Origin of the sequence: Leptospira johnsonii (genome assembly GCF_003112675.1) — a bacterium.
Classification (GTDB): domain Bacteria; phylum Spirochaetota; class Leptospiria; order Leptospirales; family Leptospiraceae; genus Leptospira_B; species Leptospira_B johnsonii.
On the sequence record NZ_BFAY01000010.1, the window covers coordinates 1 to 57,671 of the forward strand.

At 42.5% G+C, this 57,671-nt stretch carries 57 protein-coding genes and 1 pseudogene (1 of these 58 running past the window's edge); 17 read left to right on the plus strand and 41 right to left on the minus strand.

What is annotated here, in order from left to right:
• From LPTSP_RS08480 to rimP, 3 genes and pseudogenes are all read right to left on the minus strand, one after another.
• Positions 1 to 474, minus strand: a pseudogene (locus tag LPTSP_RS08480) (translation initiation factor IF-2); the annotation flags it as partial.
• A gap of 71 nt (positions 475 to 545) precedes the next feature.
• Positions 546 to 1,913, minus strand: a complete 1,368-nt coding sequence (gene nusA, locus LPTSP_RS08485; RefSeq protein WP_108928391.1) for a transcription termination factor NusA — start codon at positions 1,911 to 1,913, stop codon at positions 546 to 548.
• Between the two features lie 2 nt (positions 1,914 to 1,915).
• Positions 1,916 to 2,341, minus strand: coding sequence for a ribosome maturation factor RimP (gene rimP, locus LPTSP_RS08490; RefSeq protein ID WP_245915522.1), 426 nt, complete (start codon positions 2,339 to 2,341; stop codon positions 1,916 to 1,918).
• 360 nt (positions 2,342 to 2,701) lie between these two features.
• On the opposite strand from rimP, the gene LPTSP_RS08495 reads away from it, so the two are divergent.
• From LPTSP_RS08495 to LPTSP_RS08505, 3 genes are all read left to right on the plus strand, one after another.
• Positions 2,702 to 3,856 (plus strand): LIC_12708 family protein, encoded by a 1,155-nt coding sequence (locus LPTSP_RS08495; protein ID WP_108928392.1) that lies wholly within the window; start codon positions 2,702 to 2,704, stop codon positions 3,854 to 3,856.
• A gap of 1 nt (position 3,857) precedes the next feature.
• Positions 3,858 to 5,315, plus strand: a complete 1,458-nt coding sequence (locus LPTSP_RS08500; protein ID WP_108928393.1) for a bifunctional ADP-dependent NAD(P)H-hydrate dehydratase/NAD(P)H-hydrate epimerase — start codon at positions 3,858 to 3,860, stop codon at positions 5,313 to 5,315.
• Between the two features lie 213 nt (positions 5,316 to 5,528).
• Positions 5,529 to 6,350: a hypothetical protein gene (locus LPTSP_RS08505; protein ID WP_245915518.1), complete on the plus strand. Its 822-nt coding sequence runs from the start codon at positions 5,529 to 5,531 to the stop codon at positions 6,348 to 6,350.
• Positions 6,351 to 6,443: 93 nt separating this feature from the next.
• Here LPTSP_RS08505 and LPTSP_RS08510 read toward each other — a convergent pair whose 3' ends face one another.
• Positions 6,444 to 7,073, minus strand: a complete 630-nt coding sequence (locus LPTSP_RS08510; protein ID WP_108928394.1) for a CDGSH iron-sulfur domain-containing protein — start codon at positions 7,071 to 7,073, stop codon at positions 6,444 to 6,446.
• A 98-nt stretch (positions 7,074 to 7,171) separates the two neighbouring features.
• Between LPTSP_RS08510 and LPTSP_RS08515 the strand changes: the two genes are divergently transcribed.
• Entirely contained in the window at positions 7,172 to 7,765 is a 594-nt protein-coding gene (locus tag LPTSP_RS08515; RefSeq protein ID WP_108928395.1) for a hypothetical protein, read from the plus strand.
• A 6-nt stretch (positions 7,766 to 7,771) separates the two neighbouring features.
• Positions 7,772 to 8,008, plus strand: coding sequence for a hypothetical protein (locus tag LPTSP_RS08520; protein WP_108928396.1), 237 nt, complete (start codon positions 7,772 to 7,774; stop codon positions 8,006 to 8,008).
• A 183-nt stretch (positions 8,009 to 8,191) separates the two neighbouring features.
• Here LPTSP_RS08520 and LPTSP_RS08525 read toward each other — a convergent pair whose 3' ends face one another.
• Complete coding sequence (locus tag LPTSP_RS08525) at positions 8,192 to 9,328, minus strand: DUF1343 domain-containing protein (protein WP_108928397.1); 1,137 nt, start codon at positions 9,326 to 9,328, stop codon at positions 8,192 to 8,194.
• A gap of 174 nt (positions 9,329 to 9,502) precedes the next feature.
• On the opposite strand from LPTSP_RS08525, the gene LPTSP_RS08530 reads away from it, so the two are divergent.
• On the plus strand, positions 9,503 to 12,037 hold the full coding sequence (locus tag LPTSP_RS08530) for a Crp/Fnr family transcriptional regulator (protein ID WP_108928398.1): 2,535 nt from the start codon (positions 9,503 to 9,505) through the stop codon (positions 12,035 to 12,037).
• A 103-nt stretch (positions 12,038 to 12,140) separates the two neighbouring features.
• Here LPTSP_RS08530 and LPTSP_RS08535 read toward each other — a convergent pair whose 3' ends face one another.
• Both LPTSP_RS08535 and LPTSP_RS08540 read right to left on the minus strand, forming a co-directional pair.
• Positions 12,141 to 13,019: an SDR family oxidoreductase gene (locus LPTSP_RS08535; RefSeq protein ID WP_108928399.1), complete on the minus strand. Its 879-nt coding sequence runs from the start codon at positions 13,017 to 13,019 to the stop codon at positions 12,141 to 12,143.
• 197 nt (positions 13,020 to 13,216) lie between these two features.
• A complete protein-coding gene (locus LPTSP_RS08540; protein ID WP_108928400.1) occupies positions 13,217 to 13,903 on the minus strand; it encodes a hypothetical protein in 687 nt (228 codons plus the stop codon).
• Between the two features lie 119 nt (positions 13,904 to 14,022).
• On the opposite strand from LPTSP_RS08540, the gene LPTSP_RS08545 reads away from it, so the two are divergent.
• Both LPTSP_RS08545 and LPTSP_RS08550 read left to right on the plus strand, forming a co-directional pair.
• A complete protein-coding gene (locus LPTSP_RS08545; RefSeq protein WP_108928401.1) occupies positions 14,023 to 14,547 on the plus strand; it encodes a hypothetical protein in 525 nt (174 codons plus the stop codon).
• Positions 14,544 to 15,041 (plus strand): hypothetical protein, encoded by a 498-nt coding sequence (locus tag LPTSP_RS08550; protein ID WP_108928402.1) that lies wholly within the window; start codon positions 14,544 to 14,546, stop codon positions 15,039 to 15,041. The genes LPTSP_RS08545 and LPTSP_RS08550 overlap by 4 nt, the downstream gene beginning before the upstream one ends.
• Position 15,042: 1 nt before the next feature.
• On the opposite strand, the gene LPTSP_RS08555 is transcribed toward LPTSP_RS08550, so the two are convergent.
• The 8 genes from LPTSP_RS08555 to LPTSP_RS08590 form a co-directional block, all read right to left on the minus strand.
• On the minus strand, positions 15,043 to 16,104 hold the full coding sequence (locus tag LPTSP_RS08555) for an alcohol dehydrogenase (protein ID WP_108928403.1): 1,062 nt from the start codon (positions 16,102 to 16,104) through the stop codon (positions 15,043 to 15,045).
• A gap of 4 nt (positions 16,105 to 16,108) precedes the next feature.
• A complete protein-coding gene (locus LPTSP_RS08560; protein WP_108928404.1) occupies positions 16,109 to 17,050 on the minus strand; it encodes an alpha/beta hydrolase in 942 nt (313 codons plus the stop codon).
• A gap of 84 nt (positions 17,051 to 17,134) precedes the next feature.
• Positions 17,135 to 17,470, minus strand: coding sequence for an Mpo1-like protein (locus LPTSP_RS08565; protein ID WP_108928405.1), 336 nt, complete (start codon positions 17,468 to 17,470; stop codon positions 17,135 to 17,137).
• Positions 17,471 to 17,519: 49 nt separating this feature from the next.
• Positions 17,520 to 18,242, minus strand: a complete 723-nt coding sequence (locus tag LPTSP_RS08570; RefSeq protein ID WP_108928406.1) for a TetR/AcrR family transcriptional regulator — start codon at positions 18,240 to 18,242, stop codon at positions 17,520 to 17,522.
• Positions 18,243 to 18,257: 15 nt separating this feature from the next.
• Complete coding sequence (locus LPTSP_RS08575; protein ID WP_108928407.1) at positions 18,258 to 19,040, minus strand: SDR family NAD(P)-dependent oxidoreductase; 783 nt, start codon at positions 19,038 to 19,040, stop codon at positions 18,258 to 18,260.
• 25 nt (positions 19,041 to 19,065) lie between these two features.
• Positions 19,066 to 19,788 carry a class II aldolase/adducin family protein gene (locus LPTSP_RS08580; RefSeq protein ID WP_108928408.1) on the minus strand — a complete coding sequence of 241 codons (723 nt, stop codon included), beginning with the start codon at positions 19,786 to 19,788 and terminating at the stop codon, positions 19,066 to 19,068.
• A 22-nt stretch (positions 19,789 to 19,810) separates the two neighbouring features.
• On the minus strand, positions 19,811 to 21,289 hold the full coding sequence (locus LPTSP_RS08585) for an aspartate aminotransferase family protein (protein WP_108928409.1): 1,479 nt from the start codon (positions 21,287 to 21,289) through the stop codon (positions 19,811 to 19,813).
• Positions 21,290 to 21,351: 62 nt separating this feature from the next.
• Positions 21,352 to 21,996: a class II aldolase/adducin family protein gene (locus tag LPTSP_RS08590; protein WP_108928410.1), complete on the minus strand. Its 645-nt coding sequence runs from the start codon at positions 21,994 to 21,996 to the stop codon at positions 21,352 to 21,354.
• Between the two features lie 146 nt (positions 21,997 to 22,142).
• Here LPTSP_RS08590 and LPTSP_RS08595 point away from each other — a divergent pair, with 146 nt between their 5' ends.
• A complete protein-coding gene (locus tag LPTSP_RS08595; RefSeq protein WP_108928446.1) occupies positions 22,143 to 22,796 on the plus strand; it encodes a TetR/AcrR family transcriptional regulator in 654 nt (217 codons plus the stop codon).
• A 77-nt stretch (positions 22,797 to 22,873) separates the two neighbouring features.
• Here LPTSP_RS08595 and LPTSP_RS08600 read toward each other — a convergent pair whose 3' ends face one another.
• Together LPTSP_RS08600 and LPTSP_RS08605 are read right to left on the minus strand one after the other, a co-directional pair.
• The gene (locus LPTSP_RS08600; protein WP_108928411.1) at positions 22,874 to 24,094 is read right to left on the minus strand and encodes an MFS transporter; all 1,221 of its coding nucleotides are present in this window, start codon (positions 24,092 to 24,094) and stop codon (positions 22,874 to 22,876) included.
• 11 nt (positions 24,095 to 24,105) lie between these two features.
• Positions 24,106 to 25,734: a xylulokinase gene (locus LPTSP_RS08605; RefSeq protein ID WP_108928412.1), complete on the minus strand. Its 1,629-nt coding sequence runs from the start codon at positions 25,732 to 25,734 to the stop codon at positions 24,106 to 24,108.
• 283 nt (positions 25,735 to 26,017) lie between these two features.
• Between LPTSP_RS08605 and LPTSP_RS08610 the strand changes: the two genes are divergently transcribed.
• From LPTSP_RS08610 to LPTSP_RS08625, 4 genes are all read left to right on the plus strand, one after another.
• Positions 26,018 to 27,004, plus strand: coding sequence for an NAD-dependent epimerase/dehydratase family protein (locus tag LPTSP_RS08610; protein ID WP_108928413.1), 987 nt, complete (start codon positions 26,018 to 26,020; stop codon positions 27,002 to 27,004).
• Between the two features lie 81 nt (positions 27,005 to 27,085).
• Positions 27,086 to 28,945, plus strand: coding sequence for a PP2C family protein-serine/threonine phosphatase (locus LPTSP_RS08615; RefSeq protein WP_108928414.1), 1,860 nt, complete (start codon positions 27,086 to 27,088; stop codon positions 28,943 to 28,945).
• A gap of 7 nt (positions 28,946 to 28,952) precedes the next feature.
• Positions 28,953 to 29,942, plus strand: a complete 990-nt coding sequence (locus tag LPTSP_RS08620; protein ID WP_108928415.1) for an NAD-dependent epimerase/dehydratase family protein — start codon at positions 28,953 to 28,955, stop codon at positions 29,940 to 29,942.
• A gap of 5 nt (positions 29,943 to 29,947) precedes the next feature.
• A complete protein-coding gene (locus LPTSP_RS08625) occupies positions 29,948 to 30,625 on the plus strand; it encodes a hypothetical protein (protein WP_108928416.1) in 678 nt (225 codons plus the stop codon).
• Between the two features lie 131 nt (positions 30,626 to 30,756).
• Here the strand turns inward: LPTSP_RS08625 and LPTSP_RS08630 are convergent, their stop codons facing one another.
• The 23 genes from LPTSP_RS08630 to LPTSP_RS08740 all read right to left on the minus strand — a co-directional run bounded on the left by LPTSP_RS08630 (position 30,757) and on the right by LPTSP_RS08740 (position 52,834).
• Complete coding sequence (locus LPTSP_RS08630; RefSeq protein WP_100768823.1) at positions 30,757 to 31,227, minus strand: tetratricopeptide repeat protein; 471 nt, start codon at positions 31,225 to 31,227, stop codon at positions 30,757 to 30,759.
• Between the two features lie 46 nt (positions 31,228 to 31,273).
• Positions 31,274 to 33,187 (minus strand): 1-deoxy-D-xylulose-5-phosphate synthase, encoded by a 1,914-nt coding sequence (gene dxs / locus LPTSP_RS08635; protein ID WP_108928417.1) that lies wholly within the window; start codon positions 33,185 to 33,187, stop codon positions 31,274 to 31,276.
• Positions 33,188 to 33,208: 21 nt separating this feature from the next.
• Positions 33,209 to 35,536: a CHASE2 domain-containing protein gene (locus tag LPTSP_RS08640; RefSeq protein ID WP_108928418.1), complete on the minus strand. Its 2,328-nt coding sequence runs from the start codon at positions 35,534 to 35,536 to the stop codon at positions 33,209 to 33,211.
• Positions 35,537 to 35,632: 96 nt separating this feature from the next.
• On the minus strand, positions 35,633 to 36,439 hold the full coding sequence (gene trpA, locus LPTSP_RS08645) for a tryptophan synthase subunit alpha (protein WP_108928419.1): 807 nt from the start codon (positions 36,437 to 36,439) through the stop codon (positions 35,633 to 35,635).
• Positions 36,436 to 37,650: a tryptophan synthase subunit beta gene (gene trpB, locus LPTSP_RS08650; RefSeq protein WP_108928420.1), complete on the minus strand. Its 1,215-nt coding sequence runs from the start codon at positions 37,648 to 37,650 to the stop codon at positions 36,436 to 36,438. Before trpB ends, trpA begins: the two co-directional genes overlap by 4 nt.
• Positions 37,651 to 37,667: 17 nt before the next feature.
• Positions 37,668 to 39,404 (minus strand): proline--tRNA ligase, encoded by a 1,737-nt coding sequence (locus LPTSP_RS08655; protein WP_108928421.1) that lies wholly within the window; start codon positions 39,402 to 39,404, stop codon positions 37,668 to 37,670.
• A gap of 9 nt (positions 39,405 to 39,413) precedes the next feature.
• A complete protein-coding gene (locus LPTSP_RS08660; RefSeq protein ID WP_108928422.1) occupies positions 39,414 to 41,105 on the minus strand; it encodes a site-2 protease family protein in 1,692 nt (563 codons plus the stop codon).
• Positions 41,099 to 42,268 (minus strand): 1-deoxy-D-xylulose-5-phosphate reductoisomerase, encoded by a 1,170-nt coding sequence (gene dxr / locus LPTSP_RS08665; RefSeq protein WP_108928423.1) that lies wholly within the window; start codon positions 42,266 to 42,268, stop codon positions 41,099 to 41,101. Before dxr ends, LPTSP_RS08660 begins: the two co-directional genes overlap by 7 nt.
• A 7-nt stretch (positions 42,269 to 42,275) precedes the next feature.
• Positions 42,276 to 43,190, minus strand: a complete 915-nt coding sequence (locus LPTSP_RS08670; RefSeq protein WP_108928424.1) for a phosphatidate cytidylyltransferase — start codon at positions 43,188 to 43,190, stop codon at positions 42,276 to 42,278.
• The gene (locus tag LPTSP_RS08675) at positions 43,183 to 43,908 is read right to left on the minus strand and encodes an isoprenyl transferase (RefSeq protein ID WP_108928425.1); all 726 of its coding nucleotides are present in this window, start codon (positions 43,906 to 43,908) and stop codon (positions 43,183 to 43,185) included. Before LPTSP_RS08675 ends, LPTSP_RS08670 begins: the two co-directional genes overlap by 8 nt.
• A gap of 2 nt (positions 43,909 to 43,910) precedes the next feature.
• A complete protein-coding gene (gene frr, locus LPTSP_RS08680) occupies positions 43,911 to 44,465 on the minus strand; it encodes a ribosome recycling factor (RefSeq protein ID WP_108928426.1) in 555 nt (184 codons plus the stop codon).
• Positions 44,455 to 45,207, minus strand: coding sequence for a UMP kinase (gene pyrH, locus LPTSP_RS08685; protein ID WP_100768834.1), 753 nt, complete (start codon positions 45,205 to 45,207; stop codon positions 44,455 to 44,457). The genes frr and pyrH overlap by 11 nt, the downstream gene beginning before the upstream one ends.
• Positions 45,208 to 45,210: 3 nt before the next feature.
• Positions 45,211 to 45,810, minus strand: coding sequence for a translation elongation factor Ts (gene tsf, locus LPTSP_RS08690; RefSeq protein ID WP_108928427.1), 600 nt, complete (start codon positions 45,808 to 45,810; stop codon positions 45,211 to 45,213).
• An 11-nt stretch (positions 45,811 to 45,821) separates the two neighbouring features.
• Positions 45,822 to 46,721 carry a 30S ribosomal protein S2 gene (rpsB, locus tag LPTSP_RS08695; RefSeq protein WP_108928428.1) on the minus strand — a complete coding sequence of 300 codons (900 nt, stop codon included), beginning with the start codon at positions 46,719 to 46,721 and terminating at the stop codon, positions 45,822 to 45,824.
• A 7-nt stretch (positions 46,722 to 46,728) separates the two neighbouring features.
• Positions 46,729 to 46,989 carry a hypothetical protein gene (locus tag LPTSP_RS08700; protein ID WP_174704450.1) on the minus strand — a complete coding sequence of 87 codons (261 nt, stop codon included), beginning with the start codon at positions 46,987 to 46,989 and terminating at the stop codon, positions 46,729 to 46,731.
• Between the two features lie 22 nt (positions 46,990 to 47,011).
• The gene (locus tag LPTSP_RS08705) at positions 47,012 to 47,395 is read right to left on the minus strand and encodes a bactofilin family protein (RefSeq protein WP_100709399.1); all 384 of its coding nucleotides are present in this window, start codon (positions 47,393 to 47,395) and stop codon (positions 47,012 to 47,014) included.
• Between the two features lie 9 nt (positions 47,396 to 47,404).
• Positions 47,405 to 47,626: a tetratricopeptide repeat protein gene (locus LPTSP_RS08710; RefSeq protein ID WP_100768838.1), complete on the minus strand. Its 222-nt coding sequence runs from the start codon at positions 47,624 to 47,626 to the stop codon at positions 47,405 to 47,407.
• A gap of 6 nt (positions 47,627 to 47,632) precedes the next feature.
• Positions 47,633 to 48,013, minus strand: a complete 381-nt coding sequence (gene acpS, locus LPTSP_RS08715) for a holo-ACP synthase (RefSeq protein ID WP_108928429.1) — start codon at positions 48,011 to 48,013, stop codon at positions 47,633 to 47,635.
• Entirely contained in the window at positions 48,010 to 49,074 is a 1,065-nt protein-coding gene (locus tag LPTSP_RS08720; protein ID WP_108928430.1) for a YbbR-like domain-containing protein, read from the minus strand. Before LPTSP_RS08720 ends, acpS begins: the two co-directional genes overlap by 4 nt.
• Positions 49,067 to 49,900 carry a diadenylate cyclase CdaA gene (cdaA, locus tag LPTSP_RS08725; RefSeq protein ID WP_108928431.1) on the minus strand — a complete coding sequence of 278 codons (834 nt, stop codon included), beginning with the start codon at positions 49,898 to 49,900 and terminating at the stop codon, positions 49,067 to 49,069. The genes LPTSP_RS08720 and cdaA overlap by 8 nt, the downstream gene beginning before the upstream one ends.
• 10 nt (positions 49,901 to 49,910) lie before the next feature.
• Complete coding sequence (gene dapB / locus LPTSP_RS08730) at positions 49,911 to 50,717, minus strand: 4-hydroxy-tetrahydrodipicolinate reductase (RefSeq protein WP_108928432.1); 807 nt, start codon at positions 50,715 to 50,717, stop codon at positions 49,911 to 49,913.
• A gap of 10 nt (positions 50,718 to 50,727) precedes the next feature.
• Positions 50,728 to 51,612, minus strand: a complete 885-nt coding sequence (dapA, locus tag LPTSP_RS08735; protein WP_108928433.1) for a 4-hydroxy-tetrahydrodipicolinate synthase — start codon at positions 51,610 to 51,612, stop codon at positions 50,728 to 50,730.
• Between the two features lie 40 nt (positions 51,613 to 51,652).
• Positions 51,653 to 52,834: an MFS transporter gene (locus LPTSP_RS08740; protein ID WP_108928434.1), complete on the minus strand. Its 1,182-nt coding sequence runs from the start codon at positions 52,832 to 52,834 to the stop codon at positions 51,653 to 51,655.
• Positions 52,835 to 52,937: 103 nt separating this feature from the next.
• Between LPTSP_RS08740 and LPTSP_RS08745 the strand changes: the two genes are divergently transcribed.
• From LPTSP_RS08745 to LPTSP_RS08760, 4 genes are all read left to right on the plus strand, one after another.
• Complete coding sequence (locus LPTSP_RS08745; RefSeq protein WP_108928435.1) at positions 52,938 to 53,417, plus strand: hypothetical protein; 480 nt, start codon at positions 52,938 to 52,940, stop codon at positions 53,415 to 53,417.
• Between the two features lie 307 nt (positions 53,418 to 53,724).
• Complete coding sequence (locus LPTSP_RS08750) at positions 53,725 to 54,999, plus strand: hypothetical protein (RefSeq protein WP_108928436.1); 1,275 nt, start codon at positions 53,725 to 53,727, stop codon at positions 54,997 to 54,999.
• Positions 55,000 to 55,083: 84 nt separating this feature from the next.
• On the plus strand, positions 55,084 to 55,764 hold the full coding sequence (locus tag LPTSP_RS08755) for a hypothetical protein (RefSeq protein ID WP_108928437.1): 681 nt from the start codon (positions 55,084 to 55,086) through the stop codon (positions 55,762 to 55,764).
• Positions 55,761 to 57,374 (plus strand): HEAT repeat domain-containing protein, encoded by a 1,614-nt coding sequence (locus tag LPTSP_RS08760; protein ID WP_108928438.1) that lies wholly within the window; start codon positions 55,761 to 55,763, stop codon positions 57,372 to 57,374. The genes LPTSP_RS08755 and LPTSP_RS08760 overlap by 4 nt, the downstream gene beginning before the upstream one ends.
• Here LPTSP_RS08760 and LPTSP_RS08765 read toward each other — a convergent pair.
• Positions 57,358 to 57,671 carry the 3' portion of a SpoIIE family protein phosphatase gene (locus tag LPTSP_RS08765; protein ID WP_108928439.1) on the minus strand. The gene runs 2,236 nt beyond the window's last position, so only the last 314 of its 2,550 coding nucleotides appear in the window; its start codon lies off the right edge, out of view; the stop codon is at positions 57,358 to 57,360. The two genes, LPTSP_RS08760 and LPTSP_RS08765, sit on opposite strands and share 17 nt — an antisense overlap.

Genomic DNA, 57,671 nt, shown 5'->3' on the forward strand with positions numbered 1-57,671 from the left:
GCCTTGGTAACCACCGCCTTCGCGATTTTGTCCACCTTGGTAGCCGCCACCTTCTGGGCGATTTCCGCGGTAATTGCCACCGGATTCTCCAGACTCTCTGTTCTGGTTAGAGTATGTTGGTCTTTGGTTAGGACGAGATACTATAATGTTATTGTCTTCCCTCTGGAAGGGAGGTCTACCTTCTCCTAAAATATGCTCAGGAGGAGCAGATCTTGGAACCGGAGGTTCTTGGCGAGAGCTTGGTTCCGGAAAGAGAGGTTCTTTTTTAGGAGGAGCAGAACTTTTAGGAGCGCTTGGAGAGGAAGAAGCTGCAGCAGCAGGTTTACCTGAATCTGTAGGTGCCTCTTTCTTTGCAGAAGTAGAAGGTACCTTCTCATCCGGCTTCTTTTTGATCACCAGTTTCTTCTTCTTGCTTGCATCAGCAGAAGCAGAGCCCTGGAGCTTTTCCTTGATTGATTTATTCTTTTCTTCCATATAATGTCCTGGTCAAGTACGGGATGTACTGAAAACGGGTCTTAAAGCCCTACCCTCAAAATTCGAGGAGATCAGCTTTCCTCCACCCACTCTACTGATTCCGCCAATATCCTAAGGATTTGTGCGGCAGTAGTCTGTCCTATGCCGGGGAGTTTTGCCAAGTCGTCCTGGCTGATCTCGATCAACGTCTCGACGTTATTGATCCCTGCGCTCCTTAATAGGCCAATTAAGCGGGCAGAAAGTCCAGGTAAATCTTCTAGAGCAGTTGCTCCATCGTCTTCTTCTTCCACAACAGGAGCCGGAGGACTGAATAGTTTATCCAGTCTCTCTCTCGCTTCCGGAGAAGAGAATTCTTCATTGTACTGGGCTATCGTTTTGATATCGATCCTAAATCCGGTTAACTGCGATGCCAACTTTACATTGGAACCGTTGATTCCGATTGCAAGAGATAATTGTTCTTCTGGAACGATTACCATCGCTTCTCTACCTACGGAATCCGCCTTTACATCGTACGGTTTAGCCGGAGAAATCGCGTTTGCGATAAACTCTGTCGGATCCGAAGAGTATTGAACGATATCTATCCTTTCGTTACCTAATTCCCGAACGATGGACTGGATACGAACCCCTTTCATACCAACGCAGGCTCCCACAGGATCAATATCTCCTCTGGTAGCATAAACGACTACTTTGGTACGAATGGAAGGTTGACGAGCCACGTTAACGATCTCTACGAGTCCGTCGTAGATCTCCGGGATTTCCATTTCGAAAAGTTTACGAACAAAATCCGCAGAGGCTCTGGAAAGAGTGATCACAGGGATCGGTTCTCTAGGACGAAGTTCTACTTTTTGTATGATTGCTTTTAGGCGATCCCCGCTATGATATTTTTCTCCGGGGTTTTGCTCACGCTTAGGCATAATACCTTCGACCTTACCAAGATCGATAGACATTGCGTCTTTTTTCCAACGTTGGAAATATCCGTGAGTCAGTTCGCCTTCTTTTGCTTTGTATTCCAGATACAGAAGTTCTTTTTCCATATCTCTCAAGCGTTGGAATACCATTTGTTTTGCTTGAGAAGAAATGATCCTGGAAAGCTCCATCGGCTTTTCTTTAAAATCCAGGACCTCTCCCACAGTTGCGTTAGGATAAACAGCCTGAGCATCTTCTAAGGAGATTTCCAATCCGTTTTTAGGAGAGGATTCCACAACTTTGCGGGATACTACGATTACGACATTTTCTCCGTCCCCGGAGGAAGCGAATTCTACCTTAATCGGGTTTTCTTCCTCTTCCAGAGTTTCGATGCCCGACTTTTTTTTATACGCGGTAATCAAAGAATCACGAATGACTCCCATCACGGCTTCCCTGTCTAGGGATTTGTCGGCACAAAATTGTTGGATCGCTTCCAACAGATTTACTTCGACTTCTTTCTTCTTAACTGCCATAATCAAATACTTACGTACAAATTTCCTTTCAGTATATCCTTCAATTCCAGAATGACTTCCTTTTTTTTAGAACCTTTTGTTTTCCTCTTGGAAAACGGTTCTAAAAAGATCTTGTCCTCTTTCCTATCCAGAATCTTAAAAATTCCTTCTTTATCGACCGACCCTTCTAACTTATAGACGAGTCGTACCGGTATTCCTCGGAATCTATCCAGATCCTCGGGAATCACCAGTTTTCTTTCCGCACCGGCGGAAGAAACTTTGAGAGTATAGTTCAGATCCGGTGAGATCCGCTCCAACTCTTCATTCAGTTTTCTGGAAACTTGCTCACATTCCAGAAGGCTGACGGAACCGTACGGGTGTCCGAGGTGATCCAACTCTACCTCGATCAGCGTATGGTTGGGCCTTTGGCTAACCATGAGTGCATACAGCTTGACGGGAGCGAGAAGGATTCGATCTAAGATCGTTTCGATTACTTCTTTACTGACTGTCAACGCCGGCCTTACAGAGAGTCTCTGAACCGCTTCGTTTTGCCTCAAAAAAGAGGAAAAAACAACCTACAAAACCGGCATATCTCCGAAATTTTTAGGTTTGTCCCATACATTTCATGGGTGGTTCCCGATACCTATTCAAAATATTTTTAGCTGACCCTAGTGTAAAGTAAAAAATAAGCCCAGTTCCGAAGCATCCTCTTGTTACGAGCGAAATTGCTTGTTTTCTTATACTAGAAAGGAGGATGGTAACGAAATGTCCCGGTAAACCAAAAATAGGCTCGGGTTTTTATTAGAAACATGCAAAATTCTTTTACTTCCAAGATCAGGACCTCATCTGTCCGCAAATACCTTCCCTTTTTCTTATGCTTTATCTTAGCGATAGGAGCTTGTTCCAAATTCCGAGTAGATGATTACAATCCATATCTATACGGAAGAGTTAAATTAGGAAAAGATCTAAAAGAATTACAAGTAAGCATAGTCAATCGCGTCCCTACGAACGTTCCGAACCAGGTTGCGGTCGCTTCCGGAGTGATTTACGTTCCTGATTTCGAACAATCCTTGATCAAAGCATTTAACTCGGACGGAGATCTGAAGTTCGTGATCGGTAGCTCCAAGGAAAAACAGGATAAGGTCAAAACATATAATATTAAATTAGGAAGAATCGGATTAGTTACCGTTTCCGACGGAGATGATATCTACGTTCAATCCAGAGTTTCCAAAGAAGATGCAAAGGCAGACAAAGTTGCGGAGAATATTTACGCAAAAAAATCCGGAGAGTTTCGCACGGAAGTAGAAGAAGCAGTTCCTTCTGTGATCCTGAAAATAAACGATTCCGGAAAACTTTCCCAGACAATCTATGCCGACGGTGTAGGAGGTTCTATTCCTTTCGGTTATGTGGAAAGAATGGAAGCGGGAAACAACGATCTACTATTCGTTTTTCATAGACAGAATGGAGCAATGAGGCTCAGCATTTTTGACGAAGCCGGAAAATTAAAACAAAAGGTAGAAGGTTCCGACTATAAAGATTCTTTAAACCAAGGAGAAGCTTATACTTGGTATGTGGACTCGTTCATCTCACATCCTGACGGGGAATATATACTTGGTTCCTTTAGTTTTTACGAAACAAAATCCGGAAGATTCAAAAACAGAAAGATCCTAAAATACGAACTCAAAGATAAAAGGATCACTCCTATCAAAGAGATCCAAGATCCTTCCGAAACATTGTATTGGGTTCTCAACAATGATAACTTTTTCATCTGGGAAACCGAGGTAGAAGAAGGAAATTCTATCCGACTCCAAGTCCACGACGAGGACGGAAATCATGTCAATAATATCCGTTTGAACTATCCTCCGCCTCGCGGCCTTTGGAGGGAAACTTGGATGGATACAAACGATGAGATCTATTCCATGAAGATCAGATCGGGTTATTTAGAGATCCATAAATGGAAATAAAATGAGCCCATCTCATTTCCAGGCATTATTCAGCGAAGAAGAAGCAAAAATCCTAGACGAGCAAACTATCCGAGATAGAAATATCTCGGGGACATTGCTCATGGGATTTGCGGCGATTTCCATCTTCCAAACCTGGGAAAAAGTTTTTAGATCCGCAAATAAGATCATTATACTCTGCGGTTCAGGTAACAACGGAGGAGACGGATACGCCTTAGCCCAATTTTTAATGGCAGAAGGTCTCGAAGTGGAGATCTATTCCAAAGAAGGAAACTTCTCCCAAGAAACAAAATATTATAAAAATATAACAGAAGAACTGAGGATCCCAAACTTCCCTTTAGAAAAATTTAAGAGCAATCTTGTAAATCCCGGAGAAGTATTGGTAGATTCTCTTTTAGGAACAGGATTCAAGGGATCATTGACGGGAGAAATATCCCAGGCGGTTTCCGAAATTCGCTCTGCCAAAGAAAGATTAAAAGATTCTTTATTGGTCCTGAGCATAGATGCGGTTTCAGGATATTCTCCGGACGAAAAAATCCCCTTTGCAGCGGATATCTTGGCAGAAATCGGATCTCCTAAAACCAAGAATGTATTCTACCCTTTGCCTAAGGAAAAAAAGTCGTTTCATCCAATAGGGTTCTTACGCCAAGAATTTAAAACTTCCAAATATCTTTTACCAAGAGCGGATAGAGAAGAGTTAGTTTCTAAACTTTCCAGAGAAAAAGACTCCCATAAATACAAAAACGGTTCCGCAGTATTCATAGGTGGCTCGGAAGGAATGTCGGGAGCGATCTTATCTTCCGCACTCGCTTTCCAAGAATTGGGAGGAGGAATTTCCCAGATACTCACTCCTTCCGCAAATACTCTCACGAAAGTTTTGAAAAAAGATCCTTCCTTCATGGTATCGGGGTTAGAAACTTCTAAAAAACTTTCCGATTATCCGTTTTTGAAAAAGGCAAATGTGATATGTGTAGGGCCAGGGCTTGCATCTTCTGATCTTCCCCAATATTCTTTTTCAAAAGAGGCGTATCTTGTCTTTGATGCAGGTGCATTCAAGTATTTGGATGAAAAAAACTTAGGCCCTCGCACGATACTCACTCCTCATTTAGGAGAATGGTCTTCTATTGCGGGTAAAAAATACCAAAGCCAATATTCCGCATTCGAAGATGCAAAGGTTTGGGCAAAGGAAAAGGGAACATATTTACTTTTAAAAGGACCTGTTTCCATTCTGTTCTCTCCCGATGGGAACTCCTATATTTGGGAATTCCAAGAACCTAAACTGGCTGTCATGGGAACAGGAGATTTGCTTGTAGGAGTTCTAACATTCTTCTTATCGCGGGGAGAAGATATGATAGAATCTGTCAGACTTTCCCAAAGTATACTTTTGCATTGCGCGGAGTTATGCAAAGGTTACCCTACTGCTGCTCGGATACGAAAGAAAATTCGGAATCTTTTGCAATAGCTACAACCGCAAAAAACGTTTAGAAATTCCAAATCCTATTCCGCTGAACCAAAAATAGGCTTATAGCATCCTTCTCTCGAGGAGAACAGAATTATTTCCCTGACTTCAATAAAAAAGTGACAGAATTTTCGATTAGAGTGATAAGGTCCGCAGAGTTTAATTTATTTTAATAGATGAAAAGATTGCTCGGATAGATGCAATGCAGGAGAATTCGTGAAAAAAATCAATCCAACTTTAAGTTCCAGGCTTTTCATCTTGATTTTTACGATCATTTCTGTTTCGATCGTCGGCCCCACTTTTGCAGATGCGAATGATTACACTTGGACGAGTATACAGATCCCTACGGATGCTAATAAAGATTATCCTGCAGGTTATAACCAAGGTTCAAACAACTCTTCAAGTAATGCAACAGATAGCGCTACTTGTAAAGAACTCTGTGCCCAAAGTTCCAATTGCAATGCGTTTTGGTTTTCCAATGGAACTAGGCATGCTCGCACCGATTCAGGTACAATCATTGATAGACCCTATCCGCTTTGCCTCCACTATTCCTCTCTGCCGAGTAAAATATCATGGAATGATTTTGATGATGTAGTGGATTACACTGAACGCATTTTTGAAAAGAAAGGCCCTCTAAAAGCCTGTATGAATCCGAATTCCTTTAAAGTAGGAGGAAGTTATTATACTTCTAGTCTGGAAAAAGGAAAAGCGTACACCGGTATCGGGTATCTCCTTGGGTATCTAAATTCTCCCCAGGATTGCGCTAATGAAATTCTTAGCAACGGAGGAAATGCTTGGGTATGGATCTATATTAAAGGACTAAATACTTTGATTACTGGTTATTGCTTCGGTTCGTCTACCGGACAGGATTCAGGCACACAATTTACGCTGAAAAATTCTCCGGCTAGAGTAGTGTTCCCAACTACGGAAGGAGAATGCACTGCAAATGAAAACGAATGTACCCAAACTTCTCAGGATTCCTATCCTAGTAAAAAATGTTGTGCTCGAGGAAAATTCTACCAATGTTCGAATCCTTGAAGGCGTTCGTATCGATTTAATAATACCTCGACTATAGGTCGTCCGGAACCGATTACTTCTAGTCGATTACGCTCAAAACTTTCAACAAATAAGTCACTCAGACTTAAATTTGATCTTGCGATGAGTTCCGTCGCAATAAGGTTTATTGGAAGAACCACCACAACGACAGAGGTAAGTTTCGGTGGTTCTATTTGTTACCTTTCCAGTCCCGGAACAAATTTCTAAATTTCCGCTCACCTTCAAAGGACCGTTTTTAGTAGGTTCTATTTTTAAGATCCCATTCCGAACCGGCAAAGGTTGAGACTCTTGGACAGAAGGTTCTCCCGTTGCTGTAAAACCGATACTCACATGAGTTGCATCGCAAAAAGGCTTATGGGTAGAAGCTCCACATCTACAAAGTGTGAGCCTATATTGTTTTTCGAGACCTTCTAACTCGATATCCGCATGGATCGCAATCGGCCCGTTCTCTCTTACTCTCAAAACATTGACCGGAGGGGCAGTTTCCTTAAAAGAAGGATCATTCGATTCGAAACGGATCGCACCAGAAGGACAATTCAAAGCTAAGGATTTGATCTCTTCTACACTTGCCTTATCCGGATAGATCCATTCTCCTTCGACGTTCGGAACGAATACGTCGGGTCTACTCAATACACAATTTCTGGAATGAATACATTTCTTGCCGTCAAAAAGAATGGTGGCTTCTTTTCCTTTTACGATTTCCATGATTTGGCCTCTTGGATGACTATGGACCTATTCAGGAATGCTTGCAATCTTTTATAGGAGAAAGTAATGTATGGAAAAAGGACCCAGGAATGTCTAAAATGAGTAAAGGTTACCATTCCCGCTCTCCGGAAGAATTCCAAGATTTCCTGCGCAAAAGTAAGGATGCGGGTAAATCAAATAACCGCTCCAAATTGATCCTATTTTTCGACGTTATACTATTACTGTTTATTTTTTCAGTGGTTGCCAAACTTTTAAATCCTCTGGCATTTTCAGGGCAGACAGAATCAAAGGAAATTTCTTCTGGTTTTGTGAGTTATCGTCTTTCTTCCAGCAAGGAGAGCCCTAAGGAGTTTCCGATCTTCTTTCTTTTTCTAAAGAACAAAGGAACGGAAAGTTTATCTTTTCCAAATACAGAAGATAAGATCCGTGTTTTTATAAAAAGCGGAGATCTAAATTGTCTGGAAGATTCTTGGACTTTAATTTCTAAAAAATTAGAACCTGGGAGTACGAATTTTTTCAGGTATGAAATTTCTTCTGCTCTTCTTTCTAATCTTCCTCCTGAATGTAAAACTCAGGAAAAATCCATTTTGAATAATATTACCGGTGTTTTCCAAGGCGGGAAAAAAAGATCCTTTCATGCGGAAATTCTCCGAAAAGACGAAAACATTTCTTTAGAAATCCCTAATTTTTGAGATATCATGAACGAAGAGATCCAAACATTAAACAAGATAGTCGCCATCGTGGATGAAAAAGCTTCCTTATTTAAAAAGGATTGGAGCCATATGCCGAAGATCAGGGCCATTACCGAGAAAAAATTGATCTTGGACCTGATTGAAAACGCTTTACAATTAGCGAAGAATATTCGTCCAGCACCCACGGATCTTCTGGGGGATTTACAGAAATTGAAAGCGGAGTTTTCTAGGCTACCTCTCTAAGGAAATTCCATCGTGTTGGAACTCCAACAAAAGTAAGATGTAAAATTCAGTTGTAGAGATTTGAATTTTATGATATAGGACTGGGCTCTCCCACAAGCCACTCCCCCCACCCGAACCTGGGTGGGGGCAATCTCAAACCCGATGTTGGAACTCCTACGTCGCAGCAGCTGCAGAATCCATCTCTCAATCGTAATGTTTTGTGACCTTCTTCCATTTCTTTTCGGTATCTTCCAGGTAATCTTGGATCTCTGAGTAAGATCTTTTTCCATCTAGGTAATCCAGGAGGAACTGGTCTCCTACCAAGAGTTGGATTGCAGGTAGATCGGATCTAAATTCATAAGGCCCTTGCAGGAATTCAAACTGGTTCGGATAAAATTCTCTCAATGTGCGGATAAGCAATAATCCAAACAATAAACTATGGAATTTTTTAGGTTTATCCAATAGGATCTGGTAACCTCCACAAACTTTTCCCGCATGTTTATGAAAGGTGGGAATAAACTTCAAAGGTCTGAGCCTAAAAATTCCTTTTTGTTTTTCCTCCAGTTTTTCCAAAAGTGATCTGTCCAGATCGTTGATATAGGGAGCACCGAATGTTTCGAATGGCCGAGTGGTCCCTCTCCCTTCTGAAAGATTTGTTCCTTCTAAAAGACAAAGTCCAGTATATACATAACAAGTTGTTTGAGCAGGAATATTGGGAGAAGGTGGAACCCATAAAAACTCAGAACTCTTTTTGGGATATAGATCCAATCTGGAAAGTTCCAGATCCAGTTTGAATGTATCCTTATAATATTCCAAAAGGCCCGCAGCTGAGAGACCATGTCGGTGCAGTGTACCTTCTACCCCAACGAATGAAGAAAATTTTTTTTCTAAAGGAGAACCTTCGATCCTGGAGCCAGCCGGATTTTTTGCATTCGATACTAAAATGCGAGGTCTCGGTTTTCCTTTTTTGGCGAGTCGATCTACAGCCTGCATGGCATACAATGCCGTGGTCAAAAATGTATAATAACGAGCGCCTACATCTCTGATATCTATGATCAATGTGTCCAGATCGGATAATACTTCTTCGGCTGGAGCAAGACTTTCCTCATTGTCTCCATACAAATTTAGGACCTGAGTTTCTCCCAAGTCGTAGATAAGCCCGCTTCCGGAGACCTGATCTTGGAGTTCTGCAAAAAGTCCATGTTCAGGCAAAAACAGTTTTTTGAGTCCATACTCTTTTTGGATGATCCGGAAATGATAATCGCCTTTCCAACCATATGCGCTTTGGTTGGTAAGCATTCCGATTGCTTTTGCATCGGAGAGAATTCTGTTTTTTTTCATTTTCTAAAGAGTTTTTTCCCGGGAAACTGCGGAAGTCAAGCAGGACTATAGCGGCCTTAGTCTTGGAAATCTTTTGCCTTATCCGGAAGGTCCTTTTTAGAGAATCCTTTAAAAAAGAGTTTCCATTCTTAGCGAAGGATAGTTTTCTTCTTAATTTGCCCCAACAGCGATCGTATGGCACTAGATACAAGCGTACCAAATCAAAAAGTAACAATAAAAGCAGGGACGGTTTTATTTCCGGAAGGAAGCGCCGCGAATTCTCTCAACGTATTGCATAGCGGAGCCTTGCGTTATTTGGTAGATGCTCCAGGTTCCAGAAAACTGGAGTTATTCAAAATTTCAGGAGCCAATTTGACTCCAGGCGCATCCGCACTTTTCGGCAGCGGACGTTATCCTTTTACAATTGTAGCAGAACAAGACTGTGTGCTTTCTACGTATGTTATGTCCCAGTCTACTGTGGGTCGTTCTCTCGCCGCCAGAAGTTCTTTGGGGATTATGGTAGGTCGTTCTCTTTTAAGAGAGATCACTGAGTCTTTCAAAAGAGTGAACCAGCTCAGAAAGATCGCTTCCGATATGGGAAAGACGAACGATAATCTTTCTCTTTTGTACTATCAATTCAATCCTAGCGTTTTTCCGGATATTAAGCCTGGGCAACCAATCGCGGATCCAAGTTCCGAGATTGTGGATCCGGTTTTGAGACTTGCGCGGGAAAATTTAAAACATTATTTCGATAATGGCGGTATCCTGCCGGAAAGACCTACTGCAAATTATGTAGAAGAAGATCATTCTCAGCTTCTTGTTAAATATTATCCGGAAGAAATAGAATTCCAAGATGGCGAATTTAACTTCGTTCGTAAGGTAATTTTGGCGGACCCAAATCTTCTCGCACAATTATTCGCTCCAGATCCTAGCATGGTTTCTTATGTCTGCGACAAACTCGGTAGAGTGCAGAACAATCTTACTGAAAACGCAAAAAGTATCTTAGAAGAATTGGATGAAGACTTCTCTCTTCTTTTGGGCGGGGTAGAAAGTCTTACCGAAAAATACTTCCTGATCCTGGATATGGCTGCGAGCGGTTACGCAACTGCTCCTCCAGAGTTTGTAGTCCCAATCTTACAAGTTGTTTCTCAGAAGATCGAAAGAGCTCTTGCAGGCCACCAGGCACTATTCGGTTCTGCAATTGTAGGACCTTCTCCTAATATTAAACCGTTTATTGAAAAGACTGCAGGTCTTGCTAAAAAATTCGAAGCTTCTAATCCGACTGCAAAGGCTGCTTCGAATGGAAGCGGAGTTTCTGTGGATGGTTCTGCGGATGCGACTGCAATTCGAAAAGAATTGGCAAATTCAGCATCTACGATCATCCAATTCTCCGGTATGGGCGGAGATGCGATCAAAGAGTTTTCCGCGATGATGGTAAAACTCAAATCCTTAAAGAATCCTTTAGACTCGGACAATGACACTCGTAAGTTAAGAAGGTCCATTACAAAAACCTACTTCGATATTTACGCTGCCTGTTTCCAAAAGTACGTAAGCTCAGGGAAGAACGTCCCTAAACCTGTAGACTTGATGTTGAAATACGGTTTCTTCGACGAAACAATGCTGGATGATTCTCAATTAGTGTTCATGTCCACATTCAAGGACGCGATCACTTCCGTTTCGGATATTCCGATCCATTATGGAACCGAATGGCTCGAAAAAATTTATAAAAGAGAATGCCCTACTTCCCTGGATGAGCTCGGTCAGAACTTCTTCGACAAGGTCAAGATGGACAACCGAAACGCAGTTTTCAAAAAAGAATCCGATCTTCCTCCTGATATAGACAATCCGGAAGCAAGATTGAAGTTCGAATTCGGTGCGATGTATGAGGCGAACGTTCGACTTACCACCGGTTCCTTGGCTACTTACTTGCCTATCCTTACAAAGTATCATTCTCAAATCCCTCTGGGAAAAGCGTACGTTACCAAAAAGATGCTAACGGATACGATCCACGATATCATGGCTGTGGACTTCTCCGTGTTCAATAGAGAGGTGATCTATAATAATCCCGAGATGGGGATCAACAAGGAGTTCGTCCAAAGAGCGATCGTTCCTGACTTTGTAATTGTTCCTTCTATCGGTAGTAAGATCATGATGTGGCAGGAGCTTTCCATCCACAGGGGTTCCGGTTCAAAGGAAAGTAGAGGTAGGATCGTCCTTCCTATTTTCGTGCAAGGGGATCTAAAGTCTCTTTTGATCGATGCATTTGCCGCGTTCCGTTGGGAACTTTGTAAAACGATCTTAGGACCAGAATGGAATAACGTAGGAAATCCATCCATCACCGCGGACTATATGGACTATGTTCAGTTCTACAAGAAGAACAAAGACCTTTCCATAGAGATCAAAGAAAAGTTAGCAGCTGAATTCAAACGTTTCCGGAACGAAAGGGATATTTTTGCGAACGACTACCAGCTTTGGATCAAATACGAAGCAGAAGGTGTACAAAGGTTGAACCGTGTCGTCCGGGGAATTTTCTACCGTCATATTCCATTCGCAAGAACGATCCGGGAGAAGGTCTCCAAAATGCCTGCCTTCGGCGAGATCAATAATAGATTCGTCAATATTCGCACTCGTAAGTTTACGGAGCTGGAAAACAGATATAAGAAGTATATCAACGCATTAGGAAGTCTTCCGGATCCTCTTCGGGAGAATATGGAATTCTATCGAGTTTAAATATCTAGGTGATCTGGGCTCAGTACGAAACTTGCCGACAATAATTGTGCAAGAGCTCCGTTATTGGAGCTCCTACAACTCATTCAAAACCTAATTTCAATACTTACGAAACCAAAAGTGATTTGTTCTCTTTAAGTAACGCAGTCACATCCTGAAGCGCTTCCCCAATAAGATCTTTTACAGACGTGTTTACTTCTTTCAAATAACCTTCTCGAATAGACACATCAAAAGAAGCCAAAGCATCCGCCATAGGTTTTGGAACTCCCGCTCCAACTAAAGCTTTAGAAAGTTCTTCTGCAGGAAGATCTACGTAAGAAATCGGTTTATTCACCAATTCCGAAGTGAATTTTGCAAGTTCCTTATAGGTCCAAGCCTTAGGTCCACTGATCTCTAATATTTTATTTCCGGATTCGGAAGAAAGTAACGCAGCCGCTGCCGCTTTAGCACAGTCAGTTCTGGAAACATAAGCGCAGGCACCTTCTCCTCCTGAACCGTAAAGTGAACCACTTGCAACTGCATGCTGTAGTTTCGGGACTAAATAATCCGAGTACATATTATTACGAAGAATCGTGTATGCGAGACCGCTTTGTTTGATCTTCTCTTCGGTTCCCTCGTGCTCGTATGCGAAAGTGACTGGAACTTCGTCGGCTTTGGCCAAAGAAGTATAAAGAATTCGTTTTGCTCCTGCCTTTACTGCAGAATCTATCGCCTGGCTATGTTCCTCGATCCTATTTCCGATATTGTCCGTGCTGATGATCAAGATCCGATCTGCGCCTTGGAATGCTTCGACAAGACTAGCCGGATCGTCGAAACTTGCCTTTCGTACCGTAACTCCTCTTTTTGCAAAGTCTTCTAAGGTTTCAGGCTTACGGGTTGTAGCGATGATCTTGTTATGACCTCTTTTTAATAATTCATCTAGGACAATTCTTCCTAGATGTCCGGAAGCTCCCGTTACTAATACTGTTTCAGAAATATTACTCATTTGGATCCTTAACCTATATCGGTCTTGCGTTAAACTTATTCCATTAGACAACTTGAAATAAAAAATGTTACAAGTTAAATAATAAAAATTACGAGGTTAAACGCGGCAAGGATACGAAAGGCTTGTCCGGCTCGCCGGATGAGCGTAAGCGAACCTGGAGTAGCCTGGTCTGAGCGAAGCGAAGAGCCGCCCGAAAATTAAACTTCTTCTAAAAGATAAGGTCTAGTATATTCTCTAACGATCTCTACTACGAAACGTCCCCAAGACTTTGGATCTTCTTGGGAAATTTCAACCTGACGCACTTTTGGAAAATACGCCTGAGGTTTAAACGCAGTGTGAGTGAGCTCCATAGCTCTTAGATAATTATCCACTCGTTTCACTCTCACGAAGTTCAACAATTCACCTTGGATCTTATCTTGCGGAATATAACCGATGATGATCAGTCTTGGAAATAATGACTTTTTGAGAAGATTGATGAAGTCTCCGAAACTATCCACACGATCTATAAATCCTTCGTATGCACCGCCGCCCAAGTTCATGATCTGGGTCACTATGTCCATAGTAAAGGAAACACCTTCTGCAGAGGTCATATCGGAGATGATTACGATACCTTCGTCAGGTTGGAAAGTTTTGAACTCGCTCGTTGGTTTAAAATGACGTCTAAGTAACTTTGCTGTGGAGATATCGATCTCTGCGGCTTTCGGAACCAAAACTTTTCCGGATGAATCGGAGATAGGTTCTCGAGTAATAAGGTATCTTTTCTTGGCGGCGTTCTGGTTCATCACCCGGAAGGCTTTCACCTTCTCTTCCAGCTCGTCTAGAGTACAATACCCTATTTTTAAAACGTTTTCTCGCGCGCGCTTTTTGAGATCTATGTCTTCCATACGAGTTTTGGTGGTCCGGAGGAACCAGCTTAAACGAGGTTCCGAATTTCGCGAGAATTTACCGGGTATTCGGGGAGAGTATATAAAAAAAATCCAAGTCTGAAAAGCCCCTTTTGGCTATGCAAAAAAACCGCTTGTCCACGGAATGTGCGCTTCTTGAATGGGGAGGAATGCCCATTCTCTCCATTTTAACTCATTCTAGAACAAGAGCCTATAGTCAGATCTGGAAGGGAATCCTGGTAATATCCTCTCTAACCTTGGTTTCCTGCTTTTCGGTGGAATTTATCCAAGAAGGAACCCAGAAAGAAACCGTGCTCGTTTCTCATAAACCCGGTTGGGAGCAGATAGAGATCTTGAAACATCCTCCCAAGCGTAGGAACTACAAAACTTACGGAAGACTGATCGTTAGAAACTTCGGGGATGGCAGGATAGAAAAATTCTATTACGAAAAGATTAAGAAAGAACTTTTTGAAAGAGGTATGGACGGAATGTATCTCGCAAATGTAGGAATAGTCCCCGTTCCTCCTACAATTTTCCAAACGGGTACTTCAGAAGGTTATACTACCAGTATGGCTGAGATCGCAAAGGATGCAAAAGTCTTAGAAGGAGTTGCGTTCCGTTACAGGGAAAGGGAAGAAGAATGACTGCAAGGCGTCTAAACAGCGAGATCAAGGTTTTGCCTAACGGAGACTGGATCTTCCGTGACGCCAAGATAGAACAAAAGGATATTCTGGAATATTTTCGTAAGAACCTGAAAGAAGACGAAGACGGCATCTACATCGACAATCAGTACGGAGAATTTTCCGAAAACGGATATTTAGAATTATTCGGGTACCCATTAAACTTGATCCGTCTGTGGGAGAAGGAAGGAGAATTTTATTTTTTAAGCGATTCAGGAGAAGAACTCCCGCTTTCCTCCTTGCAGATCGCTGCCGACTCCGAAGGCGAATTATTCGCCAGGAAGAAGGATCATCTTTTTCTAAAGTATAAGATCGCTAGAAATGTTTCTTCTACTTTAAGCGAATATTTGTCCGAATCTCCACGAGGCTTAAGTTTAGTATTAAAAAGCGGAGAAGTCCCTATCTTGGAAACTGGAGAACATCCAAATGTCTCCCTTCCGAAAGAATTCCAAAAATAGATCAGACCGATTTTCCGGACAATACCAACCTTCCCAATACTTTTCCGGAAGATAGGTCGTTCAAAGCGGAATCCGCATCTTTTAAATTCCTGATCTGCACCGGAACAGGACGGATCTTTTTCTCGGATACAAGTTGTAGTAGCTCCTTCAGCTCCCCGGGAGAACCTGTATAACTTCCACGAACTGTTAAACTTCTAAGAGACAGAATTGGGGTCGGGATCTTTAATTCTCCGCCAAATAACCCCACCCCGATCAGAGTCCCGTTCTTTTTCAATAGAGAAAATCCCAAAGAAGAAGTGGCACTATTATTCACGAAATCGATGACTACGGAAACCCCCAGAGAACCTGAGATCTTTTTAACCTCGCTTGCAGGATCAGAATGAGAAGAGTGTACAGTATAAAATCCAATCTCTCTTAGTTTTGCCAAACGAGACTCGTCCAGATCTAAAAAGATCACTTTTGCTTCCGTAAGAAGAGGAACCAATTGTGAAGCAAACATTCCAAGCCCACCTGCACCAATGATCACCAAAGAATCGGTTTCTTTTAGAGGTAGAGCTTTTTTCAAAGCTCCGTAGGCGGTAAGTCCTGCACATGCATAAGAACATGCATATTCTGGAGAAAGATCGTAGATATCCAAAAGCCATTTCTCATCCGGGACCAAGATCCGGTCCGAATAACCTCCGTCTTGGTAGATCCCTAAGGATCTAGGAGCGGAACAAAGTTGTGGATTTCCAGAGTCACATTCTTCGCAGGTCCCGCAACCTATCCAAGGATAAACTAACTTTGTTTCTCCCACAGAAACGGAAGTAACCTTTGGACCTATTTTTAATACTTTTCCTACAACTTCATGACCGGGAGTTAGTGGAAGTTTAACTCCTCTGTCTTTTACGAAAAGTTTTTCTTCTCCGCCTATTTTGTAATAACCATCACGTAAATGAAGATCCGAATGACAGACACCACAAGAGATGACTTCCAATAATACTTCGGAACCTTTCGGTTCAGGATCTTGTGCTTCCTCCCATTTTAAAGAGGATCCGAATTCTACTAATCTAATACTTTTCATTTTTCTAAAGTAAAACCTCTTTCCGTTTAAAGACCCGGTCCATTTCTTCCGAGATCATTCTCAAACCTTCTTCCGGAGCCTTGAGAAGATTTACCTTCGTAAAAAAACCGTGAGTGTAACCCTGAAATTCTTTGAATAACACGGAAACCCCGGCTTCCTTTAGTTTTTCTGCATATAGTTTTCCATCATCCCTAAGAGGATCGATATCAGCTATAAATACAATCGCAGGAGGAAGACCCTTCCAATCTTTTTGGTATAAGGGAGAAGCTTGGTGATCCGATCTAGTATTTGGATTTGGAAGATATTGAGCAATAAACCATTCCATATCTTTTTTAGTAAGACCTGGGCCCAACTCGAATTCCTTATAAGATTCTGTATCACAGACCGCTTCGGTAACGGGATAGATCAGGATTTGTAAATCGATTTTCGGACCGGATGTTTCTTTAGCCCTCATAATGGTAGAAGCAGCCAAATTTCCGCCGGCGCTATCACCTGCGACTACGAGAGGAAGATTTTTCCATATAGTTTCCTTTTGAGAAGAGATCCATTCCAAAGCGGCATAAGAATCTTCCAAGGGTAAAGGAAACGGGAACTCAGGAGCTAGTCTATATTCTACAAGTGAAACGATACTGGAAGTGATCTCAGCGAGTTTACGCGCAAACGGATCGAAGTCCCTTAGCCTTCCGACTACCCATCCTCCACCATGAAAGTAGAGTATCTTGGACTTAGGTTCCGTTTTGGGAATATAACTTTTTATGAATACATTTCCGCCTTGAGAAGGGATCGAGGTCTCCTGGATTTCCCTCATGAGCGGACCTTCTCCCAAAAGTTCTCCGATCGCTGAATAACCGTCCCTTCTTTCCTGGATACTTCCTTGGGTAAAACCTGTGAGTCCTTTTGAGGAAATTAGATTTGCGTATTCCAACATCTCCGGAGCGAATTCCATTCTCTTCTCCCTTTCAAATGATAAAGGAAGAACAGTATATTAGAAATCCGACAATTTGTCGTTCCAGTTTATAGATCGGGAATCTTATATTACACCCGCTTTTCGAAGTTCTTTTCCAATTTTCCCGGTGAGAGTATAAAAATACATCTTCCAATCACTCACAAATGATTTGAAAGGATAGATAAACGTGGCAGGTCTATTTTTTTCCCAGAAAAAATGACCTATCCAGGCGAAGAAATACCCGCTAAATAAAGCTCCCAAAAGAAACCAAGGGTTTAAAAAACAAACAGCCAAAACGATCCACAGTACGGCTGCCGAAGTTCCTATAAAATGCAAAGCCCGATTTACTTTATTCGAATGTTCACGCAAATAAAAAGGCCAGAACTCTTGAAGTGTTCGATATTTTCTTGTTTCTTTCATCTTCAATCATCCATTATTTTGTTTCATAAAAACATATTTTAGAATATTCTTAAATTAGAATTATAGATTGTTCGGACGCCTTCTTCACCAATGCCTCCGTCGATTCAGGTGAAAACCCTACTCCTAAAAGAAAAAATCTAACTGATTCCAATCGGAGAGATTCGATCCGGTCTGGATAGAGCTTTTGTCTAGGGAAGGAGAAATTAAAAAAAGAAAATACAATCGAAAGATGACGCATTATCCAAGTTACGTCGCGCCAATTTTTCCAAGATCGATTCGATGGGAGTTCTGCATTTTTTACACAAACTTCTAGCGAAACTTTCATTAGAGGAAAAATATTTCTCAATTTTTTCCGAACATATTTCTTAGCAAACTTACCATCTGTGCTCAGGCTTCTTAAAATTAACTTATGGGCAAGTTCGGTTTCTTCAGTTTTGGAATTAGAAAAAATTTCCAACAGAAAAACATTGAGCATGAAAACAAACGTATCCGACCCTGGCTCTAAATTGGAAATCGCTGGTTTAAGTGGATCTGATAGCTTTAAGCAATATTCCAGAACTGCATCATACAAATCCTGCTTTTTTGGAAAATATTTATAAAGAAGTCCTACCGATACACCGGCAGATTTGCATAAGGATTTAGTTTTAGTACCATCAAAGCCTTTTCTTGCAAATAAAGGTAAGGCTGCTCGGACGATAGATAGGATTCTTTCCGTTTTATGCAGCCAGATCGTCTTTTTGTTTTTTTTCGCTTTCCTGCTTATAACCTTCAATGGAAGAACACCTTCTCAATAGTCAACTGCAGCTTCCGATAATAATATCTTAGTTCTTAGCCATGTGGGAGCGAGTCGCCCAATTCGAACTGCGAAGGAAGTTGCAAAGGGGAATCTGTTTTCGTGCACTTCTCGAAGCAATCCTTTCAATATATATTGCACTGCCTCTTTCTCGCTAATTTCATTTGGAGCAGGAACTCCATCCTCTTTAACGGCTTCCGTGGCAACAAAACCCGGATGGATTGTTTGAATGCGTACATGCTTAAAACCGAAATGTTTAAGCTCCATTCGCGCAGTATCCAAGAAGATTCGACCAGCAGCTTTTGCAGCGGTATAATCCCCTTGCATAGGTATTCCGAAATACGTTGCAAGCGAATTAACATGGGCAATCATACATGGAGTTTTTTGCGATTTCATTTGGGCAATTATCGGAACAAAAAAGTTTATTAGAGTATCGTAATTGGCTCGCATTTTACCGAGGATCACTTCTCTTGAATCTTTGATCGTATTAGATGCAGGACCTACACCTACGTTTAGAATTGCAATGTCGATCTTTCCAAATTTTTTGACTGTCTCATTAACAACCAAATCGGCGTGTTTGGGGTCTGCAGCGTCACCTGCAAAAACAAGACATTTGCTTCCTTTAGCTTCGATCTCTTGTTTCAACTCGTTGAGAAGATTTTCTCTTCTTGCAGTAACTATAATATTATTCGAATATTCTGCCAGGCTGATTGCAAGCTCTCTGCCTATGCCTGACGAAGCACCCGTTATCAAAATCGTTTTGTTTTTATAATCCATATTTTTTCTTCAGTCTTGTCCGAATTTAATACGCCGTAAAACCAGATGGAGCTTCGCCTAATGCGTAAGACGCGGCTGCTTTTCGCTCATCTTTTATAAGTCGATTTTTTGCAATCCATCGGATAAGCCATGGGATGCGGCGTATTTTGCCTCCCGTAGCATGAGCAAGTAAATATGCCTTAGAACATTTTTCGATCAATTCGCAATTGTATATGGCCTTTTCGCGAGTAACACTTGTTATCACTACCCCATTCGTATCCAGAAAAGCGTTGGCGCCATTAAGTATCACTGAGTCAGAAATAACGGAGCCGTCTTCAGTTTTATGAATTGGGACGACTGGGGCACCTAATTGGCGGCACTGTTCATCAAAAACAAGCGGGAGTGGATCTTCTAATGTCTTTAGTAAGGAACCCCAAGTAGGCTGAAAACAGGCGATGGCCCCGATGTCAGGTCTTGCTTTATATAGACTAGCGTGAAAGTGAATTACGGCTAACCTTTCCGAACCAAGAGTAGTTGTCTGGCCATAGATATCGAATTGATCCGTTTGTATCTTAGCTCCTTCTCCCGATCCCCTATTAACCAGCAAGAACGCCTCAGGCTTTTGACCTGGTAGTCGGAAGGACAGACTTGCCGCTTTTTTTTGCAAGAGACCTTTTGCTTCCAACCTTTTCCATAAATTCATTAATGCGTTGAGGTCGGACGATTCGTCTTTCTTTGCAGATCTCTTTTTTGTTGTTACTGATTTCATATCGTCTCCTAAATTTATGTTACTAAACGAGTTTGAATACGGACTCGAATCTATTGAGCGCTTCATCAATAATATCGTCGGTGTCGGCCATACTGGTATACATTCTACTTCCCGCTAAGGTGATCATACCATGCGCGGAATAAGCAGCACCCATCTCTTCCATCACATGCTTACGTTCCTTTGCCTCTCTCAAAACTTTTAATGGGTTTCGAAGCGACATGAGAAGTACGCCGGAAGTTTGAAGATGAACTATAGAACCTTGATTATAGGCAACATAAGGTAGTCTCAATCTCTCAATGATTCCCTGTAACCCTCGACTGAGCCTATCTCCCGCACGACCTGCTAAGACTGGTGCGTTTGTTCGTTCCATTTCCTGTATGGAAAAATAACCTGCAGCGCAGGATAAAGGATTGGCAGATAACGTTCCTCCGACAAACGCTCGTTTGCCGTTAGCACTAAGGCCTCCTGCAAGTAGCATCATAATGTCCTTGCGTCCTCCGATACCTCCAGCCATAGGATAGCCACCGGTGAGACATTTTCCGAAAATGGTCAGATCGGGCCTGACGCCGAAAAATCCTTGCGCTCCACCTAGTCCGACGCGAAATCCCGTAACGACTTCATCGAAAATGAGCAAGGCTCCGAACGAATCACAAATCTCGCGCAATTGGCGATTATAATCAAAATGAACCGGTCGCGTCCCGCTTTCTGGACCTAATGGTTCTACAATGACTGCGGCAGTTCCACCTCTCAATCGATTTAACCAAAGCTTGCGGCGTAATGCTCCTAGATCGCCTGGAAAACTTTCTTCGGTAGAGGCAGTAGCACCTTTCGGTATTCCGGTTGCTTCATGACGTCCAGTCCCAGGAATTCGCATACCGTATACCATCGAGTCGCTCCATCCATGATAGCCACCACCCATTTTGATTACGTGACGCTTTCCTGTATAGGCACGTGCAAGTCGAATTGCCCCCATGACGGCCTCTGTTCCCGAGCCTAGCATTCGAAACATTTCAACTCCGGGCATATGTTTGCAGATTATTTCCGCCAATTTTACTTCATATTCGTGTAATAAACCGGTAGTAGGTCCACACTCATCAAGCAGACTCTTGATTTTCTCTTTAACGGGTTCATAATTAGATCCCAGAAGAGTCGGACCTCCTGCTTGGAGGAAGTCGATATAAGTGTTACCATCAACGTCACGAAGGTATGCTCCCCTCGCCTGATCTATTGCAAGAGGAAAGGGATAGTTGAACGCAAGATTATGCTGAACTCCTCCCGGAATGACAGCTTCTGCAGCAGTGGCAATCTTTCGTGATCCTTTGCACTTAGTCTCGAAATATTCCAAAACTCCGCCAATCTTGTCTCGTCGAATCGGTCTTAATGGTGATTTTAATAATTCTTTCAATCGTCCATAGATTTCATCCGTATCATGCCATTTAGAAATTGCATACTCCGCTTGAGGAATTGCTTCTTGTGATTCGTTTTTTTCTTTGAGTATCATAATTATTTGTCCTCTTTAGGAAAATCAGATTGGTTTACCAAAAATAGATAGGTTGCTATTGCCTATAAGATCGAAAGTGCGTGTTGCACAACGAGTGGGGAAACTTTCGAAGAGTTCAGATTGTTTTTTATACGAGAACGAAGGAAATGTGCAGCTTGCTCCTCAGCAAGTAGAACGTTTGCAATCGCTTGATCTACAGTTTTTGCTCCGCAAACTATACCATGGTTTCGTAATAGATATCCGTTTATATCCTTTCTCACCTTCTTCTTAAAAGCGTTCACGAGAAATGGAGTTCCGGATGGAGCATAGGAAACGATCCGTAAGGAAGCCCCAAGATTCGCACGTGCCTCAGCTCCTTCAATAGGCATGTCGATTCCAAGTAAACTTACAGCGCTGGCAAGGGGTTGATGAGTATGTAGGCTGACTTCCAAATCAGGTCTACGGGACAAAAAAGATGCGTGCATTCCACTTTCAGTCGTAGGTTCCTTAGTACCTTCTATTAACTTTAAGTCTTTGATTCGGACAATACATACATCTTCATTTTTCATGGTGTAATAGTCGGAGGCAGATGGAGTAACAGCCATAAGCTCTGAGTCGATCCGAACGGCTAAGTTCCCGCCAATCCCAGCAAAGAAACCTATATCCGCCAGTTTCACAGAAGCGGCTACTATGGAGGCACGTACTACTTCAAATCTTAAATTCTTCATGTTCCCTCTACCTTCTATATTCACAAAAACTCGGCAAATGTCGAGTCAAGAATAAAAAAATATCGGCTATTGTCGAGTAATTTTCACTCTAAATTCATAGAAATGCAGTTGAATCGAAGTGAATGTCGATTTTTGTCGGTAGTAGAATGCCAAAATCACCAGAAAATATCCCTCCTGGACCAGTGAACGAGAGGGATGCCAAAGCTAGCCCACAAGGCCGAGGCCGAAGAGCAGCACTAATCCAAGCTTTGAGAGAACTATTGCGAGAGCAGCCGCCGGAAGCCCTCACATTTGCAAAAATTTGCGAGCGCGCCGACATTCCGAGAGCATCTGCGTATCATTTCTTCCCGAATATGGGAGCACTCTATCTTGGGTTACGACTCGTTCATTCCGAACTTGTAGCTGCTAGATTGTCCCAAGTGGATACCTCACAATTTGAGAGTTGGCAGGATTATGTGTATTTTCTTGCTGCAGAGGCTATCGCAATAGTTAGGGAGGATCCAGCTATGATGCGAGTTGTTTATGGGGTTCGCACCGAAGAAACAATGCATGTTGGTAAAGAACTCGATTCTAAGATTGCAAGCATAGCTCTCAAACAAGTAATGGAGCGTTTTGCTCTTCCTTTTTGGCCAGACGCAGCAAGGAAAGTAAGCATTGCAGTTGCTTTGATCGATTCAGTATTTCGATTCTCTTTTCGAGAGCAAGGCACGATTACTGATGAAATTGTGCGCGAAGCGGGAAGAGCTGCCGTTGCATACCTTCGCTGTTATTTGCCAGAGTATGTTGATAGTAGACACTAAGCACCATACTCATTACTTTTATCAAAAACTCGACACTTGCCCACCCTGCTCTAACTTGATGGCCAAACAAATTGAGCTTAAGGAACTTTTCCCTTTTCAGAGCGAAAACTTTCCGAGGTTAAAAGGCCAAGACTAAGCACAATAATCAATATGCCTAGGAGTAAATATTCGGCAGGCCTCCATCCGGTGATCTCACTTTTAACAATTGCCATCAAGATTGATACAATGACTCCGCCTGCGTTACCGACGAGCATTACTGCACCTGCAGCACCTCCTGCCCTTTCGGGGCCTGCAATTTCTTCTGACATAACGAGAAGGAGTGCAAATCCGGGCAGAAATAGGAAGCCAAGCGATCCCGCATATACATAAAGCCAAGTAACTTGGCCGCTTAGGCATAATGGCATTATGAGTGCGATACCCGAAATTCCGCAAAAGAGCAACAAAGGTTTTCGTCTTTTTATCGAATCAGAAACAGTAGGGATCACCAAAGAGCCGAGTATACCCGCCAAAATCATAACTCCTCCAATATTTCCTACGTCCAATGCTCCAACTCCATTCTGCCCTAAAATCCCTTCCAGCCAAGTAGTGAGACCATTAAAAAATCCGAATGCAAGAAATGCCATTAGAATGATGGTTATAAGTGAACGATCTTTGATTAGATGCACTACTTCTGTAAAAGCAGTGAAAGAACGAAGCCGATTCATCTCATCCGGTTCAGTTGTATGATTTTCTTTTACAAGAAAAAAGAAACCCATACTGCAAACGGAGGTAATAATTGCGAAAACGATCATAGTGCCGCTCAATCCCAAACTCTGGTTCAAATGCGGTGGCAAAGAAAACCCGAGAGCCATGCCTGCGAACATTCCCGCAGTGCCTAAACCGGTAGCTACTGCCCTTTGTTCTTCCGCAAACCAATCGGCAGCTAACTTCGTGATCCCGTTCATTATGAAAGGTTGTGCAACTGCGTTCCCAATCTGACAGATAAGAAGGAGCCAAAAGCTTCCCGTATAGACTCTCATACATGCAAATACGGACATGATGATAAGTCCTAAACGAATTGTGAATCGATAGCCTTTACGATCCGTCATCGCTCCAGCCGGCATCGATACCAGAGTGAACATCAGTGGATTACATAGAGTCAATGCACTGGCGAGCAATTCAGAGACTCCATACAAATTCTGAACTTCAGTCATCAGAGAAACGAAATTCAAATAGATCATCTGACTGACCCCGATCACTGTCATAAATGATCCAAGGACTATCCATCTATAAGGTCTATAGTAATTTATTTTTTCCATATATTGTCTTCCTAAATTGAAACGGATGTTTTTTCCTGCGTTATTGAAGCTCTGTCCTGATTCCAACTTTTATAAAGTGGGGCCAAACGTTTGTGCAGTTGCAGGAATCGACTGAACATTTCATCCATAACTTTCTTATTTTTACCATCGGGCTTGTATTCCGCTTTAATACGGATTAGTTCGGGTATATCGGACACCTGCATGAGACCTAGGCCAATTCCGGCAATCCATGCTGCACCCCTTGCATTTGACTGCATTGGCTCTTCGGGCTGACGCACAGTGATACCCATAGTATCCGCGAAAATTTGACACCAAACGTCAGATGTTGCTCCACCGCCAACTATGGTAATTTTCGATAGGTTCTTTTTGAGAAATTTCTCCACAGGCTTTATCATCCATCTTGTATTCAATGCGACACCTTCCAAGAATGCACGGATAACATCTTCTCTACTATGCCCCAAGGATAGATTCACCATCCCTCCTCTTAGAGAAAGATCGTCGATCGGACATCTTTCACCATAAAGCCAAGGCATATAAAGAAGACCTCTGCTTCCTGCCGGAGTTCTAGCTGCTATTCGATCTAGGACCTTATATACGTCTGAAACATGTTCTTCTCGAAGTAGTTCATCCTGATGATACAAGATTCGATCTTTAAGAAAACTTAAATTAGCACCAGCGGTAGTCTGCATGGCCGTCATCAAATACTTTCCCGGAATGGCGCAAGGAACAGATGCGATGGCAGAAATGACATCTGTTTTTTTTCGGGGAACATGTGCTGCAATCCATGACGAGGTGCCTATGTAAAGATGTGCATCTCCATCCAATACCGCACCAGACCCGATGGCCGCTGCGGCGGTGTCAATAGATCCTCCAACTACCAGAGTTCCTTTAGGAAGATCTAGAACGGACGCAACTTCCGGCAACAGGATTCCAATTACGTCAGTGCATCTAACGATTTCTGGAAATTTTTGAGGATCAATACTGCTGGCTGCAAGCAAACTTGGATCATAGCAAACTCGATTTGAGTCGCGATTATCCGTAACCCATGAGGTGAGAATAGAATCCGGAGTCGTCACAAACTTTCCAGTCAATTTCATATTCAGATAATCTAATGCGTTCAGGAATTTATACGTTCTTTCGTAAACTTGCGGAAATTCATTTTTTATCAGAAGCATATGAGCCGCAGGATCTTTCCCGGATAATGAGGGAGCGCCTCCCGTCAGACGGATCCAATTCCAAAGTTTTAAAGCAGAATATCCGGCAACCGGCCCACCTGCATGGTTTTGGATATGTTCCGCTCCTCTCATATCCATCCATAGGACTGCATTCATTAATTCCTGGCCATATTCGTCGACCGGAACGGTTACCTCTCCCTGTGTGGAACAGCAAATTCCTCGTATCTTACTTCGGTCGATTCCTGATTGGATCAGAGCAGCGCGTGCACTTTCAAGAAATGCATTCCACCAATCAAGAGGACGTTGCTCGGCTCCGTTTCCCGGTAATATAATCAGTTCCACGCCTCGAAATGCCCATGAAAGGATTCGTCCATCAAGAGTGCAGACTGCTGACTTACATCCCGATGTTCCCAAGTCAACGGCCAAGATTAGATTGTCATTTCCGGATAGATTCTTTGTCTTCATGTCAGTCGCCCATTCGGAGATGGCTTAGCCAAAAAGTCAACAAACGTTTAATAAAAATGATCATTGATTATTAAATAACAGTTGCACTGCCATTTTATGGCCCTTGTAGACTAATGCCCGATCAAATATTTCGACAAAAGCCGACTAATCCTCAATTTCCTCGTTGACATAGAATCCACTTACGATCTGAATCTTCTTCATGAATATTACTGAAAAAGAAGTGATCAGGTTATCGGAATCGCATCCTCCAGCAGTAAGCCCATATAACTAACATCGAGGATTTATGAAAAAACTAGTAACGGGAGCCGCGGGTTTCATCGGTTCAGCTATAGTCAGAGAATTGCTAAAAGAAGGTCATGAAGTTAAAGTACTGATTCGCAAATCCACGAATGTCAAGGGTCTGGATGGATTAGATGTTGAAGTTGCCTACGGTGATATACGCGACGGAGATTCGATGAGATCCGCCCTTAAAGGCTGCGATACTCTGTATCATACTGCCGCCTTCTTTGCTCACTGGACCCTCGATAAAAAATTACCATATGAGGTGAATGTAGAAGGAACTAAAATTTCCATGAAAGCCGCTCTGGATGCCGGAATTGAGAAAGTCATCTATACAAGTACAGGTAACACCATCGGAGCTCACGGAGAAATTCCGGCAGATGAGACTGCAGAGTTCAATCATTGGAAATCTGGTGATCATTATTCGATTTCAAAATACCTCGGCGAGGTGGAAGCTTTAAAATTTGTTCCTTTGGGTCTGCCCATTGTAGTTGTAAATCCCACTCTTGTTGTCGGTGCGGGAGATGTAAAACCTACAACATCAGGTCAGATGATCATCGACGTTGTTCAAGGAGCGATGCCAGGATACATTGAAGGCGGCACAAATCTTATCGATGTGGAAGATGTTGCAAAAGGTCACCTGCTTGCGGCCAAAAAAGGAAGAGTTGGAGAACGTTACCTCTTAGGAAACGAAAACCTTACCTTATCCGAATATTTCAAACTTATAGCAGAAATAGGCGGAGTAAAACCCCCTCGAATCAGGATCCCTTATTACGCTGCCTTAGGCCTCGGGTATATCTTTGAATTAGGGGCGGCTATCACAAAAAAACATCCGCTTGTTAGTGCGTCCGAAGTACGAATCGGAAAATCGAAGGAATTTTTCAACTGTTCCAAAGCTATCCGAGAACTTGGGCTTCCTCAAACTCCTGTAAGAAACTCCATTAAAAAGGCCATAGACTGGTTTAGAGAAAACGGATACTTGAAAAGATAGAATCAACTGATTCGCGCGAATCGCCAGAACCTTTTCCGAAAAAGAAATCTTTGGCGAACGCGCGAAATAAGGAAATAGATAATGAAAGCGAAAATTAAAAGATCTGCCCGTCAATTTCGGATTGGCTTATCGCGGTTGGGAGAATTTGTTCTCGGACCGACGGACCGTTTTGTTATGAAACATCGTGTTCTGAACGGGATGCTTCTAGCCGGGATTGCTGCTATGGGGATAGGCTTAACCTCGGAGTTCTTTCGGGAAGGATTCGAGACCGGCGGCTTAGTGGGACTTTGGATCGCTTTCGTCTTTTCGATTATATTTTATTATCTGGCTCGATTCAAGAGTCAATTCAGATGGCTGGTCGCACCAACCTTCATCGTAGGCGCAATTAGCACTTTTCTCCAAATTCAATACAGTGGAGGAATTATCAGTGCGAACATAATGCTATTAATTCCCTTGCTGATCTTATACATGCTTGTTCTAGGGCAAAAATATGATTGGGTGGCAATTATATTCTTTATTGCAGCGCTCATGGGTATAAATTTTCTACAGGATATTAGGCCAGGATGGTTTTCAGACTATTCTAGTGCTCGAGCGCGAAGCGAAGATTTTTTCATTACAGGAATTTCAGCATTAGTAGTCACGGGATTAATGTTACGCGCTTTGAATCGTTCTTATGAAGATGCCATAAGCGAAGTTAGCCGACTTAAGGACCAACAAGACGGCGACTATTTTCTGACATCACTTTTGATCCGACCATTAGCAGGCATTAGGATCCAATCGAAAACGATCCAATTTCGTTCCTACATAAAACAGAAAAAAACTTTTACATTTAAAAATAAAGCGCATGAACTTGGAGGAGATATTTGTGTATCGGATCATATCATCTTGCGTGGACGCAGCTATTGCGTGTTTGCAAACGGGGATGCTATGGGAAAATCTATGCAAGGTGCCGGAGGAGTTCTGGTTTTTGGGACCGCTCTACGGGCATTAATCGAAAGGACAAATCGAGATGGAACTCTGTCGGAGTATTTTCCTGAACGCTGGCTTCGTACGGCTCTAAACGATCTAAATAATGTTTTTGAAGGCTTTGAAGGTTCTATGTCTATGTCCTTGGTGTTGGGATTAGTAGACGAAGAAAACGGATTTCTTTATTATATAAATGCTGAGCATCCCTTTTTGATTCGATTACGTGCAGGGAGAGCAAGATTTCTTTCGGAAGAAGCCACAAATTTCAAATTGGGGTTTCGCAAGGAAAAGGCAAGAATCGAAACCTGTTGGATCCAACCGGGAGATATTATTATTATAGGTTCGGACGGACGGGACGATATCGCTATAGGTTATGACGCATCGGATATACGGATCATTAATCAAGATCATACTGCCATTCTTGATCAAGTGGAAGAGTGCGACGGAAATCTAGAACAAATCGGGAAGGGACTTCAAGAAAAAGGAGAACTCACTGATGATCTTTCTCTGCTAAGTATTGAATTTCATCCAAATAGTGTAAAAGATGAAAAAGCGATATTACAAAAGCTTGCAGAACCGTTACAACTTTTAGAGAAAAATGAAACCTTTGCAGCCCTTACTTATTTAAAAAAAGAAGCAGAGTTAAATCCGAATTCCCCCACCGTTTGGAATTTACTTTATCGGGCTTATAGTGAATTGGAAATGCATGCTGAAGCTGCCCGAGCCGCTGAGAATTTCGGAAATGTGCAACCGTCCGGTCTGCAAATGATCCTAAACAGCGCCATTCAATATTCTAAAGCCGGTCTGATCGAAGAAGCAATCGATATGGCTGAACGCATTTACAGTCGAAAACCGGAAGTGATTCCAGTTCTGAAGTTACTCGTACGCCTTTACAGAAAATCCAATCATATGCAGCGAGCGGAAGGATACCAACAGGAAATCTCCCTTCTGCAAAATTCAACAGCAAAGGAATGAATCAACTGTGAAAAAACTTGTCATCGGATCAACAGGGTTTATGGGCTCTTCAATCGTAAGAGAATTACTTAAAGATGGAGAAGAAGTAAAAATACTGTTAGTAAAAGACCGCCCTACTCGCAGCAACACCCCTAAGCTTGATGTCGAGAAAGTATATGGTGATATTCGAGACGGGAATTCAATAGAAAAAGCTCTTAAAGGTTGCGACACTCTATATTTAGCGGCCGCATACAATGGACATTGGGCCCCAAATCCTAAAACATTCTATGAGATTAATGTGGATGGAACAAAAACAACACTCAAGACGGCCCTGAAGGTAGGATTAAAGAAAGTTGTCTATACTAGCTCAAACAATGCGGTAGCTGCAAGCGGACCTGTAGTTGCGAATGAAGAGAAAACTTTCAATTTTTGGAAAGCAAAAGACCACTATACGATGTCCAAATATATCGCCGAAAACGAAGCAAGAATTCTTGCGATGAAAGGACTTCCGATTGTAATCGTAAATCCTACTTTAGTCATAGGCGAGAATGATAGTACACCATCTCCTTCTGGGAGAACAATTATAGACGTTATTAAAAATAAAATGCCAGGCTATATTGACGGAGGGTTAAATATTATTGATGTAGAGGATGTGGCCCGCGGTCATGTCCTAGCCGCCAAAAAAGGAAAGGTGGGTGAAAGATACCTTTTAGGAAATACAAACATTACGGTTCGCGACTATTTAAAACTCATCGCGGGGATTGCAGGTGTAAAACCTCCATCTCTTAAACTTCCTTTTAAATTAGCGCTTACGCTTGGACATATATTCGAGTTCGTTTCTTCTATAACCAAAAAGCCTCCCTTGGTTACAGCGAGTGAAGTAAGGATCGCTGAGATGACTGAATGGTATGACTGTTCCAAGGCGGTTAACGAACTCGGGCTTCCTCAAACCCCGATCGATGTAACTATTAGAAAGACGATAAATTGGTTTCGAGAAAACGGATACATTCGAAAGTAAAACTAATGTTAGAATTTAAAGAAAAACTAAGAAGAATCAAATACGAATTTTACGATTTTGTGATCAGGGACATTTTAATTTCTCTTGATAATTCTTTATTTATTCCAGCGATGATACTATCCTTTCGCTGTATCGAATATCTTGGATTCCATACGGATCCGAATCAAAAAGACGGCAAAACCTTCAAAAGTTTTCTATCTGAATACGTTTCTTGCGTAAATAATCGATATCGAAAACCTAATATTCAAAGTTTTCTTAATTCCGTAAAATGCTACCTACTTAATCCATACAGTGATCCAGAAGAAACTTCCGAACAAATGACTATCCCAAGATACGAAACATATCCGCTCGAATCACATTTGAGCGAATCTAAATATTATGGAGAGCCAAAGGAAATAACAATTTCGATATTCGAATTTATTGCGGATGTGATAACGGGTGTGGAGAAATATTTCCATGAAGTTAACGATAACTTTCAAATATCGGATTGGTATGAAAGATTATTCGTTCGAACTGGGATTTCCGAAGGTCTTAGTAATTTTAGAAACGGGAGATATAAGAAGGATTCATATTTAAAACTTCATCCTTCCTTAAAGTGTATTGATAATCCGGAATTGGATCTCCTGAGTATCAAAAACCAAATCCTGAATTCCCTTCTAAAAGAATATGGATATATTAGATAATATCCTTTAAGATTCGTTAAATGAAAATTTCACGCAAAGAGGCCGACCGAACGGGTAGAAAATGTTTCTTTAATTTAAACTTCTGCCAGCTTTTGCATGAAAAAATTCTGTAACTTTCGAGAATTAGCGTCTTAAATCGCAGAGTTGAGCTCTTCTCTCAGACGTTTTGCTTCCTCAAAATCAGGCTTCATCACGATTGCCTTATGCAAATACTGCAAGGATCTTTCCGGACGATTCCAGATCTTGTAAAGAGTAGCTAGGTTAAAAAGAGAGATATGAGGTGCGTCGTTCAAAGTACAACGAAGTGATTTTTTCAGCCAGAAAACGGATTCTCTTTCTCTTCCCATACGAAGGAGAAGGATCCCTATCTCGTTGCAAGGATTTCCGTATTCAGGATTCACTTCTACGGAACGGTAGAAATAATACAGACCTTTTTTCCAATTGCTTCTTTGGTTTTCGATCAGACCCAGAAAAAAATAGGTCTCATGGCTTTCAGAATCTTCCAAAGAGGATTTCAGCAGGAATTCCGCACGATCCAAATCGCCGGTTCTATAAAAAAATTTAGATGCTTCAAGTTTGTCTTCAGGCGTCAGGTTTTCCAATTATCTACCCGTTTTATTTTTATTTTCGGACGCCTCTTGAAATAGCTTAATTCCGTTTTCCGTGTAGGACTTCCTTCTTTACATTTTCCCGGAGAAACTTGGAGATACTCTGAGCATCCAAACCGTACTCCGCAAAAATTTCCTTTCTCTCCCCGTGGTGGATGGCCTCGGAAGGGAATGCGAATGTTTTAATAAAACGTCCTAGATACTCAGGCGAGATCCGGTTCAGCAAATATCCGGAAGCTCCTCCGTCTAGATAGCTCTCGTCCAAGATCACAAAATGACGAACATGGGAAAGTTCTTCGTCCAGAGCCTCCTTTCCAAGAGGTCTCAACCAAACCAGGTCGATCAATGTGACCGAATATCCCTCTTGCTCCAAGAGGCTCGTTGCCTTCTTGGCTTCTTCCAACATGGAACCTATGGAAAGAAGAGCGATATCCGTTCCTCGTTGTAATACTCTAAAACTTCCGGGTTTTAGATCCTTCTCTGTGCTAAAATCCAAACCGGAAAGTTCCACATTTGCTTTGGGGAATCGGATCGCGATCGGAGACTTATCATAATGCTCCATATAACGAAGTGAATCCACCAGGTCCTGTCCGGAAGAAGGCACAAACACATCCATATTCGGTAAAGATAGAAGGTAACTTAGATCGAATAATCCTTGGTGGGTCTCTCCATCCGGCCCGACACAACCTGCCCTATCTATCACAAAGCGAACAGGAAGGTTCATGAGAGAAACATCTTCTACCAATTGGTCCATTCCTCTGGTCAAGAACGTAGAATAAATACACATATAAGGGATCACATCCCCGTTCGTCATTGCTCCTGCAAAAGCGACAGAGTGCTGCTCTGCAATCCCCACATCGTAAACATGGTCCGGGAATTTGGTAACATATTCCCCGAGTCCGGAACCTTCTATCATTGCAGGTGTAACTGCAGCAATACGAGGATTCTTTTCGGTTAAGTCGGAAAGCACCTTACCCACGATCTTAGAGTAAGAAATTTTAGAAGAATCGGCAGATTCCATAGCCCCATCTTCCTTACGGAATGGCGTTACTCCATGGTATTTGATCGGGTCTTTCTCCGCAGGAACGTAACCTTTTCCCTTTTGGGTGATTGTATGGAAAAGGACAGGCCCTTTCATAGTCTTGATCTTTCTAAGCATCTTCACTAGACGGATCACATCATGACCGTCTTCAGGCCCTATATAAATGAAACCTAGATCCTCGAATAGACCGCCTGGTGTGAAAACGTCTTTGAAACCTTTTTCCACCTTTTTAAAAAAACTCTCCATAGCAGGCCCCACGATTGGGAACCATTTTAGAAAAGTGTAAAAGATCCTTTTCCAGTTCAGATAAAAATGGGAGCTGATGATATTATTCAGATAGTTGGAGATGGATCCGACATTCTTGGAGATCGACATATAATTGTCGTTTAACACCACGAGCAGATCTTTTTTAAGATGCCCTGCATGGTTCATCGCTTCCAGCGCCATTCCAGTGGCTATGGACGCATCCCCGATAATTGCTGCGACCGAGTAATCTTTTCCGGTTAGATCTCTTGCTACAGCTTCTCCTAAGCCTTGCGAAATAGAAGTGCCCGCGTGGCCAGTATTGTATAGATCGTAAACGGATTCTTCTCTTTTAGGAAATCCGGAAAGTCCTTTGAATTTCCGGACAGTGGAAAGTTTTTCTTTTCTGCCTGTGAGGATCTTATGGGGATAGGTTTGATGTCCTACATCCCAAATAAGTCTGTCTTTTGGAGTTTCAAAAACATAATGTAAAGCGACTGTGAGTTCCACAACTCCCAGGTTACTTGCGAAATGCCCTCCGATCCCGGAGAGAGTATCGATGATATAATTTCGGATCTCGGAACAGAGTTTAGGCAGTTCCTCGAGAGGCAGTTTTCTGAGATCCGCCGGAAGGCGGATCCCGTTCAATAACGAATCTTCCTGTTGCATGTATTCCGTCTTTAACGGTCATCAGGACTGCTCTACCGAATGCAAAGGTCTCCTCAGAAGTTTTAAGTCTTCTTCGTTCACTAAGTCGATCAGTTCGTAGATCCGAACAGGTTTGGTTTTACCCTTTACCTTTACTAGATCTAGTTCTCTGGCAATTACACGGTCCTTGACCTTTTCGTATGTATATTCCGAAATAATAATATTTGTGGCATATTCCTTGTTGGATCCTTCCAGACGAGATCCCAGGTTAATGGTATCTCCCATACAAGTATAGTCCATCCGGTGAGAACTTCCCATATTCCCCACGACAGCCGGCCCGGAATTTAATCCGATACCAATGTCCATCACAGGAAGGTCCCTTGCTTTCCATTCTTCCTTCAGGACTGCGAGCCTTCTCATCTGTGCGATGGAAGCCGCGCAAGCATAGTAAGCATGGTCTTCTAGGGGAACCGGAGCCCCCCAGAAAGCCATGATCGCATCCCCCATGTATTTATCAATCGTTCCCTTGAACTCGATAATGATCTCGGTCATTTCCGAAAGGTACTGGTTCAGGAACTGGACCAGTTCTTCCGGACCCATTTTTTCGGACATGGTGGTAAATCCGCGGATATCCGAGAAGAAAATGGTAATGTCTTTCTTGGATCCCCCTAAGTTCAGATTTTCCGGATTCTTGAGAAGCTCATCCACAACGTCTTTTGAAACGAATTTGGAGAATGTAGTGCGAATATATTTTACGTTCTCTTCTTCCGTTAAGATCTTATAGACGATGATCCCCACAAAAATGAAGAACTGTTCTACGATCACTGATGGGAATACGTGAACGATATTAAATTCTGAGAAATTGAATAATGTGACAACGCTGTATAAAAGTGCTATTCCAATGATGAATAAAAATCCCCAAGAGGTTTTCATTCTTGGCAGGATGAGTCCCACGATAAACGCCATGGAGAAGAAGATCAGGAAATTCCCAGCCAGCGGCATATCCCAGAGAAAGTCTTGGTTCAGGATGGTATTGATCGCATGGGCGTGGTGCTCAATTCCGGACATATCTCCGAATGGAGACAAGTGAGTATCTTTTGCGGCCCCTCTTCCTGTAGCGTAAAACATCGCCACGAGGAAAATATTATTATTCACCTGAGTGGCAGTCTCATTGTCCCAACCTTCGGATACTTCGAAGAACTCGGTAGTATTATAAGAATATAATCCTCCCGGGAAATTGATCTCCATCTGGCCATACTCGTCTATAGGAATAGTAACCTCTCGAGTAGAATTCGGCTTAGCCATAATGTCTTCGGTGACCATTTTTAAGGTCTTACGGTCGAAATAGCTGATATTCTTTTGAGGAATATTTTTGATCTTCACGTATTCGCCCATGACCACTTCTACGTCTTTTTGTATATTCACCCCGTAATAGTTACAAGCGATGACTAAGTCGATAGAAGGATAATACTCGTCTTCTCTTCCAGGGCCTGAACCTAGGATCTTGGCGACGATCGGCATTTTACGGTTTAGACCGGATTCATCTTTTTTGATATTCGCAAAACCTAAACCGGAAGATTTTTCGGCGACAGGCTCGATCGGAGATTGTGGGAATTTCAACCAGGAAAGGCCTGTTTGTTCGTCCTTTACATTCTCCAATTTGAATTTGCGAAGTATTTCGGTCCTCTTCTCTAAATTAATAATTGTGCTCTTGGATTCCAAACTGGTTTCCATCGGATAGTCAAACATTACCCGCGGGTTTCCGGAAAGAGCTTTAGCCATTTCGTCAGTTTGCCCTGGCTTATAGTCCAGGAAGAAAACGTCGAACATGAGATGGTTGGTAGAACTCGCGAATTTATCTATTATCTTTGCGTAATATTTCCAAGGAAGAGGCCATACCCCGCCCAGTTGATCCAATGTTTTGGTGGTGATCCCGATGATATTGATGTCCCTTCTTGCTTTTTCAGGAGGTTTCAATTGGATCTGTTCCAAATCTCCCTTGTCGGATTCCTTCTCTACTCTTGCGTCAGTTTGGTTACGAAGAACATTAAATCTCCAAGAGATTGAATTTTCTTCCAACTCGGAAACTGGAGTGAATGCAACATATAGATCGAACCAGACTAAGGATGCAAGGATTGCTAACCAAAGACTTCCTACAAACTGAGGATTCTTGGCAACCTTGCTAATCATCTTATAGAAGAAGTAAGAAGAAGAATATAGGAAAAGCGCACCTAATAGCAGAAGTTGAAGTGAATAATCCGCTTCGGAAAAAAACGCGTAATAAAAATGTGCCAGTATTCCGAGGGACGTTGTAACCCCGAAAATAATATCCAATAAGGTAAATTTCTGGGCTGGTTTGGAATCGCTCATTCTTTCCTCCGATCCGGAAGATTCTCTGAAAGCGGGACGGTTTCGTCAATTTTCTTCCAGGTTCAGGAAAGAAAATATCGACTAGGAAAAAGAGTTTTAGCTGTTTTTTCCTCTCAAAGAACCGGAAATCGATTGTGCATATTCTTCCAATTTCTTTCTGCAAAGACTAGGATTAGAACCATTCTCTTCTATGATCCTTTGCACCGCAGAACCTATGATGATCCCATCCGCGTACTGAGAAATTTCTTTCGCCTGATCCGGAGCGGAGATCCCAAATCCGGCGCTCACAGGAAGGGAAATAATTTCTTTAGTGATTTTGATCCTTTCTTCCAGATCGGCAGAGATGGATTTTCTTTCACCAGTCACTCCATAAGAAGTTACATAGTAGATAAATCCAGAAGCAAAGTCACGAATTCCCTTCATACGACTCAAAGGAGTCGCAGGAGTTACCAAATGGATCAGATCCACTCCTCTTCTTTTCAAGGAATTGAATAATTCGTCGGTTTCGGGGGTATCATACGGAAGATCTGGAATGATCATACCTTGTATACCCGCGATCTTTGCCTTCTCCGCAAACTTTTCAAAACCGTAATGAAAGATAGGATTGAAATACGTTAGATACACTAGGGGAATGTGAGGATGTAAAGAATGTATCTTCTCCGTGATTTCTAAAATTATATCCATGGAAAACGGATTTGCAAGAGCACGTTTGAATGCCTTTTGGATCACTGGCCCGTCCGCCACAGGATCGGAGAATGGGATCCCGAGTTCTAAAATATCGGCCCCACCTCTGATGAGAGCATCCGCCCAATCCACACATAGATCGTAGTTCGGATCTCCAAGAGAAATATAAGGAATGAATGCGCTTTTGGAATCTGAAAAAACGCTCTTGATCGCGCTCAAATCGAATCTCCTTGCATAAGACCAACGAGTCTCGCTACTTCTGCTACGTCCTTGTCTCCTCTTCCGGAAAGACAGATCAGAATGTCTTTTTTCTTTCCGAGTTCTTTTGCAAGATCCTTGGCAAATCGGAAAGCATGAGCAGTTTCTAATGCAGGGATGATACCTTCTACCCTACAAACTTCCATGAATGCGTCCAAGGCTCCCTGGTCGGAAACCGTTTCGTATTTTACTCTTCCGGAAGAATGTAAATAAGCATGTTCAGGTCCCACGCCTGGATAATCCAATCCGGCAGAAACGGAATGCGCCGGAACTACCTGCCCCCCATCGTCTTGGATAACGAGAGTCTTGGTCCCGTGTAAAAATCCCGTTTTACCAAAAAGCATAGTAGCGGAATGTTCTCCGGGAGAAGGTCCTCTTCCTCCGGCTTCCACACCGTATAGTTTTACTTTTTTATCATTTAGAAATCCGTAAAACATTCCCATCGCGTTTGAACCGCCGCCTACACAGGCGACAATAGCATCCGGAAGTTTATCGTTCTCTTTTTTAAACTGCTTTTTGGACTCTTCTCCAACCACTTTTTGGAAATCTCTAACGATGGTCGGAAAAGGATGAGGCCCGATCACCGAACCTACGATATAATGAGTATTAGAAACATTTAATGCCCAATCCCTCATCGCTTCGGAAGTAGCATCCTTTAAAGTTGCAGTCCCGGAAGAAACTCCGATCACCTTTGCACCAAGCATCTGCATACGGATCGCATTCAGTTTTTGACGGCGAAGATCTTCTTCTCCCATAAAAATGGCGGTTTCAAATTCGAATAATGCACCAACGGTTGCAGTTGCGACACCATGTTGCCCTGCTCCTGTTTCTGCGATGATCCTACGTTTGCCCATTGCCTTTGCGATAAGCGCTTGGCCAACCGTATTATTGATCTTATGAGCGCCGGTATGGTTCAGGTCTTCTCGCTTCAGCCAGATTTTAGCTCCACCCCAGGCCTTGGTTAGCTTCTCCGCATAGGTAAGAGGGGAAGGTCTTCCGATATAATTCCTTCTATAAAACTCCAGATCCTTTTGGAATTTTTTATTCTTACGGAGTTTATTGTAAGTATCTTCCAACTCGATCAGGGCTTCGGTCAGGATCTCAGGGGAATATCTTCCTCCAAAATCTCCGAAGTATCCTTCTTTTTCAGTGAAGCTGCGTTCTTTAGCCATGACAGTTTTTGAAGGGATTAGTCTCCCAACAACTCCTGGTATAATTCCTGACGTAGGTTTTCTACTCTTGTATTCAGATCGTCGAAGTCTGTGAATTTGAAAGTTTCATCCTTATCATATTTACGATTGTAGATGGAAATTTCTCCTGACTCGAAAAACTTTTTACCGACAGTGATCCGGATCGGGAAACCGATCAGTTCCGAATCCTTGAATTTAAATCCTGGTCCAAGATCTCTTTCGTCCCAGAAAACCTCAAAACCTTCGTTCTTTAGATTTTCGTAAAATTCTAATGCTTTTGCATCTTGCTCCTCACCTTTTGTGAGAGTCACAAGACCGATCTCGAAAGGAGCGATGCTGATCGGCCAGTAAATACCTTTATCGTCGTTACATTGTTCTATAACAGTGGCCATGGTACGATTCACACCGATACCGTAACATCCCATAGTAAGCGTTTTCGCCTTACCTTGTTGGTCCAATACTTGGATCTGGAAAGACTTGGTATATTTATCTCCAAGCTTAAAGATATGACCCACTTCTATTCCTTTTTCCGCCTTTAAGGTCTTTGCGCACGTAGGGCAAGGATCCCCTTCTCTCGCAAGTGCCACATCTGCGGTTTCGTATTGGATCTTGATCTCGGAAGAAGGAACATATCCTTGGATATGGAGATCTTCTTTTCCTCCACCAACCACATAGGCTCCATCTTTTTGGATAGAAGAATCCAAAATCATCTTAAACCCAGCCCCTACATCGGAAGGCCCGATAAATCCGGAAACTAAATTAGAATTTTTTAATTCAGGCTCTGGGATCATTTCCAAGTCTGACCATTTTAAAAAAGACTTAAGTTTGTGCTCATTCAGCTCCAGATCACCGCGTAGGAATACCAACAGTTTCTCTTTTCCATTTTGGAAAGCCACTGCCTTGATCGTATCCTGAGGACGAACATTTAGAAATGCAGCCACATCCTCGATGGATTTTTTGCCTGGAGTCGCCACTTCCTTTTTGTCCTTAGGACCTTTGGGAGAATCTTCGACTCTCGCAATAAAAGGAGTCTTTTCGCTATTAGAATTATAACCGCAGTCCCCACAAAGAAGAAGTGTTTCTTCTCCAATTGGAGAAACCACCATAAATTCTTCGGAAGCGGAACCTCCCATGCTCCCAGAATCCGCTTGGACCGGAATCGTTTTCAAACCACAACGTTGAAAAATTTTACGATAAGCGGTTCTCATGTCTTGATAAGTAGCGTCCAGAGATGTATCGTCCAGATGGAAAGAATATGCATCTTTCATAATAAACTCTCTAGAACGGATTACTCCGAACCTAGGACGGATCTCATCTCGGAACTTTGTGTGGATCTGATACACATTGATAGGCAGATCCTTGTATGATTTCAGAAGAGGTTTTATTAAATAAGAAAAAGATTCCTCATGAGTGGGACCGAGCGCATACCATTGGTCGTGACGATCTTTTACTCGCATCATTTCCGGCCCCATGGCGCTCCATCTTCCGGATTGTTCCCAAAACTCGGAAGGTGTCATGATCGGAAGTTCAAATTCCAATGCACCGGTTGCATCCATTTCTTCGCGGACTATACTCTCTATTTTTTTTAGGATTCTAAGTCCTAATGGTAGGAAAAAATAAAACCCTGAGCCCGATTTCCGGACTAGGCCTGCGCGTATCATTAGCCTATGGGAAGCGACTACCGCGTCCGAAGGATTTTCTTTTTCCGTAGGTACTAAATATTTAGATGCTCTCATGACTCTCGATTATCTTAAGAAATCGTGATAAGTCACATAGAGGCCCAAGGATAAAAGGAAGAAGAATCCCAATCTCAAAACTTGTTCTTGAACAGCCATCGGCAGAGGTCTACCGGCGATCGCCTCGTATGTGAAAAAAACGATATGTCCACCGTCGGCTACAGGAATCGGAAGTAAATTCATTATCATTAAAGCGATCGAAATAAATGCCACGAACTGAAAGTAAGAATAAAAACCGTCCTCTAAGAATTGAACGGAAACTTTGGCAAGTCCCACCGGACCGGAAACGCTGTCCTTTACCTTCAATCTTCCGGAAAAGATCATACCGAGTCCTCTCAGGTTATCGCTGATCATTTTTCCTACGTCTTTGCCCGATTGTAAAAATGCTTCGCCGAAGGAAAGTTTTCGGTCCATACTTTCCTCTTTTACATGCATCTTAGCAGTAAAACCCAAAAGACCGATTTGATAGAATCCGAGTGTAGTATCCCAGGTCTGGCCCTGGACTTCCAACTGAACTCTTTTGCCGATTTGAGATTGGACAGTTTTTTTGAAATCTTCTAGATCCGCAAAAGATCTCCCATCCATTTTTAAACTTAAAAGTTTGAGTTTGATCTCAGGATCATGGCTCCTAAGGCTAATAGTGCTGATAGGTATCTCCGGATATTTTCTATCTCGGATATCTTTTAATTCCACAACGAAAGCAGCAAGAGGTGTCATTTCCACTTCTGCCTTTTCTCTAGTCCAAGGATTCAGTAGCGGATAAGTCTTACGATCCACTTCTAATTTTACTTTTTCGTTTTGGAATTTCCCAAGAGTGCGTTGCAGTTCCGGAACAGTATGCACTTGGATCCCGTTAACAGATAAGATCCTGTCCCCATCATTCAGATAATCAAGGGCCCTGGATTCGATCGCTTCTTTGTTCAGTCTGGCTTCATGTAAAGCGAGCTCTCTGGGAGAAAGTTTTGGATCTAAAGCAGCCTTCCTTTCTCTCTGTTTTCTATATTCTGCCGCTTCTCCATTCGGATCTAAGAAGGAAAGTTTTTTCAAGAACCAATGACTGAGCATTGAACCATATCCGAAGTCTACTTGCACGAGCCTTTCTCCCGCGAAGTCTACTCCGATCTGAGGATCTGCAAAATGAAATTCTAGTTCTTTTCCATCTCTCTCTACTTTGAGCTGGATATCTTTTCCTCGAGCGAGTCCCAACTCTGATAATAATTCATATTTGGATTCTGTCTTAGTCCCGTTTACGGATACGATCTTGTCACCGCTCCTAAGTCCAGCTTGGTATCCGGAAGAATATTCGTACACTGCAGGCTCTATATAAATTTTAGTCCCGGCGGGAGAGTAACCGATCGCATACAGACCGAAGATGATAAAAAATCCAAGGATCAAATTGAATAATGGTCCGCCGAAAACCGGGATCATTCTTTTAAGTGGAGGAGTGGATAAAAATTCTCCTTTTTCTCCTTTCAATGTTCCACCTTCGTCTCCCTTGAATAGAACATAGCCACCTAACGGTATGCCTGTGACTTGAAAAGTGGTCTCACCAATTTTCTTTTTCCAAATCCCTTTGCCATAACCGATAGAGAAGATCCTGGCCTTCACACCCACGACCCAACCCATGATCAAATGGCCAAGCTCATGTATAAAAATACAAAGGGCCAACATGAAAACGATGCCTAAAATATCTGCTAACATAAATGCACTACCTTATCTTTAGGGAAATGGAAGGCCAATTCTCTAGCCTTTCTATCCGCTTCTTCGTATCCTTCCAAATCACCTGGAAACGTATTCGGGATTTTTTCCAAAACGTTCCGGATCAGAGTTGGGATCTCCGTAAAAAGAATTTTGCCTTGTAAGAATAATTCCACAGCCACTTCGTTCGAAGCATTAAAAATAGAAGGAGAAGTCCCGCCTGCCCTTCCAGCTTCGTATGCCAAAGCCAAACCTGGATATCTTTCCAGATCCGGTTCCAAAAACTCCAGATTCCCCCAAGAAGTGGCAGGATGAGATCTAAGGACTTTCGGAACCACATTAGGATAATATAATGAATGCGCCACAGGAAAGATCATATCAGGATAAGAAGCGTATACAAAACTCGCTCCGTCCTTGGTTTCCACAAGACCGTGGGCTACACTTTGGGGATGGATGACTACTCCGATCTTATCGTAAGAAAATCCGAAAAGAAAATGGGCCTCTATGACTTCCAAGCCCTTATTGATCATTCCTGCGGAATCGATCGTGATCTTAGGCCCCATATTCCAAGTTGGGTGTTTTAATGCCTGTTCAATAGTTACTTTAGGAAGATCTTCTACTGGAAGTTTACGAAAAGGTCCTCCGGAAGCGGTCAGAACTATCCTTTCCAGTGAGTCCTTCTTCATATTTTCCAAAAGTTGGAAGAGCGCATTGTGTTCCGAGTCTACAGGAACCAAATAAGATTTAGAGTTTTCTAATAAACTTCTGATATAGGGTCCGCAGCTTACTAGTGTTTCCTTGTTCGCGATCCCTATCTTTTTTCCGGCACGAATTGCCGCGATAGTAGGACGTATCCCGCTTGCACCTACGACTGCAGTTACAACAGTTTCTGTCTCCGGATCCTGGACGATCTCTTCCAAACTTTTGGATCCGTACAATATATTTGTATTACCGATCTTATTTCCGAGTACGGCTCTATCCGCAGTATCGGAACTGATGCATAGAATATCCGGTTGGAATTCCTTCGCGATAGATTCCGCTTTTTGCAAATTGGAATGAACACTAAAGGACGTTAACCGAAACTCTTCCGGAAATTGGCGGAGTATTTTGAGAGTAGACTCTCCTACCGATCCGGAGGCACCCAGTATAGAGACGCCTCTTTTCATATTGTTATTAGACCGGAAATCCCAGGGCGAGCTTTATCTGGAGATAAAAATAAAGGATAGGTACCGTTAAAAGTAAAGCGTCTGCCCTGTCCAAAATCCCCCCATGACCCGGGATCAAATTCCCAGAGTCCTTCACTTTAGCATCCCTTTTCATGGCGGATTCCAATAGGTCTCCTACGGTCCCAACCAAAGACAGAATTAAAGAAATTAAGAATACTTCTGCGCCGGAAACTAAAGGTGCAACACCTGTGCTTCTTTCCCAAAGAATGTTCAGTACGAATACCGAAACCATTGCAATGATGACCCCGGAAACATAACCTTCCCAGGTCTTTTTCGGAGAGATTGCAAGTCCTGCTGGATTTCTACCGAACCAACGTCCGCCGAAATATCCTCCTACATCTGTAAGGAATGTAGCTACTGAAACTAAGAACACATAGTAGATCCCTTCGTTCATTCCTAAAAGAAGAAGTAAATGTCCGAGTGGAATCGCGGCGTAAACCACTCCTAAGATAGTGGAACTAACGGAGAAGATCGCACCATCCAGAGGCCTTCTCAAAATTTGAAGAAGGAAACTGAATAGGAAAAGTAATACAAACGAGAATGTTACCGCGTCGAAACTAGGCACAAATAATTTGAAATGTGTTTGGAAGAAAATAGGTGGCTCGAACTTGTTCTGGGAAGCTACAAATCTAAAATAATAGATTAATAATATTATAATAAAGAAGAATATCCCGGTTCCTTTGAAAGGTCTTCCGTCTTGGCCTCTATCAGAAAGCCTATAAAACTCCGTCAGACCTATCACGCCCGCTACGATCAGAATACCCAAAGTTTGCAGATAATAAAAATCCCTGTAAAAGATCATGAACAGGTATAGTGCAACGAGCACAGCCGCGGAAAGGATCCTTTTTGTAGTTTCACCCATTCTCTAAACCTCCGAATTTTCGGGTCCTTCCCCGGAACCAATCCAGCGCTTCTCTCAGATCTTTGTCTCCGAAATCAGGCCAAAGATTTTCCGTAAAAAAAAGTTCCGCATAAGCGGATTGCCATAGAAGGAAATTGGATAATCTCCTCTCACCAGCGGTTCTAATCAATAAATCTACCGCCGGAAGGGGGTACGTATACAAATATTTTTCGAGTTCTTTCGTGCTGATCGGTTTTTGGATGGAGATGGACTTCTTCTTTCTTTCTTCCGCTAATCTGGAAAACGCGTTTAAAATCTCTTCCTGGGACCCGTAATTTAAACAAAAGTTCACCGTTAATTTGCGATTTTTGCGGGTGATCTCCGCAGCATGATCGATTTTAGATAAAACCACTGGACTCAGCTTTTTTCTAGAACCGGAATGTAATATCCTGATACCTTTGGAGTGTATCTTGTCCAAACGGGAATCTATAAATTCGACCAATAGATTGAATATGGATCTGATCTCAGTGATCGGACGTTTCCAGTTTTCAGTAGAGAATGCATACAGAGACACTACTTCTAAACCCAGTTCTAAACTGGAATCCAGCAAACGATCTATGGCGTCTGCTCCTGCTCTATGTCCTTCGGATCTGGAAAGTCCTTTTGATGTCGCCCATCTTCCGTTCCCATCCATGATGACGGCCACGTGACGGGGAATTTTCTTTTTGGAAGAAGCCAAACTTAGACCGTAGTGATTTCCTTCTCTTTTTCAGCGGTAACTGCGGATATTTTCTCTATATAAGAATCCGTAATTTTTTGCACCTGGTCTTGCAGAGTTTTCAATTCGTCCTGGGAAATTCCTTCGGAATGTTTTTTAAGATCTTCCATCGCATCCCTGCGGATGTTTCTGACAGCAACCTTCTTCTCTTCCGATTTGGATTTGACCACTTTTGCCAATTCTTTACGTCTTTCGCCGGTGAGTTCTGGGATGATAATACGAATAACTACCCCGTCGTTCGTAGGTTGTAGTCCTAGTCCCGAAGCTTGGATCGCTTTTTCAATATCCTTCATGATCCCTTTATCATAAGGAGAAACTACCAGAAGTCTAGGCTCCGGAGCGGAGATATTTCCCAACTGATTGATGGGTGTAGGAGCTCCATAATACTCCACTCTAAGATCTTCGATCAATGCCGGGTTGGCCCTGCCAGTCCGGACTCCCGCAAAATCCTTTTTAAGGAGTTCCACGGTTTTATCCATCTTGGACTTCATTGCGTTGATTAATTCTTCATTCGCCATCGATCCGAATATCCTCCGAGTTGGAAATTAGGGTACCTATTTTTTTGTCCCCGAGAACCAAATCTTTTAAATTGCCCCGCTTAAAAATGTCAAATACGATTATTGACATATTGTTTTCCATGCAGAGGCTGAGGGCAGTGGAATCCATAACTTTCAATCTACGTTTGATGGATTCCATAAAGGAAATATGAGTATATCTTTTAGCGCTAGGATCTTTTTTAGGATCCGCTTCATAAACCCCATCCACCTTAGTGGCTTTTAGGATCACTTCGCATCCCACTTCTACCGCTCTTAAACTTGCTGCGGTATCCGTTGTAAAATAAGGGTTACCGATCCCGCCTGCAAAGATCACGATCCTTTTCTTTTCCAAGTGTCGGACCGCTCTGCGGCGAATATAACTTTCTGCGATGGAATGGATATCGATTGCGGATTGAACCCTAGTATAGAGTCCTTTTTTCTCGCAGGCATCTTGTAGAGCCAGTGCGTTTTGGATGGTAGCAAGCATCCCCATATAATCTGCGGTTGCTTGGTCCATTCCTACTTTAGCGAGATTTGCTCCTCGGATCAGGTTTCCCCCTCCGACTACTAGAGCGATCTCTACTCCTAAAGAATGAACTTCTTTGATTTCTTCGGCGAGAGAATGAGCTTTATTGCTGTCGATCCCAAACTCGCCCTCTCCGGCAAGAGCCTCGCCGGAGAGTTTAATCAAGATTCGCTTGTACTTAGAAGTTTCCTGAGACAAGGTTTATGCGCCGCCTACCTGGAAACGGGCAAAACGAGCTACGGTGATGTTTTCACCGAACTTCGCGATGGATTCCTTAACCAGATCGTCAACGGTTTTAGCGTTATCCTTGATGAAGGCTTGGTTCAAAAGGCATACTTCAGAGTAATACTTTTTGATCTTTCCAGGAATGATCTTTTCGATCTGCTCCGGTTTTTTACCTTCTTCTTTCAATTGAGCTTCAAGAACCTTGGTTTCACGCTCGATGTCTTCCGCAGGAACTTGATCTTCGCTTACATAAAGCGGAGACATTGCCGCGATCTGTAGACAAATTTCTTTTCCTAAAGCTTCGAAAGCCTCGTTACGCGCAACGAAGTCAGTCTCTGAGTTCAATTCTAAAAGAACTCCGATCTTTCCGTCTCCATGAATATAAGAAACGGTTCTTCCTTCTTTGGTCATACGGCCCGCTTTTTTCGCAGCCTTAGCGATTCCCTTTTCACGCAGCCAATCCGCGGATTTGTCTAGATCGTTATTATTCTCTTGAAGAGCTTTTTTACAATCCATCAATCCCGCACCGGTGCGGTCTCTTAATTCCTTAATAAGGTCGGTAGTAGATGCTGACATTCTCTTCCCTCTTACTCGCCTTTATCGATCTCAATAGTCGCAGCAGGCTCAGCGGCAGCTGGCTCAGTTGCTGCAGGAGTTGGAGCAGCAGCAGCGTCTTCTTTCTTAGGGCTGACAGGATCCTCGTCCATGATGAACTTACCACTTTCGTCGTATTCACCTTGATATTCCAGAGCAAGTGCTTCTGAATCCAGATCTTCGCTGAAACGAGGTTGTTCTACAACTCCTCCAGTTCCTTCGATCACCGCGTTAGACATGGTTTCGAGGAATAAGGAGATCGCGCGGATCGCGTCGTCGTTACCTGGGATTGGATAGTCGATCAATTCAGGATCACAGTTGGTATCTACAACTGCGAAAATTTTAAGACCAAGTTTACGAGCTTCTTTTACAGCGATCTCTTCTTTCTTAGGATCGATCACGAAAAGAACTTCGGGAATGCTGGTCATGTCCTTGATCCCACCCAATGTTTTGCGGAGTTTGTCCAACTCTCTGCGAAGAGATAAAACTTCTTTTTTAGTTTTTACTTCTTTTTCGAAGGTGTTATCTGTTTCCATCCCCTCTAGTTTTTTCAAACGAGCGATGGATTTTTTTACAGTATTCCAATTGGTTAAAAGTCCGCCCGGCCAGCGGTTATTGATGAAGAACATGCTGCAACGGATAGCTTCTCTTTCGATAGCTCCTCTCGCTTGCTTTTTAGTTCCTACGAATAGGACTTTTTTTCCTTCGGAAGTAACCTTCTTTAATGCGTCGTAAGCTTCTTTAGCTTTTTGAACGGTTTTTTGAAGGTCGATGATATGGATCCCGTTTCTTGCAGTGAAGACATAGGGAGCCATTTTCGGATTCCATTTTCTTGTCTGGTGACCGAAGTGTACTCCGGTCTCCAGTAAATTCTTCATGGAAATTACTGACATGAGTTGTTTACCCCTTTTTTAGTACGAAGAACAATGTCGCCACAAGTCCAAGAAGACTTGCAGGGGTAACTTGTGCTTCGACTTTAATTACGTAAAGTTCCAGCCGAACCGGTTCTTGTAAGAGGTAGGCGGAGAGGATATGGACCCCAAAAACGTTGTCGATGATTACTCCGACTACGGCTCCGGCCAAGGTTCCTAATAAGATGGCTAATGCGATTTTTGCCGCTTTTCCGCCGTCCATAGGTCGTTTCGGGCTGGCTGATACCAATGTTCCAGGTTGGACCGAGGGGTCAATCCTTATTAGGTAGGATCATCTCGCAGTTGCCTTCGAAGATCACTCCGTCCGCGATCTGCAGCTTGGCGGTCTTGATGTTTCCGTTTACCTTTCCGCTCGGAAGCATTTCTAACCTTTGGGTAGCGATTACATTGCCTGTGATCTCTCCCCCGACGATTACTGTTCCGGCCTTGATATTGGCCCTGACCTTGGCTCCTTCGCTAACTAATAGAAATCCTTCGGATTCTATTTCTCCTTGGAACTCACCTGAGATCTCCAAGGGTTTTTTGAAGTTCAGGATCCCTGAAAAATGGGTTTCTCTTCCTAAAACAGTGGAAATAGTCCCGAATTCGGTTACAGTGCGGCTGGGTTTGGATGCGGTTGCGGCTTTTTTTGACATGATACCAGATTATTTCGTTTTCATCTCGAAAACCCCATCCCAGTCTTCTGGAGGAGGATTCGCGATAAATGCTTCGCAGCGTCCTATATATTTTTTAGAAGGCCCGTCGTTCGGAGTGATCTCTACTGCTTTTTTGAAAAGCTCCCAAGCTTCCTTGAACTTTCTATTCTTGTACAGTGCGAGACCTTCGTCGTACAATTTCAGAGTTTGTTTAAGAGACTCGGTGACCATTTTAGCTCACTCCTTATAGAGAACGACAACTGCAGTGGAATAATTTTCCGCATGGCTGATGGATACGGAAACACCGCTATAGCCTTTCTCGAGGAACAATTCTTTCGATTTTCCGTGAAGTACCAATTCTTTTTTTCCGAATTCTTTCCCGAAAAGTTCGATTTCTCTCATATCTAGGATCACTTTATGCCCGGGCTCTATGGCCTTGATGAATGCTTCTTTTACACAAAATCTTCCGCTGAGATGAGGAACAGGATCTTTTCTCCCCGAACAGTATGCGATCTCCGTTTCGGAAAATACTCGTTTCAGAAATCTTTCTCCGTGCCTATCGAGTAAGTCTCTGATCCTGGAATTTTCTACTATATCATTCCCTACGGTGATCTTCATTCTTCCTCAGGCTCCGGCAGAGGTTCTTCCGAACCCGGATCCGAGTTTCCATCTCCCCCATCTTCACTTCCGGTTCCACCTGAACCTATATCGGGACGGACCCTATACAGAATGGAAATTCGATCAGGGAAAACTCCCTGGATCTCAACGGATTTTAAACTAGGCGCTTTTTCCAAACGGACTTTCGCGACCACAGGTTTACCATCCGGAAGGATCTTTTTGGTTTTGGGATCGTATTTATGAGAACATACTACACTTGCACTCAGGCCTTTGATGATCTGGATACTTCGCAAAGGAGTTCTGGATTGTAGTTTTACGGAAACTTCCTGCTCTGAAAATTCAGCTTCCAGATTTTTATCCAAGGTCTGGCATTTTACTGGAACACCTAGGACTATACTTTCTCCAGGAGTAGAAGAATCTGCTACGATATTCACTGTTACCGAAACTTCTTTTATATTGTCCCTGAATCTCAAACCCGCAGGAAGATCTGGAACCTTAAATTTCTGAGTGAATGTTTTGGTCTTATCTTTCAGGGAGATAGAAGGAAGACTAACCAAGCGTCCCACCTTATCGAACTCTGAAGGATTTCCCACAACGACAAGACTAGTGGGAGAAACGAAATGAGAAGACTTGATATAGTCCTTAGGAGGGTCTCCTTGGAATTTAGGTTCAAGCACAAGAGTCCTACTTACATTGGACTCTACAATGATCCTGACCTTCTCCTTTCCTGGAATTTTAGAAATTCTTAAACCTGGAGTTGTTCCCCCAAACCGGACCACATTTACGATATTCTCCCCCGGATGAAGATCAGTAGGAGAAATATATGCTTTTAAGGAAGGAGTGTAGAAGTTTACGTAATCTCTCACACCCTCTACCTTAACGGGAAAGGTAGTGTCAGATCCCTTTGCGATGATGAGACCGCCGCTAAGTTTAGGATATTCTATCTTGATGTTTACTTCTCTTACGAGAATTTTAGAATTTTGTAAATTGATATAGAATAATGTGGCAAGGATGACTGATCCTAATTTTGCCTGCCAGTTGTTCAGAAGGGCCTTAATCATTCGACTCCCCTGTTTCTTCCAATTCAAACTTCTTATCCGGATTTCCCGGTCCGGCTTTCTTTTCGTGAAGGATTGTATTCAAAAGATTTTTTAATTCGATCGGTTTGACCGGATGGATCATTTCCCCGTCATGACAGACTGAAATTTCTCCGGTCTCTTCGGAAGTTACTACAATGACTGCATCTGATTCTTCTGCGATCCCGAGTGCTGCCCTATGCCTTGCGCCCATACGTGCATCGTCCAAATTTGTGGCCATCGGCAAGAATGCACCCGCACATGCGATACGGTTCTGTTCTATAATGACTGCACCGTCATGGAGCGCAGTATTCTTTTTGAATATGGTAAGAAGAAGGCTCGTAGAAAGAATTGCATCCAACTGGACCGCCTGCTCCGCGATATCCTTTAGACTATGCTCCCGCACAATTGCAATTAGGGAACCAGTTTTGTTTTTAGCCATGATCTTGGAGGCTTCTACAATTTCATCCAGGTCTGTGGCGGTTTTTAAAAGGAAAGGTCGGAATAATCTTAGCCTTGCCATATCACCGGTGATCTTACGAAGTTCCGGCTGTAGAAGTACTATGATCGCAAACACAAGTGCAGGACGGATATTATCAATGATCCAATCCAAAAGTTCGAAGTTCAGGGTCTGGGCAAAGATCCCGAGCACCCAGATCAAACCGATCCCCAAAAGAAGCTGGACCCCTCTTGTTCTACGGATGGTGGAATAAAATTGATAAATTAAAAAACTAACGATCAGAATATCCAGGATCATCACGATCCCGAACTTATCACTTTGGAATAAACTGATGTTTTTTAAAAAATCCATTCCAAGAACCTTATAACCCTAATACGGAAAACATATCGTAGAGGCCTTTTTCTCTTCCGATCAAAAATTCGGCGGCTTTTACGGAACCAACTGCAAATGTTTTTCTATCCTGGGCCTTATGGGAAATTTCCACCCTTTCTTCCGGAGTAAAAAAATAAACAGTATGATCTCCGATCACTTCTCCCGCTCTGAAAGTATGGATCCCTATTTCTTTAGGATCTCTTTCCGGAAGAATTCCATTGCGGCCATGTACAATATTTGACTCTGTCCTGGAAAGAGTTTCTAAAAGGATCGCTTTTAGTTTTTCCGCTGTTCCGGAAGGAGCATCCTTTTTATGACGATGATGAATGTCTTGGATCTCAATATCCGCAAGATCTCCCATCACTTTCGCGGCGATCTCGGTCAGTTTAAAAAGAAGATTCACCCCGATGGACATATTAGGAGAATACACAATCGGGATCGTTTTTGAAGTTTCTTTTAATAATTCCTTATGAGTTTCCGTAAGACCAGTCGTGCCGACCACAACTGGTTTTTTGAATTCTTTGCAGGTGGATAGAACGTCCGACAAAACTTCTCTGATAGAAAAATCGATCACTGTATCCGATTCGGAAATGGATTTGGAAAGATCGTCAGAAAACAAAATTTCATTTTGTTTGAGTCCGGAATGTAAACCGGAATCCAAACCCAAATAAACGGAACCTTTACCTACTACCGCAGCAGAAAGTTCCGAAATTTTAGATTGGGAAAGAACTTGGATAATAGCCTTCCCCATTCTTCCCGAGGCACCAATGACTGCGACACGATTCTTGCGGGCCAAATCGAATTCCTTATTTATAACCTTTTGCTAAGAGATCGGAAACCGTTTTTTTCAAACGATCCGCTCCTGGACCTGCACTCAAAGAAGTCAGAGGAAGACGTATCTCAGCCGAGCAAAATCCGTTCCAACTCATGACTGCTTTGATCGGAATAGGATTGGTTTCTATAAATGCCAAAGCGAATAGTTCCAAGAAATCATAATGGATCTTTTGAGCACTAGCCACGTCCCCTTTTTGGAAAGATTCCACGAGCTTCACTAAACTTTCAGGGAATAAATTCGAGATCACGGACACCACGCCCTTTCCACCTAAAGAAAGAAGAGGAAGTGTCAGGTTATCGTCCCCGGAAAGAACAGTCATCTTGTCTCCTACCAGAGAGATTAATTTGGACATTTGCCCTAAGTCTCCTGTAGCTTCTTTCATGGATCTGATCTTAGGATGTTCCGAAAGACGAAGAACGGTTTCCGGTAATAAATTTACAGAAGTTCTACCCGGAATATTGTACAACATCACAGGAACGGAAGAATGATCCGCGATCTCTTTGAAGTGAAGATACAAACCCTCTTGGGTAGGTTTATTATAATACGGATTGACTTGTAGTATGCCGTCCACTCCGTCCTTGCAAGCAGCTTCGGTCAGTTCCACGGCCTCTCTTGTAGAGTTGGAACCGGTTCCCGCCACCACCAAAATCCGCTTTTTGACATGTTTCACGGTTTCGCGGATCAGTTCCGCGTGTTCTTCGTGGGAAAGAGTGGGAGATTCGCCAGTGGTACCGCAGGGCACCACTCCGCTTACCCTCGCTTGGATCTGTTTATCCAAAAGAGAAAAATAGGAGTCATAATCTATTTTCCCGTTCCGGAATGGGGTAATAATGGCAGTAAATACGCCTTGAAACATAATATATAAATTCCTGATCCCTGGGCGATTTGGCAACCGTTTAATAGTGACTGCGGATCTGATCCATTCTCCAACTGAGGTAAATTAATACCCCCATTTCTAAAAAGCCGGACCAAACGAATGTGGAAGGAATTCCGATCCGGTCCGAGAAAAATCCGGATAATATCCCTGAGAATGCAGGCACTAAAAGAAAAACCAGACTATAGAGAGAAAGTATCCTTCCCCGGATATGATTTTCCGTATTTTGTTGGATACCAGCCGGGATAAGAGTGATGATCACACCGGTCATAAACCCGAACACGAAAAAGCAAATCACAGTCAGCACCAAACTTTCCGCAAGAAAAGGGATCAGTGAAAATAGAAAACAACTGAAGAGTGCAGATCCGAATAGAATATGCCCCTTCTTCTTTAAGCCATGAAGAAGAAATGTTACTCCTCCTCCTATCACAAGCCCAATCCCAAGAGCAGAAAGTAACGCTCCTCTCATCGACTCGCTTAATCCCATGATTTCCTTAGCATATTTAGGAAGAAGGACCTGGACCGGACCGACTAACAGAACCACTGCGCCCATGAGCAACAGGAACTGAGAGACTAACGGCGAATTTTTTAAGTAAGCAACCAACTCGGAGATCCCAGGTCCGGAAGAAGTTTGACTTCTTTCTCTCATCTGGACCGGGATCAAGACTAAAAAGAAAACGCTTAGAACGTAAGCGGAACCTATACCAATAAAAACGTATTTAAAGGAGAAGTATTCCTTAAAATACCCTGCCACCAAAGGAGCAAGACCATATCCAAAAAGTACAAGAGTGTTCAACCAAACACTATGTTTTCCTATTTTAGAATGTTCTAATAGATCTCCCAAGATCGCAAATCTTCCAGGCATTACAAAGGAAAGTCCGATCCCGGAAAGAACGGAAGACACAAGAAGAAGATACGGTTTTCCGGGAGAGATCCAACCCAAATGTAATGCCAATGCAGCGAATCCGGAACCGCATGCCATGGAAATCTGTGCCGCTGCAAGAAGCCATTTTCTGGAATATTTATCCAATAATCTTCCTGCGGTGAAACTTAAAAACAGCAGAGGAAAACATACGAAGAAGAAAACCCATCCGGAAAATGTATCCGAATCGGAAATACTTTGGGAAAGAATAATGGCGGTATAATTGAACATATTTCCCGCGAGTAGACCCAGGATAGAAGAAAGATAATAGAAAAGAATCACGTAAGAAGATTGTAAAAAATCAACTGCCCCGGCAAGCCTAATCTGTGCCTTTGCCTGAGATAAAATTCGCTCAAATATCGACTTTCGACGTGTTGTTCCAAAGATGAAGTTATTCAAAATTGAGATCCTGGTCACTGGCCTTCTTCTTTTTGCCTGCGGAGAAGAGCCAAAAGATATCCCGAATTCATTCCTTTTTCCTATATTACAAAATATTGACGTAACTCCAGGAACAAACCTCGCTCAAGTAAGCTTCGATACGTTTTCAGCAGACAATCAATTGATCACTTCCTGTGATGTGGACAATTCTTCCGGACAAGGCATAAATGTTGACCTTCCGGATGTATTCCCTTCCAACTATGTGATTAAGATTGAAACCGTACCTTCCGCTTCTCCTTTTACTTTTCCTGTGAATGGGGACTTGGATCTTTATCTAGGTTCCTCTCATAAACCGGATGATCCTACAAACTGCGTGCTGACCAGAACTTCCAATACCATCTTTCGATATTCAGCGACACTCTCGACTAACTGTACCGTGATGGGCCATACTCTTAGCCGTTTGGTGATTGATTGCATTCCTAACTAAACTCGTTCTGTGGAAATTTGCCCTTAAGTGGCAGATCCAAGAAACGAACAGTGTTAAAGACCACTCGGCCTGCCATTGGGTCACCTATATGAGGGATATTCCAAGTATATTACAAAAATTTAATTCTATATCAAACGTTAAATTCTAACAGCGTTCAGTTGGAGTTCCTTCATTGTAATATTACGAATGTTCAATATAGAAAAAATTATTTTCCATTTGGAAATTGACTTCATAGTTCCCTGTTCCACGCTTTGGCTCGAAGAGAATATAGAAATCTACTTCAATAGAGAGTGGAGTTAATTTAAAAATGAACATTCGAAACATTTGGAAAATCCTTAGCGGGACTTTCCTAATCGTGGGGGCTTCTACGCTTTCGGCACAAAGCCAAGCCCAGATGTTTTCCAGACCCGGAGTAATCGGCGATTCCTTAAGCCAGGGTTTTTATGGCGCAACCGTCGAAGAAAAAACTCAAAACTGGGCTTATCCGGTTTTAGTTTCCAAACAAGCTGGCTCTAACGTTTCGTATAACGTGTTAAAAGGGCCTTACTTAAATTTCGAAGACGTGCTCAAAGGTGATTGTGGGGTATTCTGCATTGCTGCTTCCATTATTGGAGGAAACGGATCTACTGTTGGACTTCCAACACATGCAGGGATCACCGGCGCGGATTACACTACGGTTTTACAAACTTCCGGTCAGTGTGAAAATGTCAATGCCACTACTTGGGCCAAGGACTGGTATTGGGAAACTTGGTACTGGTATACTTATCGCTGGGTGCAAGTCCCAGATTGCCAATCTCCGGACAAATTCCATCAATTTGGTTTAAGAAGTTCCGGAACACAAATGCAAGTAATGCAAGCTGTAAAGCCTAGCTTCTTATTTGGGACCGCGGCTGCGAACCATGTTCTTTGTACGGCATTGAGTACTTCTACAGATTGTTTAGACCAAGCAAGATTTCTGAGAGATATCCGTTCTACCATGTCGAAAATGGCCGCAATCGGATCAATCAAGGGTGGAGTTCTGTTCACTGTGCCAAACGTAACTTCTATTGCGTTTTTGGAAAACTACAACGATCCTCAAGGAAGAGTAAACTATTCGGGTTTAAAGGCATTCTTCCGTTCTTCAGTTTCCGATCCCTCTCAAGTTTTGGATAAGAACGAAGTGAACACTATCACAAACTTCTTAACTTCCATAAACAACGAAATGAAGGCTCAAGCTGTTGCGATGGGATTCGCATTAGCAGATCTTAAAGTTCTTTTTGATGATCTGAAAGAGAATGGCCGTTTGATCAAAAGTCCCTCCGGTTATAGCCCAGGTTATGCAAAAGCAAACTGGCCACTTCCTGGTCAGCCTGGTATATTCGGATTGGACGGAGTGCATCCGAATATGTACGGTCATGCGGTTTTTGCAAACGAACTGATCAAAGCGATCAATTCCAAATACGGTTATTCAATTCCTCAAGTAAGCGAATACACCGCTTGGTATTACGATTCCTTAAATCGTAATCCGGTCGACCTGAAAAAATTCCTGACGGACACTCTGTTCGGTCAGTTTATTTCTTGGGTCATCGGAATTTTCGTTTAAAATTTCGAAAACATTTCCCGCTCACTCAGGGCGGGAAATAATCTAAATTCAATTTTTCTAATTTAAGTTTCCTATTTTATCATCATGCAATTCTTTCGTTCTTATTGGCCCTGGATCTCAGGCGCAATCATTCTTATTATTTGTATTCTATTTATCTTTTGGCCGGAAAGAAAAACGAATTCTCCTAGTTTAGGAGAAGAGGCTTCGGAAGTCGTAGATCGAAAATACGGTAGCGGCAGCTTGGAATTTCCGGATGCTCCCCACCCTTTCGAAGAAGATCCCGATTTAGAAGGTCCAGCCAAAAGACTTTGGCCTGCCGCTTTTAGAGAAAAGAAATCGGAAGAAGAAAGAGAAAAGATCAGAGAAGAATGGGTCGATTTTGCCGCAAGATATCCTCGTAATATTTATATTCCAAGCGAATTTCGCCCTCAGCTCACTTCTGAAGATGAGAAAAAAGCAAGAGAACAACTAGATAAAGTCACTTCTGCAGAATCTAAGTTTGCATTATCTAAAAATGCAGGAAGATACGCCCAACCTGGATCCGTCCCGACTCGTCCGAGCGATCCGAATGTAACTCCTGAAGAACAGAAAGCTTATTTTTCTTATAAAATTTCCGAATTAGAGTCCAGGATACAATTGGTCCAATATGCAATCCAACAAGGCAGGATGGACGCCTCTCAGATCCCTCAGGCAAATTCAGATATTGCGTCTTGGCAGAAAGAATTGCAGCAATTAAGACAAGTTTCCGAATCGGTCCATAGATAATATTTATGAAGTTTAAATTATATTCTGTTTTTATGATATTCCTTATAGTCTCCATGGGAGGGGTAGTCGTTTTCGGTTTGACTCTTGGATGTTTCGGCCCTCCTCGGCCGGACCTTTTACCGGAAATCCAGGAAGAAGAAGGTCCTAGTTTAGAACAATTGGCATCCGATCTAAAAAGTCAAAATCCAAGAACGAGAGCCCAGGCAATTTTGGAATTAGCTTCCAGAAACGAAAAAAAATTCATCCCAATTGCTCGGGAATGGATGAGATCCTCAGAAGAGATCACAAAAGGTCCCGCAATCTTGGCTTTGGGGATCTGGAAGGATAGATCTTCTCTTCCTGAAATATTAAATTTTTTAGATCCAAAATCGGGTATCGATCTAGGGACTATTTTAGAATCCATATCAAGAATGGAAGATCCTCAGGCAGGAAACCGTGTAGCTGCCCTTTTAAATCATGAAGACGCGAGCATCCGATTATTGGCAGTGGACACCTTGGTTCGGATCGATGCAAGGCAATCCGGAAAGATCATCTTAGCCTCGGCTAAATCCAATAAGGATCCAGACAAAGCCAAAACATTCGCAATGGCATTAGGAAAATTGAATATTGCCGAAGCGGAAGATTATCTTACTGACATAGCTTCACATTCGGAGCCTGGACCTACTTTAGCGGCTTCATACTTAGCCTTAGGAAAGATCCGAAGCAAAAAGTCGATTCAACTTTTAGTAAAAGCTTTGCAGTCGGATTTTGATAAGGGAAGGGAAAATTCTTCCATTGCTCTCATAGAGATCAAAGATCCTAAAATTTTACCTTTAGTCCTTCCTATTTTGGAAAACCAAGATAGAGAAATCCGATACAGAGCGGCTGACGTTCTGATCGGAGTCACCAATCCTAGTTTTTCTTCCCGAATTTTAGAAGTTTTGGTCAAAGGTAAAAATTTAGCTAAAGCGCCGGCTTCTCATGTTTTAGGTCGTATCAAATTCTACAAAGCAAGAGAAGAGATTGAAAAAGCATTATTAGACCCTAATATTCCGGACAGAGAGATTATCGCTCAGTCATTGGGATACATTGGCGATAAAAAAAGTATTCCAGTCCTTGTTAAAATCCTGAAAGAAGATCAAACAGAGGCAAAATATGGAGCCGTTTGGTCACTAGGTGCAATAGGTTCTGAAGAAGCTCTACCTTATGTAGAAGAGGCTTGCAAATCCAGCGACCAAAAACTTGCCAAGATCGCTTCCGAAAGTTTAGGAATGATCGCTTCTCCTAAATCCTTGTCTCTTTTAGATAAAAAAACGGAAGATTTTCCGGATTTAGCTCCTATCACGCTTGCCGCAGTCACTTCTATCCCAGGAGAGGAATCTCGAAAAATTTTGGAAAAATATGCAGAAAGTGAGAATATCAATCTCCACCAGGTAGCTGTCTCTCAGTTAGGAGCTAAAAAAGATCCAGCAAGTGTGCCGGTTCTAATTCGATTACTTCAAGAGAATTCGACATCTCGAAATAGAAAGTTGATCGTTTCCGCTTTAAAATCGGTTACTGGATTGAAATTCGCTTCTAAAAACGAATGGGTTAATTGGTATATATTAAATTTTTCTAAAAAACATCCGTAAGTTTCAAAAGAATTGGATGTTTCGGATCTATCACCAGCGCTTTTTCGGCGAATTTTTTGGCTTCTTCCGTTTGGTTTAAGTTTTTATAAATATCCGCTAAGTTGATCAAATTATTCAGATATTTCTGGTCCAATTTGTAAGCGATCTTTCCGAAATATTCAGCCTTTTGAAAATCCTTATTCAATTTGCTTGAATAAGACGCGTAATATTGGGATTCCAATCTATTCGGATTTAAATTCGCGGCTCTTTCGAAAGATTTAGATGCGGAAGAAAAATCTTTAAGCTTCAGATAGGATT

Coding starts and splice junctions, on each gene's coding strand:
- nusA (WP_108928391.1), bottom strand. CDS start 1,913: ATGGCAGTTAAGAAGAAAGAAGTCGAAGTAAATCTGTTGGAAGCGATC.
- LPTSP_RS08495 (WP_108928392.1), top strand. CDS start 2,702: ATGCAAAATTCTTTTACTTCCAAGATCAGGACCTCATCTGTCCGCAAA.
- LPTSP_RS08500 (WP_108928393.1), top strand. CDS start 3,858: ATGAGCCCATCTCATTTCCAGGCATTATTCAGCGAAGAAGAAGCAAAA.
- LPTSP_RS08510 (WP_108928394.1), bottom strand. CDS start 7,073: ATGGAAATCGTAAAAGGAAAAGAAGCCACCATTCTTTTTGACGGCAAG.
- LPTSP_RS08515 (WP_108928395.1), top strand. CDS start 7,172: ATGAGTAAAGGTTACCATTCCCGCTCTCCGGAAGAATTCCAAGATTTC.
- LPTSP_RS08520 (WP_108928396.1), top strand. CDS start 7,772: ATGAACGAAGAGATCCAAACATTAAACAAGATAGTCGCCATCGTGGAT.
- LPTSP_RS08525 (WP_108928397.1), bottom strand. CDS start 9,328: ATGAAAAAAAACAGAATTCTCTCCGATGCAAAAGCAATCGGAATGCTT.
- LPTSP_RS08530 (WP_108928398.1), top strand. CDS start 9,503: ATGGCACTAGATACAAGCGTACCAAATCAAAAAGTAACAATAAAAGCA.
- LPTSP_RS08535 (WP_108928399.1), bottom strand. CDS start 13,019: ATGAGTAATATTTCTGAAACAGTATTAGTAACGGGAGCTTCCGGACAT.
- LPTSP_RS08540 (WP_108928400.1), bottom strand. CDS start 13,903: ATGGAAGACATAGATCTCAAAAAGCGCGCGCGAGAAAACGTTTTAAAA.
- LPTSP_RS08545 (WP_108928401.1), top strand. CDS start 14,023: ATGCAAAAAAACCGCTTGTCCACGGAATGTGCGCTTCTTGAATGGGGA.
- LPTSP_RS08550 (WP_108928402.1), top strand. CDS start 14,544: ATGACTGCAAGGCGTCTAAACAGCGAGATCAAGGTTTTGCCTAACGGA.
- LPTSP_RS08555 (WP_108928403.1), bottom strand. CDS start 16,104: ATGAAAAGTATTAGATTAGTAGAATTCGGATCCTCTTTAAAATGGGAG.
- LPTSP_RS08560 (WP_108928404.1), bottom strand. CDS start 17,050: ATGGAATTCGCTCCGGAGATGTTGGAATACGCAAATCTAATTTCCTCA.
- LPTSP_RS08565 (WP_108928405.1), bottom strand. CDS start 17,470: ATGAAAGAAACAAGAAAATATCGAACACTTCAAGAGTTCTGGCCTTTT.
- LPTSP_RS08575 (WP_108928407.1), bottom strand. CDS start 19,040: ATGGATTATAAAAACAAAACGATTTTGATAACGGGTGCTTCGTCAGGC.
- LPTSP_RS08580 (WP_108928408.1), bottom strand. CDS start 19,788: ATGAAATCAGTAACAACAAAAAAGAGATCTGCAAAGAAAGACGAATCG.
- LPTSP_RS08585 (WP_108928409.1), bottom strand. CDS start 21,289: ATGATACTCAAAGAAAAAAACGAATCACAAGAAGCAATTCCTCAAGCG.
- LPTSP_RS08590 (WP_108928410.1), bottom strand. CDS start 21,996: ATGAAGAATTTAAGATTTGAAGTAGTACGTGCCTCCATAGTAGCCGCT.
- LPTSP_RS08595 (WP_108928446.1), top strand. CDS start 22,143: ATGCCAAAATCACCAGAAAATATCCCTCCTGGACCAGTGAACGAGAGG.
- LPTSP_RS08600 (WP_108928411.1), bottom strand. CDS start 24,094: ATGGAAAAAATAAATTACTATAGACCTTATAGATGGATAGTCCTTGGA.
- LPTSP_RS08605 (WP_108928412.1), bottom strand. CDS start 25,734: ATGAAGACAAAGAATCTATCCGGAAATGACAATCTAATCTTGGCCGTT.
- LPTSP_RS08610 (WP_108928413.1), top strand. CDS start 26,018: ATGAAAAAACTAGTAACGGGAGCCGCGGGTTTCATCGGTTCAGCTATA.
- LPTSP_RS08615 (WP_108928414.1), top strand. CDS start 27,086: ATGAAAGCGAAAATTAAAAGATCTGCCCGTCAATTTCGGATTGGCTTA.
- LPTSP_RS08625 (WP_108928416.1), top strand. CDS start 29,948: ATGTTAGAATTTAAAGAAAAACTAAGAAGAATCAAATACGAATTTTAC.
- dxs (WP_108928417.1), bottom strand. CDS start 33,187: ATGCAACAGGAAGATTCGTTATTGAACGGGATCCGCCTTCCGGCGGAT.
- LPTSP_RS08640 (WP_108928418.1), bottom strand. CDS start 35,536: ATGAGCGATTCCAAACCAGCCCAGAAATTTACCTTATTGGATATTATT.
- trpB (WP_108928420.1), bottom strand. CDS start 37,650: ATGGCTAAAGAACGCAGCTTCACTGAAAAAGAAGGATACTTCGGAGAT.
- LPTSP_RS08655 (WP_108928421.1), bottom strand. CDS start 39,404: ATGAGAGCATCTAAATATTTAGTACCTACGGAAAAAGAAAATCCTTCG.
- LPTSP_RS08660 (WP_108928422.1), bottom strand. CDS start 41,105: ATGTTAGCAGATATTTTAGGCATCGTTTTCATGTTGGCCCTTTGTATT.
- dxr (WP_108928423.1), bottom strand. CDS start 42,268: ATGAAAAGAGGCGTCTCTATACTGGGTGCCTCCGGATCGGTAGGAGAG.
- LPTSP_RS08670 (WP_108928424.1), bottom strand. CDS start 43,190: ATGGGTGAAACTACAAAAAGGATCCTTTCCGCGGCTGTGCTCGTTGCA.
- frr (WP_108928426.1), bottom strand. CDS start 44,465: ATGGCGAATGAAGAATTAATCAACGCAATGAAGTCCAAGATGGATAAA.
- tsf (WP_108928427.1), bottom strand. CDS start 45,810: ATGTCAGCATCTACTACCGACCTTATTAAGGAATTAAGAGACCGCACC.
- rpsB (WP_108928428.1), bottom strand. CDS start 46,721: ATGTCAGTAATTTCCATGAAGAATTTACTGGAGACCGGAGTACACTTC.
- LPTSP_RS08705 (WP_100709399.1), bottom strand. CDS start 47,395: ATGTCAAAAAAAGCCGCAACCGCATCCAAACCCAGCCGCACTGTAACC.
- LPTSP_RS08710 (WP_100768838.1), bottom strand. CDS start 47,626: ATGGTCACCGAGTCTCTTAAACAAACTCTGAAATTGTACGACGAAGGT.
- acpS (WP_108928429.1), bottom strand. CDS start 48,013: ATGAAGATCACCGTAGGGAATGATATAGTAGAAAATTCCAGGATCAGA.
- LPTSP_RS08720 (WP_108928430.1), bottom strand. CDS start 49,074: ATGATTAAGGCCCTTCTGAACAACTGGCAGGCAAAATTAGGATCAGTC.
- cdaA (WP_108928431.1), bottom strand. CDS start 49,900: ATGGATTTTTTAAAAAACATCAGTTTATTCCAAAGTGATAAGTTCGGG.
- dapA (WP_108928433.1), bottom strand. CDS start 51,612: ATGTTTCAAGGCGTATTTACTGCCATTATTACCCCATTCCGGAACGGG.
- LPTSP_RS08745 (WP_108928435.1), top strand. CDS start 52,938: ATGAAGTTATTCAAAATTGAGATCCTGGTCACTGGCCTTCTTCTTTTT.
- LPTSP_RS08750 (WP_108928436.1), top strand. CDS start 53,725: ATGAACATTCGAAACATTTGGAAAATCCTTAGCGGGACTTTCCTAATC.
- LPTSP_RS08755 (WP_108928437.1), top strand. CDS start 55,084: ATGCAATTCTTTCGTTCTTATTGGCCCTGGATCTCAGGCGCAATCATT.